50 protein-coding genes (1 of these 50 running past the window's edge) are annotated in these 57,671 nt (G+C 71.2%); 22 read left to right on the plus strand and 28 right to left on the minus strand.

The features are described 5' to 3' along the window. Nucleotides 1–798 (minus strand): iron uptake transporter permease EfeU (efeU, locus tag A3IC_RS0129525; protein ID WP_020553683.1); only part of this gene is annotated, 798 nt, incomplete at its 3' end. A 274-nt stretch (nt 799–1,072) separates the two neighbouring features. On the opposite strand from efeU, the gene A3IC_RS0129530 reads away from it, so the two are divergent. The 3 genes from A3IC_RS0129530 to A3IC_RS0129540 all read left to right on the plus strand — a co-directional run bounded on the left by A3IC_RS0129530 (nt 1,073) and on the right by A3IC_RS0129540 (nt 5,661). After that, nucleotides 1,073–1,276 (plus strand): hypothetical protein, encoded by a 204-nt coding sequence (locus tag A3IC_RS0129530; protein WP_020553684.1) that lies wholly within the window; start codon nt 1,073–1,075, stop codon nt 1,274–1,276. 160 nt (nt 1,277–1,436) lie between these two features. Next, nucleotides 1,437–1,976: a GNAT family N-acetyltransferase gene (locus tag A3IC_RS0129535; protein ID WP_020553685.1), complete on the plus strand. Its 540-nt coding sequence runs from the start codon at nt 1,437–1,439 to the stop codon at nt 1,974–1,976. Nucleotides 1,977–2,289: 313 nt separating this feature from the next. Continuing rightward, on the plus strand, nt 2,290–5,661 hold the full coding sequence (locus A3IC_RS0129540) for a serine hydrolase (RefSeq protein ID WP_020553686.1): 3,372 nt from the start codon (nt 2,290–2,292) through the stop codon (nt 5,659–5,661). A gap of 197 nt (nt 5,662–5,858) precedes the next feature. Here A3IC_RS0129540 and A3IC_RS0129545 read toward each other — a convergent pair whose 3' ends face one another. The 3 genes from A3IC_RS0129545 to A3IC_RS0129555 form a co-directional block, all read right to left on the minus strand. After that, complete coding sequence (locus A3IC_RS0129545; RefSeq protein WP_020553687.1) at nt 5,859–7,073, minus strand: MAB_1171c family putative transporter; 1,215 nt, start codon at nt 7,071–7,073, stop codon at nt 5,859–5,861. Continuing rightward, the gene (locus A3IC_RS0129550) at nt 7,073–7,597 is read right to left on the minus strand and encodes a hypothetical protein (RefSeq protein ID WP_020553688.1); all 525 of its coding nucleotides are present in this window, start codon (nt 7,595–7,597) and stop codon (nt 7,073–7,075) included. The genes A3IC_RS0129545 and A3IC_RS0129550 overlap by 1 nt, the downstream gene beginning before the upstream one ends. Nucleotides 7,598–7,682: 85 nt before the next feature. After that, nucleotides 7,683–8,207 carry a hypothetical protein gene (locus A3IC_RS0129555; protein WP_020553689.1) on the minus strand — a complete coding sequence of 175 codons (525 nt, stop codon included), beginning with the start codon at nt 8,205–8,207 and terminating at the stop codon, nt 7,683–7,685. A 284-nt stretch (nt 8,208–8,491) separates the two neighbouring features. Here A3IC_RS0129555 and A3IC_RS68995 point away from each other — a divergent pair, with 284 nt between their 5' ends. The 5 genes from A3IC_RS68995 to A3IC_RS0129580 all read left to right on the plus strand — a co-directional run bounded on the left by A3IC_RS68995 (nt 8,492) and on the right by A3IC_RS0129580 (nt 14,696). Further along, nucleotides 8,492–8,680 (plus strand): hypothetical protein, encoded by a 189-nt coding sequence (locus tag A3IC_RS68995; protein WP_205353780.1) that lies wholly within the window; start codon nt 8,492–8,494, stop codon nt 8,678–8,680. 154 nt (nt 8,681–8,834) lie between these two features. Then, on the plus strand, nt 8,835–9,710 hold the full coding sequence (locus A3IC_RS62825; protein ID WP_052173869.1) for a hypothetical protein: 876 nt from the start codon (nt 8,835–8,837) through the stop codon (nt 9,708–9,710). Between the two features lie 68 nt (nt 9,711–9,778). Beyond that, complete coding sequence (locus A3IC_RS0129570; protein WP_020553691.1) at nt 9,779–11,437, plus strand: DUF8189 domain-containing protein; 1,659 nt, start codon at nt 9,779–9,781, stop codon at nt 11,435–11,437. A 221-nt stretch (nt 11,438–11,658) separates the two neighbouring features. Then, complete coding sequence (locus tag A3IC_RS0129575) at nt 11,659–13,014, plus strand: M20/M25/M40 family metallo-hydrolase (RefSeq protein WP_020553692.1); 1,356 nt, start codon at nt 11,659–11,661, stop codon at nt 13,012–13,014. Nucleotides 13,015–13,157: 143 nt separating this feature from the next. Beyond that, a complete protein-coding gene (locus A3IC_RS0129580; RefSeq protein ID WP_020553693.1) occupies nt 13,158–14,696 on the plus strand; it encodes a YfcC family protein in 1,539 nt (512 codons plus the stop codon). 715 nt (nt 14,697–15,411) lie between these two features. On the opposite strand, the gene A3IC_RS71455 is transcribed toward A3IC_RS0129580, so the two are convergent. Together A3IC_RS71455 and A3IC_RS65400 are read right to left on the minus strand one after the other, a co-directional pair. Continuing rightward, nucleotides 15,412–15,537: a DUF397 domain-containing protein gene (locus A3IC_RS71455; protein WP_245599648.1), complete on the minus strand. Its 126-nt coding sequence runs from the start codon at nt 15,535–15,537 to the stop codon at nt 15,412–15,414. Continuing rightward, nucleotides 15,491–16,438: a helix-turn-helix domain-containing protein gene (locus A3IC_RS65400; RefSeq protein WP_079026765.1), complete on the minus strand. Its 948-nt coding sequence runs from the start codon at nt 16,436–16,438 to the stop codon at nt 15,491–15,493. The genes A3IC_RS71455 and A3IC_RS65400 overlap by 47 nt, the downstream gene beginning before the upstream one ends. A 118-nt stretch (nt 16,439–16,556) precedes the next feature. Here A3IC_RS65400 and A3IC_RS0129595 point away from each other — a divergent pair, with 118 nt between their 5' ends. The 3 genes from A3IC_RS0129595 (at nt 16,557) to A3IC_RS0129605 (ending at nt 17,384) form a co-directional block, all read left to right on the plus strand. Then, a complete protein-coding gene (locus tag A3IC_RS0129595) occupies nt 16,557–16,826 on the plus strand; it encodes a hypothetical protein (RefSeq protein ID WP_020553696.1) in 270 nt (89 codons plus the stop codon). Next, nucleotides 16,810–17,010 carry a hypothetical protein gene (locus tag A3IC_RS0129600; protein ID WP_020553697.1) on the plus strand — a complete coding sequence of 67 codons (201 nt, stop codon included), beginning with the start codon at nt 16,810–16,812 and terminating at the stop codon, nt 17,008–17,010. Before A3IC_RS0129595 ends, A3IC_RS0129600 begins: the two co-directional genes overlap by 17 nt. An 80-nt stretch (nt 17,011–17,090) precedes the next feature. After that, the gene (locus tag A3IC_RS0129605) at nt 17,091–17,384 is read left to right on the plus strand and encodes a hypothetical protein (protein WP_020553698.1); all 294 of its coding nucleotides are present in this window, start codon (nt 17,091–17,093) and stop codon (nt 17,382–17,384) included. A 215-nt stretch (nt 17,385–17,599) separates the two neighbouring features. On the opposite strand, the gene A3IC_RS57265 is transcribed toward A3IC_RS0129605, so the two are convergent. Continuing rightward, complete coding sequence (locus A3IC_RS57265; RefSeq protein ID WP_040877369.1) at nt 17,600–17,995, minus strand: hypothetical protein; 396 nt, start codon at nt 17,993–17,995, stop codon at nt 17,600–17,602. A 254-nt stretch (nt 17,996–18,249) separates the two neighbouring features. On the opposite strand from A3IC_RS57265, the gene A3IC_RS57270 reads away from it, so the two are divergent. After that, on the plus strand, nt 18,250–20,166 hold the full coding sequence (locus A3IC_RS57270) for a glycosyl hydrolase (protein ID WP_086018495.1): 1,917 nt from the start codon (nt 18,250–18,252) through the stop codon (nt 20,164–20,166). A gap of 231 nt (nt 20,167–20,397) precedes the next feature. On the opposite strand, the gene A3IC_RS0129625 is transcribed toward A3IC_RS57270, so the two are convergent. The 4 genes from A3IC_RS0129625 to A3IC_RS57280 all read right to left on the minus strand — a co-directional run bounded on the left by A3IC_RS0129625 (nt 20,398) and on the right by A3IC_RS57280 (nt 26,207). Further along, nucleotides 20,398–20,631 carry a hypothetical protein gene (locus A3IC_RS0129625; protein WP_020553702.1) on the minus strand — a complete coding sequence of 78 codons (234 nt, stop codon included), beginning with the start codon at nt 20,629–20,631 and terminating at the stop codon, nt 20,398–20,400. A gap of 493 nt (nt 20,632–21,124) precedes the next feature. Continuing rightward, nucleotides 21,125–22,060 (minus strand): 3-oxoacyl-[acyl-carrier-protein] synthase III C-terminal domain-containing protein, encoded by a 936-nt coding sequence (locus A3IC_RS0129630; protein WP_020553703.1) that lies wholly within the window; start codon nt 22,058–22,060, stop codon nt 21,125–21,127. A gap of 1,503 nt (nt 22,061–23,563) precedes the next feature. Next, the gene (locus A3IC_RS57275) at nt 23,564–25,264 is read right to left on the minus strand and encodes a flavin monoamine oxidase family protein (RefSeq protein WP_020553704.1); all 1,701 of its coding nucleotides are present in this window, start codon (nt 25,262–25,264) and stop codon (nt 23,564–23,566) included. A 247-nt stretch (nt 25,265–25,511) separates the two neighbouring features. Beyond that, nucleotides 25,512–26,207, minus strand: a complete 696-nt coding sequence (locus A3IC_RS57280) for a TetR/AcrR family transcriptional regulator (RefSeq protein WP_020553705.1) — start codon at nt 26,205–26,207, stop codon at nt 25,512–25,514. Between the two features lie 228 nt (nt 26,208–26,435). On the opposite strand from A3IC_RS57280, the gene A3IC_RS0129645 reads away from it, so the two are divergent. From A3IC_RS0129645 to A3IC_RS0129670, 6 genes are all read left to right on the plus strand, one after another. Further along, complete coding sequence (locus A3IC_RS0129645) at nt 26,436–28,118, plus strand: amidohydrolase (protein ID WP_040877378.1); 1,683 nt, start codon at nt 26,436–26,438, stop codon at nt 28,116–28,118. 162 nt (nt 28,119–28,280) lie between these two features. Further along, nucleotides 28,281–29,936 (plus strand): ABC transporter substrate-binding protein, encoded by a 1,656-nt coding sequence (locus tag A3IC_RS0129650; protein ID WP_052173870.1) that lies wholly within the window; start codon nt 28,281–28,283, stop codon nt 29,934–29,936. Further along, complete coding sequence (locus A3IC_RS0129655; protein ID WP_040877370.1) at nt 29,933–30,964, plus strand: ABC transporter permease subunit; 1,032 nt, start codon at nt 29,933–29,935, stop codon at nt 30,962–30,964. Before A3IC_RS0129650 ends, A3IC_RS0129655 begins: the two co-directional genes overlap by 4 nt. Then, on the plus strand, nt 30,961–31,839 hold the full coding sequence (locus A3IC_RS0129660; RefSeq protein WP_020553709.1) for an ABC transporter permease: 879 nt from the start codon (nt 30,961–30,963) through the stop codon (nt 31,837–31,839). Before A3IC_RS0129655 ends, A3IC_RS0129660 begins: the two co-directional genes overlap by 4 nt. Further along, nucleotides 31,839–32,840, plus strand: coding sequence for an ABC transporter ATP-binding protein (locus A3IC_RS57285; RefSeq protein WP_020553710.1), 1,002 nt, complete (start codon nt 31,839–31,841; stop codon nt 32,838–32,840). The genes A3IC_RS0129660 and A3IC_RS57285 overlap by 1 nt, the downstream gene beginning before the upstream one ends. Beyond that, nucleotides 32,837–33,715 (plus strand): ABC transporter ATP-binding protein, encoded by an 879-nt coding sequence (locus A3IC_RS0129670; protein WP_020553711.1) that lies wholly within the window; start codon nt 32,837–32,839, stop codon nt 33,713–33,715. The genes A3IC_RS57285 and A3IC_RS0129670 overlap by 4 nt, the downstream gene beginning before the upstream one ends. A 12-nt stretch (nt 33,716–33,727) precedes the next feature. Here A3IC_RS0129670 and corA read toward each other — a convergent pair whose 3' ends face one another. Beyond that, the gene (corA, locus tag A3IC_RS0129675; RefSeq protein WP_245599662.1) at nt 33,728–34,801 is read right to left on the minus strand and encodes a magnesium/cobalt transporter CorA; all 1,074 of its coding nucleotides are present in this window, start codon (nt 34,799–34,801) and stop codon (nt 33,728–33,730) included. A gap of 227 nt (nt 34,802–35,028) precedes the next feature. On the opposite strand from corA, the gene A3IC_RS0129680 reads away from it, so the two are divergent. Both A3IC_RS0129680 and A3IC_RS0129685 read left to right on the plus strand, forming a co-directional pair. Next, entirely contained in the window at nt 35,029–36,300 is a 1,272-nt protein-coding gene (locus A3IC_RS0129680) for an aspartate aminotransferase type Ic (RefSeq protein ID WP_020553713.1), read from the plus strand. 250 nt (nt 36,301–36,550) lie between these two features. Continuing rightward, nucleotides 36,551–37,387 carry an alpha/beta fold hydrolase gene (locus A3IC_RS0129685; protein ID WP_026218893.1) on the plus strand — a complete coding sequence of 279 codons (837 nt, stop codon included), beginning with the start codon at nt 36,551–36,553 and terminating at the stop codon, nt 37,385–37,387. 304 nt (nt 37,388–37,691) lie between these two features. Here A3IC_RS0129685 and A3IC_RS0129690 read toward each other — a convergent pair whose 3' ends face one another. The 11 genes from A3IC_RS0129690 to A3IC_RS0129740 all read right to left on the minus strand — a co-directional run bounded on the left by A3IC_RS0129690 (nt 37,692) and on the right by A3IC_RS0129740 (nt 50,389). Beyond that, entirely contained in the window at nt 37,692–38,351 is a 660-nt protein-coding gene (locus A3IC_RS0129690; protein ID WP_020553715.1) for an RraA family protein, read from the minus strand. Beyond that, the gene (locus tag A3IC_RS0129695; protein WP_020553716.1) at nt 38,348–39,877 is read right to left on the minus strand and encodes a class I adenylate-forming enzyme family protein; all 1,530 of its coding nucleotides are present in this window, start codon (nt 39,875–39,877) and stop codon (nt 38,348–38,350) included. Before A3IC_RS0129695 ends, A3IC_RS0129690 begins: the two co-directional genes overlap by 4 nt. A gap of 260 nt (nt 39,878–40,137) precedes the next feature. Continuing rightward, nucleotides 40,138–41,727, minus strand: coding sequence for a hydantoinase B/oxoprolinase family protein (locus A3IC_RS0129700; protein ID WP_020553717.1), 1,590 nt, complete (start codon nt 41,725–41,727; stop codon nt 40,138–40,140). Continuing rightward, nucleotides 41,724–43,829 carry a hydantoinase/oxoprolinase family protein gene (locus A3IC_RS0129705; RefSeq protein ID WP_020553718.1) on the minus strand — a complete coding sequence of 702 codons (2,106 nt, stop codon included), beginning with the start codon at nt 43,827–43,829 and terminating at the stop codon, nt 41,724–41,726. The genes A3IC_RS0129700 and A3IC_RS0129705 overlap by 4 nt, the downstream gene beginning before the upstream one ends. Nucleotides 43,830–43,893: 64 nt before the next feature. Next, nucleotides 43,894–44,199: a ferredoxin gene (gene fdxA / locus A3IC_RS0129710; RefSeq protein ID WP_020553719.1), complete on the minus strand. Its 306-nt coding sequence runs from the start codon at nt 44,197–44,199 to the stop codon at nt 43,894–43,896. Then, a complete protein-coding gene (locus A3IC_RS0129715; protein ID WP_020553720.1) occupies nt 44,196–45,257 on the minus strand; it encodes a 2-oxoacid:ferredoxin oxidoreductase subunit beta in 1,062 nt (353 codons plus the stop codon). The genes fdxA and A3IC_RS0129715 overlap by 4 nt, the downstream gene beginning before the upstream one ends. Then, nucleotides 45,250–47,118 (minus strand): 2-oxoacid:acceptor oxidoreductase subunit alpha, encoded by a 1,869-nt coding sequence (locus A3IC_RS0129720; RefSeq protein WP_020553721.1) that lies wholly within the window; start codon nt 47,116–47,118, stop codon nt 45,250–45,252. Before A3IC_RS0129720 ends, A3IC_RS0129715 begins: the two co-directional genes overlap by 8 nt. A 259-nt stretch (nt 47,119–47,377) precedes the next feature. Further along, nucleotides 47,378–48,157 carry a class I fructose-bisphosphate aldolase gene (locus A3IC_RS0129725; protein ID WP_020553722.1) on the minus strand — a complete coding sequence of 260 codons (780 nt, stop codon included), beginning with the start codon at nt 48,155–48,157 and terminating at the stop codon, nt 47,378–47,380. A gap of 21 nt (nt 48,158–48,178) precedes the next feature. Beyond that, nucleotides 48,179–48,649: a nuclear transport factor 2 family protein gene (locus tag A3IC_RS0129730; RefSeq protein WP_020553723.1), complete on the minus strand. Its 471-nt coding sequence runs from the start codon at nt 48,647–48,649 to the stop codon at nt 48,179–48,181. Next, nucleotides 48,646–49,107: a VOC family protein gene (locus A3IC_RS0129735; RefSeq protein ID WP_020553724.1), complete on the minus strand. Its 462-nt coding sequence runs from the start codon at nt 49,105–49,107 to the stop codon at nt 48,646–48,648. The genes A3IC_RS0129730 and A3IC_RS0129735 overlap by 4 nt, the downstream gene beginning before the upstream one ends. Before the next feature lie 82 nt (nt 49,108–49,189). Continuing rightward, nucleotides 49,190–50,389 (minus strand): aromatic ring-hydroxylating oxygenase subunit alpha, encoded by a 1,200-nt coding sequence (locus A3IC_RS0129740; RefSeq protein ID WP_020553725.1) that lies wholly within the window; start codon nt 50,387–50,389, stop codon nt 49,190–49,192. Between the two features lie 185 nt (nt 50,390–50,574). Here A3IC_RS0129740 and A3IC_RS0129745 point away from each other — a divergent pair, with 185 nt between their 5' ends. Beyond that, nucleotides 50,575–51,588, plus strand: coding sequence for an aldo/keto reductase (locus tag A3IC_RS0129745; protein WP_020553726.1), 1,014 nt, complete (start codon nt 50,575–50,577; stop codon nt 51,586–51,588). Between the two features lie 94 nt (nt 51,589–51,682). Here A3IC_RS0129745 and A3IC_RS57290 read toward each other — a convergent pair whose 3' ends face one another. The 5 genes from A3IC_RS57290 to A3IC_RS0129770 all read right to left on the minus strand — a co-directional run bounded on the left by A3IC_RS57290 (nt 51,683) and on the right by A3IC_RS0129770 (nt 56,490). Beyond that, on the minus strand, nt 51,683–52,069 hold the full coding sequence (locus A3IC_RS57290; RefSeq protein WP_020553727.1) for a VOC family protein: 387 nt from the start codon (nt 52,067–52,069) through the stop codon (nt 51,683–51,685). Nucleotides 52,070–52,154: 85 nt separating this feature from the next. Beyond that, on the minus strand, nt 52,155–52,544 hold the full coding sequence (locus A3IC_RS0129755) for a VOC family protein (protein WP_020553728.1): 390 nt from the start codon (nt 52,542–52,544) through the stop codon (nt 52,155–52,157). Further along, nucleotides 52,529–53,986: an FGGY-family carbohydrate kinase gene (locus A3IC_RS62830; RefSeq protein WP_020553729.1), complete on the minus strand. Its 1,458-nt coding sequence runs from the start codon at nt 53,984–53,986 to the stop codon at nt 52,529–52,531. The genes A3IC_RS0129755 and A3IC_RS62830 overlap by 16 nt, the downstream gene beginning before the upstream one ends. A 2-nt stretch (nt 53,987–53,988) precedes the next feature. Continuing rightward, nucleotides 53,989–55,008: a zinc-dependent alcohol dehydrogenase gene (locus A3IC_RS0129765; RefSeq protein ID WP_020553730.1), complete on the minus strand. Its 1,020-nt coding sequence runs from the start codon at nt 55,006–55,008 to the stop codon at nt 53,989–53,991. A gap of 84 nt (nt 55,009–55,092) precedes the next feature. Then, complete coding sequence (locus A3IC_RS0129770; RefSeq protein WP_020553731.1) at nt 55,093–56,490, minus strand: amidohydrolase family protein; 1,398 nt, start codon at nt 56,488–56,490, stop codon at nt 55,093–55,095. Nucleotides 56,491–56,728: 238 nt separating this feature from the next. Between A3IC_RS0129770 and A3IC_RS57300 the strand changes: the two genes are divergently transcribed. Next, nucleotides 56,729–57,671, plus strand: partial view of an aldehyde dehydrogenase family protein gene (locus A3IC_RS57300; RefSeq protein ID WP_020553732.1) — the 5' portion only. Its footprint extends 572 nt past the window's final position; only the first 943 of its 1,515 coding nucleotides appear in the window; it begins with the start codon at nt 56,729–56,731; the stop codon falls past the right edge of the window.

The following is a 57,671-nucleotide window of genomic DNA, read 5'->3' on the forward strand; positions in this document are numbered from 1 at the left end:
GCCCTTGGGGAGCAGGAAGAACAGGGCCATGACCGGGACGAGGTAGAGCAGCCAGACGGTGACCTGGAGGACCGTGGGGTCGGGTTGGAAGTTGAGGATGCCCTTGAGCAGGGTGCCGTACCAGCTGTCCGGGGGGATGGTGTCGCTGATGTCGAAGGCGCGGTCGGTCAGGCCCGGGAGGAAGTCGGCCTCCTGGAGGTCGTGGACGCCGTAGGCGAGTACGCCGGCGGCGACGACGACCAGGCCGGCGCCGGTCCACAGGAAGAATTTGGCCAGGTTGATCCGGACGGCGCCGGCGTAGAAGAGGTAGCCCAGGACGACGGCGGTGGCCAGGCCGAGGGCGACGCCGATCATCGGGTCGGTGTTCTCGCCGGTGGAGCGGGCGGTGCCCCACACGATCACCGCGGTCTCCAGGCCCTCGCGGCCCACCGACAGGAACGCGGTCAGCACCAGCGCGCCGGTGCCCATCGCCAGCGCCTGGTCCAACCGACCCTGGAGCTGCGCCTTCAACGCGTGCGAGGTCCGCCGCATCCAGAAGATCATCCAGGTGACCAACACCACGGCGAGCACCGACAGCGAGCCGCCGAACAGCTCCTTCTGCTCGAAGGTCATCTCGGCCGAGGTCAGTTCCAGGCCGGCCTCCAGGCCGACGCTCACCGCGATGGCGCCGCCGATCCCGAGCCAGACGGCGGGCAACGCGTCCCGGCGCTCGCTCTTGACGAGATAGGCGATCAGGATGCTGACCACGAGGGCCGCCTCCAGGCCCTCGCGCAGACCTATCAGGTAGTTGGCGAACACAGGTGACCCCGCTCAGGAATTCGAACAAATCTCGGATTTAGGCGAGCCTCACCAAAGCACTCGTCCGGACGGGCCGTCAACATGGCGTGCGTCATGCCCCGATACGGCGGACCGGCGCGTTTCGCTTCCCGCGACACGGGCCACGCGGTGAGGCGAGACGGAGGCTTTCGAAGCACCCGTCTGGCAAGCCGAGCATCGGTGTTGTTATGGATATGTCGCACATTCGTGATCATTCGGCGGCAGTGTGGGGCGTCTGGGCGGGCAGCGGGTCGACATGACGCAGCACGATCCATCCCGAAAGTCGGGTGCCGACGAATTGGCCGCCCTGGTGTGGCAGGCCCGTCGGTGGAGCGAGTCGGCGCCGGATGCGGCGCCCGGGCCGCCGTTGCCCGACCGGTCCGGGCGTTCCTTCCGCGCCCGGGTGCGTCGCCTGGTGGCCAACCGCCCCGAACCGGACCCGCCGCGCGCCGATTCGTGACGAGGCGAGCCGCGATCGGCGCACCGACGGCGTGCGCGGTCGGCGGCACGAGTACTGTCGGTCGCCTTGACGTATCGCACCCATCGCGTCTCCGGAGCACCGGCTTCGCCTGCCGCCGCCCGGTGCCGGTGACGGTGCCGACGACGGACGGAGTCGGTTCATGAGCGGCGACCAGCTGTCATTGCGGCCGGTGGCGGAAGCGGACATATCCGTTCTCGAACGGTTCCTGATCGATCCCGAGGCGGTCGGACCGTTCGCCTGGTACGGCTGGTCGGATCCGGGCGGTTGGCGTCGCCAATGGGCGGAGAACGGCCTGATCGGCGACGACCGGGGGCTGTTGCTGGTGGTCCGCGGCAGCGAGGTGCCGGGCTTCGTGGCCTGGCGCAAGATCGCCACCTCGCGCACCGCGTACTGCTGGAACGTCGGGATCAACCTGTTTCCCGAGGCGCGCGGCCAAGGGATCGGCACCCGGGCCCAACTCCTGCTGGTGCGCTACCTGTTCGCACACACCCAGGTGGCCCGGATCGAGGCCGGTACCGAGCTGGACAACCTCGCCGAACAACGCGCCCTGGAAAAGGTCGGCTTCACCCGCGAGGGCGTGGCACGTGCCTACACCTTCCGCGACGGTCGGTGGCGCGACGTGGTGTTCTACAGCATGCTGCGCGACGAGCTCGCACCGGCGACCGAGGAATTCGTGTAACGCGGCTCGCGCGCCGCCCGTCTACCCGCCGGCCCCGGCCCGCGCTTGGTGGGATGGCACCGAAAGCGCGGTCGTCCTTGGTCCGTGCCCACGAAGTCCACCGCGTTCGCGCCCGGCTAGCGTCGGGGCTGCGCCGCGAAACACTTCGACACCACCGACGAGCGCCGACATCCTCCCTTGCGGTCACCCCGCGCCACGGGAGGGTCGGTTTCGGCGTCGATCGGAGACTCGCCGCCCCGGCTCTCGCCGGGCGTTCCCGGTACCGGACGACCGGGGCGGCGACCGGGACGGGCCGACCAGGATGGAGCAAGCCATGACACGACGTCTGCGTCTGGACGACCTGAACGCGATCACGGTGCCGACCGAGCCGGCCGTGTCGCCCGACGGCACCCGGGTGGTCTACACCCTGGTCGGCGTCGACGCGGCGAAGGACCGCAACGTGCGCTCGCTGTGGTGGGTTCCGACCTCGGGCGGCGAGCCGCAGCGGCTCACCGAAGGCCCCTCGGACAGCACCGCGGTGTGGTCGCCGGACGGGACCCGGGTGGCGTTCCTGCGCGCCGTCGACGGCCCGCCGCAACTGTGGGTGCTGCCGATCGAGGGCGGCGACGCGCGTCAGGTGACCCGCCTGCCGATGGGCGCCGGCCGCGCGCTGTGGAGCCCCGACGGCACCCGCTTGGCGTTCGGCGCCGTGATCGACACGTACGCGACGGCGGACGAGGACGAGTCCGCCCGGGCCGCCCGGGCGAAGGCGCCGTTGGTCATCGACCGCGTGGACTACCAGGTGGACGGCGCGGGCATGCTGGGCAGCCTGCGCCGGCACGTGCACGTGGTGGACGTGGCCTCCGGCGAGGTCACCCGGGTGACCGAGGGCGCCTGGCACGCGAGCGACCCGGCCTGGTCACCGGACGGGACGCGGCTGGCCTACGCCGCCGGCCCGGACGCGGACGCGGACCTGACCATGCGCTCGGCGGCATACGTCGTCGACCTCGCCACCCCCGCCGCGCCCGCCGAACGGGTCGGCTCGGCGGACGGCATGGCCGGTTGGGTGGACTGGACCCCGGACGGCCGGTCGCTGCTGGTGCTGGGCGCCGAGTACACCAGCGCCGCGCATAACCGGGTGTTGCGGGTGCCGCTCGCCGGCGGCTCCACCGTCGACCTGACCGGAGCCCTGGACCGCAACGTGATGCCGGGCGGCTCCGGCTACCCGGGTGGCCTGCCGCAGCCGACGTCCGACGGCCGCGAACTCCTGTTCTGCCTCCGCGAGGCCGGTAACACCCACCTGTACGCACTCGACCTCGAAAGCGGCGACGCGCGCCTGGTGGTCGGCGACACCGGACGGTCCGTCTCGGGCCTGTCCGTCTCCCGCAGCTCCGGCGCCGTCGCGATCGTGCTGACGACCACCACCTCGTACGGCGAGATCGCCGTGATCGACCCGGCCGACGGCACCGAGCGGGTGCTCACCGGGCACGGCACGCAGGCCCTGCCGGACGTGGAGCTGTTCACCCCGATCGACCGCCGGTTCACCACCTCCGACGGAACCGTGGTGCACGGACGGCTGCTGCGCGACCCGCAGGTGACCGGCCCCACCCCGCTGCTGCTGGACATCCACGGCGGACCGCACAACGCGTGGACCGGTACGGCCGACTCGGTGCACCTCTACCACCAGGAACTGGCCGCCCGCGGCTGGACGATCCTGACCCTCAACCCCCGGGCCAGCGACGGCTACGGCGAGGACTTCTACGCCGCCACGGTCGGCAACTGGGGCACGATGGACGCTCCGGACTTCCTGGAGCCGCTGGACGAACTGGTCGCCGAGGGCATCGCCGACGCGCAGCGGCTGGCCGTCACCGGCTACAGCTACGGCGGCTACATGACCTGCTACCTCACCAGCCGCGACCAGCGCTTCGCGGCGGCCGTCGCGGGCGGCGTGGTCAGCGACCTGAACAGCCTGGCCGGCACCTCCGACATGGGCTCCTACATGGGCTGGGCCGAGTTCGGCGGCACCCCGTGGGACGACGTCGACCTGTACGCGCGATCGAACCCGTTCACCAAGGTCGGCGACGTGCGCACACCCACGCTGCTCCTACAGGGCGCCGCCGACGTGCGGTGTCCGCTCGGCCAGGCCCAGCAGTGGTTCGGCGCGCTGCGCGAACGTGACGTGCCCGCCCGGATGGTGCTCTACCCCGACGGGTCGCACCTGTTCATCCTCGACGGCCCGCCCTCGCACCGGCTGGACTGGAACCGCCGGATCGTCGACTGGGTCGAGCAGTACGCCGGATCCGCCGGCCGCACCCGACCCGCCCCGCTGGACGCCGCGCACTGGCAGCGCCGGCTGTCCACGTTGGCCGAGCGTCACCGGATCCCCGGGGCGACGCTGGGCATCCTGCGCCTGGACGAGCACGCGTCGGACGACCTGGTCGAGGCCGCGTACGGCGTGCTCAATCTGAACACCGGGGTCCCGGTGACCACGGACTCGGTGTTCCAGATCGGCTCGATCAGCAAGGTGTGGACCACGACGCTGGTCATGCAACTGGTCGAGGACGGTCTGCTGGACCTGGACCAGCCGCTGAGCGAGGTTCTGCCCGAACTGCGGCTGTCCGACCCGGAGCTCGCCAAGCAGATCACCATGCGCCACCTGCTCACCCACACGAGCGGCATCGAGGGCGACCGGTTCATCGACACCGGGCGCGGCGACGACTGTCTGGCCAAGTACGTGGCGACGCTGGAGGACGCGGCGCAGGTGTTCCCGCCCGGCGGTGCCTGGTCGTACTGCAACTCCGGCTTCAACCTGGCCGGACGGGTGATCGAACACCTCACCGGCAAGACCTGGGACCAGGTGCTGCGCGAGCGGCTGAGCGGGCCGCTGGGCCTGGAGCGCACCATCACGCTGCCCGAGGAGGCCCTGCTGTTGCGCGCGGCGGTGGGCCACGTGTCCCAGGACGGCGGCGACCCGCAGGTCGCGCCGGTGTGGATGTTGCCCCGCTCGGCCGGACCCGCCGGCCTGATCGGTTCCACCTCGGCGGAGCTGTTGCGGTTCGCCCGACTGCACCTGGCCGACGGCGCGACCGCCGACGGGAGCCGACTCCTGGGTGCCGAACATGCCCTCGCGATGCGCGAGAAGCACGTCGACATGCCCGACCTCGCGGCCATGGACGCGTCGTGGGGACTGGGCTGGCACCGCTACGCGTGGGACGGCCACGAGGTGGTCGGCCACGACGGCGGCACCATCGGACAGTACGCGTTCCTCCGGGTTCTGCCCGAACAGGGCCTGGCGGTGGCGCTGTTGACCAACGGCGGAGACGCACCGGAGCTGTACGAGGACCTGTTCCGGGAGATCTTCGCCGAGGTCGCGCAGGTCGCGCTGCCCGCCCCGTTCGCGCCGCCCGCGCAACCTCCGGCCGTCGACCCGGAGCGCTACGTCGGCGTGTACGAACGCGCCATGCAGCGCTTCGAGGTGCGGGTCGGCGCCGAGGGCGAGGGCTTGGTGCTGCGGATCGAACTGACCGGGGAAATAGCGGAAAGCCTGCCGGACGCGGTGCGGGAATTGCCGCTGGTCGCGGTCGCCGAGGACGTGTTCGCGATGCGGGAGCCCGGATCGGTGATCTGGCGCCCGGTGAGCTTCGGAACCTTCGAGGGGGGCGGACGCTACCTGTTCAGCGGCCAGGTCACCCCGCGGGTGAACTGACACCCGCTCCCACCCACCCCGCCTCCGTCGCGGAGGCGGGCCCGATCACCGCGTTCCCCCCGTGACGCGGTGCCGGCCGGTCCCTCGTCTCGACCCCCGTGCGAGACGGGGGACCGTCTTTTCGTGGTGCGACGCCTTCGCGCGGCGCCGGCTGACCGCCCCGGTCGGCGCATGCGGCGCGGAGGCTCGGGCGGTGCTCAGACCGCGTGCGGGTCGGCGCCGGCGGGGACCGGTGACCCGGCGTCGTCGATCCGTCGATAGTGGTCGGCCACCCGGAGCAGCCAGGCGATCTCCTCCCGGGGGGTACCGCCGCCGGCGGTGCGGCTGAGCGCGGGCGGCATCTTCGGAACCGGGGTGCCCTCGGACTTGGCCCGGGCCACCGCGTGCAGCCAGATCGCCTCGACCTGCGCGCGTTGCCGGTCGTCCCCGGGTTGCCGGTCGGTCGGTCCGGCAAGGGTGGTCTCGTTCGAGGCGAAGGGGGCATCGTCGCGCAGCGCGAGGGTGGCGTCGCGGATCTCGAACGCGCGATGTGCCACGTCGAGCGTCCGGTCGCCGAGGGTGAACAGATCACGGACCCGGCCGACGGGCGTGCCGAACACCACGTGCGGCACGGTGTCGACCAGGTCGGACCAGAGCGGGTACAACTTCCACATCGCGTGTTGATCGCGGAAGTAGCGCAAGACGGTGCGGGTGGGCGGGATCGACAGCCCGAGCACGATCAGGATCATGGCCAGTGCCGGCAGGAGTTCGGAGACCGGGTCGAACAGGGGGACCGGCTTGCCGGCCTCGTCCATCTCGGTGGCGTCGCCCATCACCGCCACATAGCCGACTCGGTAGAGGGCGTAGGCGAACCCGGTCGCGGTGCCCGCGGCGAGGAACCGGATGCCGGTGCGGAGCAGACCCGCGGGAACATTGCGCCGGTTCGACCAGAACAGCCTGGCCGACACGGCCGTGGAGGTGGCCAGGAAGAGGTAGAAGACCGCGAGATAGAGCTGCACGGCCGGATCGCCGTAGTGCGCGTCGATCCCGGTGGAGCCGCGATGATCGTGCGGCAGGAAGAAGACGAACAGCACCGTCATGACCACGGCGGCCACCGTGGTGACGGCGTAACGCAGTCGGGGGTGGCCCACCCGCCCACCGGGCCGACCGTGGATGGCGTAGACGAAGTTCACCATGAAGCACGTCGCCGTCAGCGCGGCGAGATGCTTGATCAGCTGCGTCACGTCGATTACGCCGGTCAGCGACTCCAGGCGCCGGGCGACGAAGGCCGGCCGCATGCTCAGCGCGACGGCGACGGCCGCCGATGTGGCCCACAGCGCCCTGGAGGCGGGCGTACCTCGGACCGAGGGGGCGCGCCAGAGCACGACGATCCAGAGCAGGATCGGTATCAGCATCACGAACAGGGCGCGCATCAGTTCCTTCTCCAACGTCGGCGTGTGCGGACCGGGTGGACCAGGCTGTCGGCCAGCCGCCGGGACGCGGGCGTGCTCGGGGCATCCGTTCCGGTCAGGTCCGCGAGCAACAGCGCGATCATCTCCGCCTCCTGCTCCTGGACGGTGGTGTAGCTCGTGCGCCCCGAACCCATCGCGTGCGCCACGAACTCCGGGGCCAAGTCGGGCAACAGCGCGGTCAGATGGGTCAGTTCCAGGACGCCGGTGTGTTCGCACAGGACGTGGCCGAGTTCGTGCAGTTTGATCAGGTCCTGGTGGGCGGGGCTGGTGTGTTGTTCGTAGAAGACCACGTCGACACTGGGCAGGGCGATCCACAGCCCGCACGGGACGTCGGCGCCGAGCACCGGCAGCGGCTCCAGCACGATCGGCCTGCCCCGATGCTGCTCCAGCAGCGCCCGGAACGCCTCGACGGTGAACGGGGAGGGAAGCGTCAGCCGGGCGAGGATGTCCTCACAGCGTTTGCGTAGGCCCCGGGGTAGTGGCATGGCGGTTCGGGCTGTCCTTTGGCGATGACTCGGGACGAGGTACGGCATCGTCGGGGCGCGGTGGTCGGGCGGTGTGCTCCGGGGATCAGCCCTCGCCCGTGGGACCCGCTTTCCGCTCGGACGAGGCGTCCTCCTCCAGTGCCTTGAGTCGGTCCGCGAGGGCGGCCAGCATGTGCAGGCTGCCGTCGGACAACCCCGAGGCCCGCTGAACCAGGCCGACGACCTCGGCGTTGCCCAGTGCCTGACGCAGGCCGCCGATGTCGTCGAGCCGGTCGAACTGGGCGTTGACGGACTCGGTTTGCGCGTTGTCCAGGAAGTAGCGCGCGCCCTCGCGGATGCCGAAGCCGCGACCCAGCCAGTCGAGGGTGTCCACAGTGGGGTTCGGCGGCTGTCCCTTCTGGGTCACGCCGAGGTGCAGGTTGCGGACGGTGTCCTTGGAGATGACGTCACGGCCGGCGAGCGCGTTGATCCGGTCGGCGAGTTCGCGATAGGTCGGCGCGCGGCCGGCCGACTTGGTCGCCTCGCGTGCGATGAGACCGTCCAGCTTGTCGGCGATCTCGCGCGCGTGACCAACGGGGCGACGTGCGTCGCCCTCGGACCCCGCAACCATGTCTACCGCCTCCCGTCACGTCCCCATACGTTAGCGCGACATACCAAATGGGCGATTTAAATCGCCGTCACGGCATCGGCTTCCCGGGGCTCGACGCAATCCCTTCCGAGTTGCCCGGGAATGTCTGCCGATGGGCCGACGACCTGCGTTGTAGCGGAATTTGTTACTCCGTCAGAAGATCTACGACAAGTCTTCCAAGCCCTTGGATTACCGCCTCGATTCACCTAGCCTGACGGTGTTGGCGATTTTAATCGCCAGCGCCGAGGAGCTTGCTCGGCCGGGGGATGTACGTCAGCCAGGGGGCTGCTGTGCCGAACGTCTATCGAGCCACCGAGCACGCCGAGCCTCGCGAGTGTGTCGAGCACCGCGAGCACGACGACCACGCCGAGTCCGCCGACCACGCCGGGTTCGCCGCAGCGCGACTCCTGTGCGGTGACGCCGATCGTCTTCCGGTCGCCACCTTCGCGGCCTGATTCCGCACCGCCCGTACCAGGCGCGAGGCGCTTGTCTCGCGCACCGGTCGACGAGCGGTCACCTTCTGCCGTCCCGGCCACCGTGTCGGCGTCCAACGCCGTGCCGACCGGGGATTCGGGCCGTCCGAACCCACACCCGACCAGGAGTACAGCCATGTTCCGTCCGCTTCCACCGAGCCGATCGACCGCGATCCAGGCGACCCTTCTTGCCGCCGTTTGTGCCCTGGCCGTCGGCTGTGCGAAGTCCTCCCACAAGGCGAACTCCGCGCCGCAGAAACCGACTTCCGCCAAGGAGCGGACGCTCGACCCGATCCGACCGACACCCGCCGGACCCACCGAGCCCGCATCGGCCGCACCCGCTGTCGGCCCCACGCCGAGCACGCCGACCTCGCCGGACGGCGCGAACCCGCCTTCCGGCCCGGCCGATGTGCCGCCCCCCAGGGCCGGCGGCGGATCCGGACCGGCGCCGGTCACCGCGGCCCTGCGACCCGAGTCCCTCGTCCGGCTGCCCGGCCAGGCATCCTTCGGCTGGACCCCGGACGGTCCGCCGAGCACCCGCGAGGTGAACGCCGGGCCGATCGCGATCAACGAGTGCGCGACCGTGGCCGGAGCCGCGAACTGGCAGCAGCAGGGTTACACCAACGCGGCCGAAAGCGCTGCCGGCCAACAGATCTTCACCTTCCGCAGCGAGGCGGAGGCCGAGGCCGCCTATCAGCGGGTGGTCGCCGATCTGACCCGCTGTCAGGACGTGTCCCGGTCGGTGCAAGCCACGGCCCGCGTCGCCGTCGACGCCGTGGTCACCCGAACCGCGACCATCGACGCGGGCACGGCCTGGTCCCGGCACTGGACCGGCGCGGGCGGTATGGCAGCGGACGGCGAACAGACCAACCACCTCTACGTCGTCAAGCGCGGCCCGGCCCTGACGCTCATGCAGTTCGACGAGCGCGCCGACCGGCCGATGCCCACCTACGACACCGGCAACGACCCCACGACTCTCGGCGCGTTGGCGACCCAGGCCGCCGAGCGCTGAGCACTTCCGGACTCTTCCGGAGCGCTTTTTCCGCCTCCCGAACCACCCTGTCGATCAAGAGAGAGATCATGCCTCGAAACCGAACGCTCAGCCGCGGGCTGAGCATCGTCATCGCCACCGGCGTGGCCGTCACCATCCTCGGCGCCCAACCCGCCCTGGCCGACAGCATCCAGGCCGACGGCGCGTCCGTCACCTCCACCGGGTCCCTCGGTAACGGCGCCGCGCCCGGCGGTACCGTGACCCGTGGTCAGACCCTGGCCCGGGCCCAGGACTGGGTCGACGCGCGCGTACCTTACAGCACGAACGGCCTCCAATCGCCCTACAGTTGGTGGCGCGACGACGCCACCGGCGGCCGTTATCGGCAGGACTGCTCGGGCTTCGTCTCGATGGCCTGGCAGTTGTCGTACAGCCGCACGACCTACGACCTGCCCGATGTCGCAACCCAGATATCCAAATGGGACCTGCAGCCCGGCGACATCCTCAACAGCAACCCGCATGTGATCCTCTTCGCGGGCTGGAACAACAAGGCTGCCGGCACCTTCTCCTACTACCAGGAGAGCAGCCGCTCGCGACCGACGAACTACGAGAGCGGCAGCCTGAACGCATCCACCCTGGCCGGGCACCCCACCAGTACCTACAGCGCGTACCGGTACAACAAGATCGCCGACGACGCCCCCGACCCCGGGCCGGCGATTGCGACGGCGTCGCGGGCGAGTGCGTACAACCCGTCGACGCAGACGTCGGAGATCTTCGCGGTCGGTGCGGACGGGTCGATGCTGCACGACTCGAACACGGCGGGTGCGGGTTGGTCGGGGTGGACGACGTTGGGTCCGGGTGCCAAGTTCAAGGGTGCTCCGGTGGCCGCGTTCAACCCCTCCACCAATGCGATGGAGTTGTTCGCGTTGGGGACGGACAACGCGGTGTGGCACGCGTATTACTTCCAGGGCGGCTGGTCGGACTGGTCGGTGATGGGTGCGACCTCGAAGTTCGCGGAGACGCCGACGGCGGTCTTCAACCCCGCGACGAGCGCGTTCGAGCTGTTTGGTCGTGGCACGGACAACTCGATATGGCATGCGTACAACCAGAACGGCACCGGCTGGTCCGACTGGTCCGTGATGAATGCCTCCGCCAAGTTCAAGGGTGCGCCGACGGCGGCGTACAACCCGGATACGCAGGCGTTGGAGTTGTTCGCGCTGGGGACGGACAACGCGGTCTACCACGCGTATTTCCAAAGCGCCACGGGTTGGTCGGAATGGTCGTCGATGAACGTCGGCTTCAAGTTCAAGGGCACGCCGTCGGTGGCGTACAACCCGGCGACTCATGCGTTGGAGTTGTTCGCGTTGGGCACGGACGGCAGCGTGTGGCACAACTACATTCAGAACGGGACGGCCTGGGAGGGCTGGTCGGTGATGGATGCGGGGTCGAAGTTCACGGCGATTCCCACGGCGGTGTTCAATCCGGATACCCAGGCGATGGAGTTGTTCGGGTTGGGGACGGACAACGCGGTGTGGCACAACGTGTTCCAGGAGTCGACCGGTTGGGTCGGGTGGAGCGTGATGGGGTTGGACTTCAAGTTCAAGACGGCGCCCGCGGCGGTATTCGACACCGGTACGAACAGCCTGGAGTTGTTCGACCTCGGGACTGACAACACGATCTGGCACGCGACCTATCACGCCGGGTGGAGTTCGTGGACCCAACTCGGGGCCGGACCCTACGCGATCCTCTGATCCTCTCGGCACGGTTGCGTCCGCCGCGCGAACTCGTGCGACCCGGATGAGCATCGGGTTGTCCCCGATGTGAGCCTTCACCCGATCGGCCCTCCACCCGGTGCGGCCGGTCGGGTGAAGGCGCGTGGCGTCGCGCGGCGGATAATCCGGTATGGACTGATTCGGGGCAACATGGGGCGCGCGACGCGATCGGCGTACCGTACCCGGCGCGGTGAGGGAGCATGGCGATGGATGAGCTGACCACGCGGGTCGACGGCATGCTCGACAGCCTCTGCGAGGACCTGCGGCGGCTCACCCGGATCCCCTCGATCGCGTTTCCCGGCTATCCGCCCGAGCCGGTGCGGCAGGCCCACGACCTGCTGGTCGAGCTGTTGCGCGAGGCCGGTGTGCGGGACGTCGCCGCACTGCGGCTGCCGGACACCGCGCCGGTGATCACCGGCCACATCCCACCGCCGCACCCGGATGCGCCGACCGTGCTGCTGTACGGGCACTACGACGTACAGCCCGCCGGCGACGAGTCGTTGTGGTCGACGCGGCCGTTCGAGCCGACCGATGTCGACGGTGCGATCCACGGACGTGGGACGGCCGACGACAAGTCGAACCTGATCGTGCACCTGGGCGCGCTGCGTGCCTTCGACGGGCGGCCCCCGGTGGGGATCCGGATCGTATTCGAGGGACAGGAGGAGTACGGCAGCGAGTTCGACGACTACCCGCAGGAGCATCCTGACGAGTTCGCGTGCGACGCGATGGTGATCGCCGACATGGGCAACATCCGCCCGGGTACCGGCACGCTGACGGTGGCGCTGCGCGGGGTGGTCGAGGTGATCGTCGAGGTGCACACCCTCGAAGAGGCCAAGCACAGCGGCAACTTCGGCGGCGCGGCACCCGACGCGCTGTTGGTCCTGCTGCACGCCCTGGCCGCGCTGCACGACGCGAACGGTGACGTGGCCGTGCCGGGTCTGCGCCGCGAGCAGTGGTCGGGCGGCGGCTGGAACGAGGAGGAGTTCCGCCGGCTGGCCGGGATCCGCGAGGGCATGCCGCTGATCGGTACCGGAAATCTGGGCTCGCGCCTGTGGTCGGGGCCGGCGATCACGGTCACCGGCCTGGACGCGCCCTCGGTCGAACGGGCCGCGTCCGCCGTGGTGCCGGCCGCCCGCGCGAAGCTGAACATGCGCTGCCACCCGGCCCAGGACCCGGTGCAGGCGCAGCGTCTGCTGATCGAATTCCTGGTCGGGCTACGGCCGTTCGGGGTGCCACTGCGAGTGACCCAGGCCGGCGCTCCGGGGTCGGGGTTCGCGGCGGCCACCGACGGGGTAGCCTATCGGGCCGCGCACGAGGCGCTGCGCACGGCGTGGGGCGCGGAGCCGGTACACGCGGCCGCGGGCGGATCGATTCCCTTGGTCAACAGCCTGGTGGCGGCGCAACCGAACGCGGAGATCCTGCTGTTTGGGGCGCAGGACAGCATGTGCAACCTGCATGGGCCCAACGAGCGGGTGTTGGTGAGCGAACTGCGCGACGCGGTGGTGGCGGAGGCCGTGTTCTTCGCGGCGTACGCGGACCGTTTCGGGGGCGATTAGCGCCTTCGGCGAACGCCGTGCCGGGCACGAGCGTTCGCTGCGGGATCGACGGGCGCCGCGGATGTCCGTAGACGCGGGCGGTGCGCGATCCGGCGGCCCGCCCACCCACCCCGGATTCATCAGTCAGCCGCAAGGAGCAGCGCGTGAGCACCGACCAGGCGTCGACCCGGACCGAGGACGAAGCGCCGCCGCCCAAGCGCGGCTTCCGCTTTCCGAGCGCGCTGACGGTGCTGGCGATCGTGACCATCGCGGTGTGGGCCCTGACGTTCGCGATTCCGGCCGGCGAGTACCGGCTCGACGAGGACGGCAAGCCGGTCGCGGGGACCTACCACCAGACCGAGTCGCCGGAGGACTTCGTCCAGCGGCTCAACGACCTGTTCCTGTCGCCGGTCAACGGCCTGTACGGGCTCAAGGACGCGCAGAGCGGGCAGGTCGCGCCGGACAACACGGGCGATCTGTACGGCAGCGCGGCGGTGTTCCTGTTCGTGCTGGCCATCGGGGCGTTCATCACCGTGGTGTTCGCCACCGGCGCGCTGGACCGCGGCATCGCCCGCCTCGCGCATCGGTTGCGAACGCGTGGGGCGGTGCTGATCGTGGCGATCATGACCGTGTTCGCCATCCTTGGCTCGGTCGAGGGTTTCGCCGAGGAGACGCTCGGGTTCTACGGCCTGGTCGTGCCGTTGATGCTGGCGCTGGGCTACGACCGGATGGTGGCCACCGGCACCATCATCCTGGGCGCGGGTGTGGGGGTGTTGTGCTCGACGGTCAACCCGTTCGCGACCGGTGTCGCCTCCTCGGCGGCGGACATCTCGTTGGGTGACGGCATCGTGTTGCGGTTGCTGATGCTGATCGTATTGACCACGGTGACCATCCTGTATGTGGTGCGGTATGCCCATCGGGTCAAGGCCGATCCGTCCCGTTCGCTGGTGGGTTTCCTGCCGGGGGACCGCGAAAAGGCGGAAGCGGCGGCCACCGGCGGCGAGCCGCCGCCGTTGACGCGCATCCATCGGATCGTGTTGGTCGTGGTGACCATCACCTTCGTGTTCATGATCTTCGCGATCATTCCGTGGGCCCAGGTGCTCAGCGGTGACGCCGACGCCGATCCGTACGACTGGGAACTGGGCTGGTCATTCCCCGAGTTGGCGGCGATGTTCATCCTGGCGGCGGTGATCGTCGGGGTATTGGCCCGGCTGGGGGAGAAGAAGCTCGCGGAGACGATCATTCAGGGCGCGGCCGACTTCATCTCGCCGGCGCTGATCATCATGCTGGCCCGCGGGGTCACCGTCATCATGAACAACACCCAGGTCACCGACACGGTCCTGCACTCGATGGAGGGCGCGGTCTCGGACGCCTCCTCGGCGCTGTTCGGCATCCTGATCTTCGTGGTGAACCTGCCCTTGGCCTTCCTGATCCCCTCGACCTCGGGGCATGCGACGCTGGCCATGCCGATTCTGGCGCCACTGGCCGACTTCGCCGACGTGCCACGCTCGTTGGTGGTGACCGCGTGGCAGTCGGCGTCCGGGTGGATGAACCTGTGGGTGCCGACGACGGCGGTCATCATGGGCGGCGTGTCCCTGGCCAAGGTCGGCTACAACCAGTACCTCCGCTTCGCGGCACCCCTGCTGGCCATCCTGTTCGTTCTGATCTGCGCCTTCGTCGCGCTGGGCTCGGGCTTGTCCTGACCCGACGGCGACGGCGACGGCAGCGGACTCGGCTCCCGACGAGGCGGCCGGGTGAGGGCCCGTGTGCCGTTTCCCGTAGCACGGGCCAGGTGCCGCAGCCAGTGGCATTCGTAGCGCGGCCAGTGGCTTTTCGGAGCGGGGATGGGCAACTTTGGCGGGCTTACTCCTGCGCTCGGTCGTTGCGATCGTTGACTCGATCCGGCGCACCCCGCGTTGGACTGCCCTGCACGGGCACTCGTTCAACCTCGATAAGGGGACCGACTCCTCATGAGAACCCGTCGAATTGCCACCTCCTTGGCACTTGCCGCCGCATCGGCACCCTTGCTCGTCCTGGCCGTCGGAACTCCGGCGAGCGCCCTGGATTCGCCCTTGCTCAAGACAAAGTGCGACGCGCAATGGAATGCCACCTATTGGGCTGTCGGCGCTCCTCTCGCCAAGACCAGGTACTACCAGTGCATGCATGGGGACATGCAGGTGAACAGCTTTCCGTCCGTTCCCGAGCTGACTCCCGTGACCATCGACCCCATTGGGGGAACTCCCGTCGTCATTCGGCCCTTTCGTCCGTAGGTTCCCGTCGCCGGGCAACATCCCCGGCTGACCGGCCTCCGAACATCGCCCTGCGGGTCCCGAACCCGGACACCCGCAGGGCGACAGGCAGTCGCGCCAGTCCTATTACAGGAGGCAGAGCCGGCCGGACCCATGGCGGACTGGTGGCTCAGGTGCGCAGCGACGCGGTGAGAGCGGTCCATGCGGTTGCGCTGATTATGAGATGGCCCACGTTGGGGTCCTTGCTGTCACGGACGGGGACGGGGACGGTGCCGGGGGCGTGCCCGACTTCCACGCACTGACCGCCTTCCGAGTTGCTGTGACTGGACTTTCGCCAGGCGCAGGGCTTGGGCAGAGCTTGGGAAGCGTGCACGGTCTAGGCCCTCCATAGCTTCTCGGATCATGTCCATGGACATCCCTACCGGTAGGGCTCGTGCCCGTTGGCGATCGTAGGTTACGGCGTACTGCCCGACTTCGCCCGGATCCTCGATCAGACGCCCGACGTCCGCTCCTTCGGTGTAGGCGACTTCGCGCTTGTCGTGCGTCGTGAGCACTGTCAACGAGCCGCCCATCCCTTCATGTTCGGCCTCCTCGAACGGGAGAATCTGCACGCTGATGCGGTCGTTGTGCTCAGTGGCCAGTAGGTGAGCCAGTTGATGTCTCATGGTGTCCGGCCCACCGATCGGTCGACGAATGACAGCTTCGTCGAGGACTACCCAGAGATATGGTGCGTCCGGACCATTGAGTCTTTCCTGCCGACCCAATCGGCTGAGAACGCGTTCTTCGAGATGAGCCTCGTCCCGAAGTGAGCGACCCATCCGCAACACCGCCCGTGCGTAGTCCTCCGTCTGGAGTAGGCCAGGCACGACTTGGACTAGGTACATGCGCATTTCGCGTGCAGAGCTTTCGAGATCCATGAAGGGCTGCGACCACGCAGGAAACGTTCGGCTGGTGACGTGCTTCCACAGTTCGGCGAGAAGTCCACCCGTTTTGAGCGTGGCATCCAAAGCTTTTGCGTTCGCCAGTGTCGGAGGGTGCCCGGTTCCTCGCTCGATCTGGTTCAACCGGGTGGCGCTCAGGCCATACATGGTGCGCCCGAGTTCGGCCTGACGGTATCCGGCGGCCTCTCGGAGCGTTGCGACCATGCGCCCGAACAGTTCTACGACTGACGCGTAGTCCTGGGCCTCGTCGTTCATACATCCCCCCTTTACGGCGGGTCTCGTAAACGCTAGCGGCTATCGCAGCCTAGGCGCCCGGTCGATGCTTGTTCACAGAGTGGCCGAATGAGTACTGACGGCAACCGAGAGGACAGGTATGCCTACCCCCGAGAGCTACCCCAGCGACCCCCGCGACTGGACCACGGACCACGTGGCCCGCTTCTGGAAGGCCAACGGCAAACGCACGGTTCGCTGCGAACTGTCGGGGCGCATCGGCACGTTCGCGGCCGTCATCAACCTTCAGGCGTTCGTCCGACTCCCGGGCGGCACCGAGTTCCGGACGCGCTGCGCGAACCTCCGGGTGTTGGAGGACGAGGCCGCAGCGCCCGTACCCGCCTCGGAGAGCAGCGATGTACCGCGAGGGTGACTGGGTCGAACCGGCCGACGAGGCCGTGCGCCGGGTGCGTCACCCCGGGCAGATTCTGATGGCGCAACCCCTCCCCGACGGGCAGCAGACGCTCACGGTGCAGCCCCCGGGCGGCCGGGTCGCCTGGGCCATGCCGTCCGACAGCGTTCGCCCGGCCGAGCGGCCGACCCGGCCCACCCCCTGAACCGCCGCACCGCGGTCACTGGCCTGGCTGTGGTGCGGCACCACCCCTCCCGCGCACAAGACGGAATCGGAGGTACGTCGATGGGCGCCGGCGACACACTCGGTCGGGTCGGTAGCAAGGTGAAGCACAAGGACGAGCGTCTGCGAAAGACGCATCCCCCCGGGCTGATCGAGCACATCGACGCGGACACCGACCAGGTTCGCGTCCAGCCCTTCGACCCGGCCCGCCCCGCGTGGACCGCCGAACTCGCGCTCCTGGAACCGGACGATGCCATTTGGTATCCGGGTGACGGGGAACGACCGGCCGACTCCATGGCGTTTCCCATTCCCCCGGGCGCACGAGCCCCGCGCGAGTACGGGTGCTATCGCCTTTGAGTACCGGCGACGGATGCCTCCAACCTCGCACGTGGGGCTGGAGGCATTCTCGCGGTTTGCGTCAGATGATCTGAACCACCGTGATCACCAGCTCGCTTGCCGTGATTTGATAGACCACGAACACTGATCCGCACGTTGCTTCGCGCCTGTCCTTGCTGTATGTGGCGCTGGAGCCGGACCCGTATGGGTCCTGAGCGATGCGCGCGATCCCGCTGTCAAGGTCGCGCCGCTGAGCCGGACTCAGGTCGCGGCGGGCCTGCTCGCAATCGTGACTCCACCGTACGGAGTACGTCATCGCGGTCCTCCCCCATGATTATGCGTGCTTCGGCTTCCTCGTGGATCTCTTGCACCCAGTCGTGGACGCGCTCCACGGCTTCTTGCATGTCGGTGGTGGATCGTGACCACCGGACCATCGTTGCGAGCATGTCTCGCGCCGGGGTGTTCTCGATCGCCTTCATGAAGTCTCCGCGCTGGTCTTCGGGCAGGGACTCACGGATGCCCGCGATCGTCGCCGGGATGACGTACCACCGGCCCTCGAGCCGCGTTACGAACAGCCGGCCGCCCTCGTCGTCGGGCTTCTCGGAACCAGGCTTCTCGGTGTGCTCGTCCATAGGCATCCTTCGGTGCGTCACGGTCTGGCTACAGTCAGTGTGCATCGAATCGGGTGGATTCGGGAAGCGGCATGCGCTTGCCATCCCCGGAACCGAGGACCTGCGTGGTGACGTTCCGTTCCACCTCGTCGAAGGAGGAGTGGGGCCGGTTGCGGATGGGGGGCGTTACCCTTCGTTCGATCGTGAAGATCACGAACCACGGGGGTGGCGAACGCATGCGATCACGATGGCGTAGTTGGACGGCCGTACTGGCCATGACACTTACCGCGGGCTTCGCGGCGGCGCCTGCCGCACGCGCGCATACGACGGATCCCAGTGACCCGCAGGCGAGTGCGGCGACGCGGGATGTGCGGGACTGGTTGACCCATCTGTCCAATCGGGCGCACAACCGGGTGGTGGCGGGGCAGTTCGCCGGATACAGCGGGAAGACGTTCTCACTGACTCAGGTGGAGGAGCTGAAGGCGCAGACCGGTGCGTACCCGGGGCTGGTGGGCTGTGACTACGGGCACGACGGCAACGCGATCGACCACACCTGCAACGCGACACTGAAGGATTGGTCGGCGGCAGGCGGTCTGGTCACCGTCAGTGCGCATCTGCCCAACCCCGATCAGCCCGACTGGAGTGGGTTGTTCACCAAGTTGCCCACCTTCGATCGGCTCACCGACCGCGGCAGCGGCACCGGACAGCGGTGGCACGCGGAACTCGATCGGGTCGCCGAGGGGCTGCGCGAACTCGCCGACGCGAACGTGCCGGTGCTGTTCCGGCCGCTGCACGAGATGAACGGCGACTCGTTCTGGTGGAGTGCGCAGAACCCGCAGACCTTCGCCGAGGTGTGGCGGGACATGTACACCTACCTGACCGACGTCAAGGGCCTGCACAACCTGCTGTGGGTGTACGCACCGGATTGCGGCTACGGCAACCGCTCGGGCTTCTACCCGGGCGGCGCTTATGCCGACGTGGTCGGCCTCGACTGCTACGTCCGCGAGCCCGCGGCGGTCCAGGGCTACGACGAACTGGTGGCGCTGGGCAAGCCGTTCGCCTTCGCCGAGATCGGTCCGCGCAGCGGCTCCGGCGGCACGATCGAGACCCCGCTCGACTACGGGAAGTGGATCGACGCGATCCGCACCCGATTCCCGGCCACCGCCTACTTCATGGCGTGGAACGACCAGTGGCGGCCGACCGCCAACATCGGCGCGGGTCGGCTGATGAACGACCCCTGGACGATCGTGCGCGGCGAAGTCGCCACCGCGGCGCGCACCGAGGGTGTACCCGCGCCGGTCGGTACGCCCGTCCCGCTCGCCGATTTCGAGTCCGACACCCAGGGTTGGGGCGGCTATCGCGTGCTCGCCGGGCCGTGGTCGGTGACCGAGTGGTCCGCGCAGGGCGGCCGATCCCTCAAGGCGGACATCGACCTCGCCGCGCCCGAGGCGTACCTCAACCGGGTCGCGCCGCTGGACCTGAGCGCATACCGGGCACTGACCGCGACCGTGCGCACCGCCGAGTGGGGCAACCACGCGACCGGTACCACCGCCAAGTTCTACGTGCGCACCGGCGCCGGGATGGCCTGGTACGACGGCGGAGCGATCCGGATCGGCCCGAACGGCGCCGTGCTGCGCCTGGACCTGAGTCGGATCGCCGATCTGCGGGACGTGCGCGAGATCGGCGTGCTGTTCACCTCCGCACCCGGCGCGAGCGGACGAACGGCGGTGTACGTGGACGACGTCGCCGCCATCGCGCCGCCCGCGGCGTTGGCGGGCTTCGAGTCCGGGACGGACGGCTGGACCGGATACCTGACCGCGACCGCGCCGGTGAGCACCGCCGACTGGGCGAGCGAGGGCGTCCGTTCGTTGCGCGCCGAGGTCGACCCGGCCGCGCCCGAGGCGTACCTGAACCGGCGCGCGAACCTGGACCTGACGGGCCGTCGGGTCCTCAGCGCGGCGGTCCGGGCCGCCGCCGGCAGCGGCACCGCCAAGCTCTACGTCAAGACCACGGCGTCGAACACGTGGTACGACGCGGGCGCGGTCCCGGTCGGCCCGGACCCCAGGACGCTCACGCTCAACCTGTCCGGCGTCGGATCGCCCCAGGACGTCCGCGAGATCGGCGTGCAATTCGAGCGCCGCGGCGGCCCGGGCCAGGGCTCCGTGTTCGTCGACGACGTCACGGTGCGCTGACCGGGGCGCCGAGCGGCACACCCGGCTCGGAGCCGGCCGGGGTGTCGCCCGCCGAGGCGTCGCCGGCCGGCCCGAGGGCGCGGAACGCCTCGGCCCGTAGCCGCCGTGCCGGTGAAGATGGCCGACGTGGTCCTGCCGTTCCTGGCGGCGCAGCCGTAACCGCACCCGGCCGCCGAGGTCGGCGAGCCGAAGTGGCCCGCACGCCGTGGGGGCCGCGTGGCCCTGGGCGAATCAGGACTGGGTGACACCTCCGTCACGGGCAACGTGGAGCTGTACGTGGTAGTCGACTCCGCAATTCGCGCCGCGGCGGATCCTTCGAGGGGTGATCGTGAGCTGCGAGATCAACGGGAGTTCGGCGGAAGAGGTGCTCACCTGCACCGTGGTCTCCACGGGCTGTGCCGACAGGCGCACGTCGAAGACGCTGCCGACCCGGCCGGCGCCCTCCTGGGCGGCCCGCAACATCACCAACGATTCGTCACATGCCCCTGCGCGACAGAATCGCACGGAGATGCCGGTGACTCGATCGGCCAAGTCCGGAGCGACCTCAACTTCCACCGGCGCCTGGGCCGAGGCACTGCAAACAGGTTCCGGGTCCGACGCCGCACACCCTCCCACAATGGTCGCCACGCCGAAAGCCGCCGCGGCCCTCGATAAGCCTCTGTGCACGATTCGAACCTTCCACTGCGCCGGTTCCAGTCGCACTGCCCGCCTTGAAGGCACATGGCCTTGCGGTGAAAGCGGTGCACTGCGTTCCCGTTGTCGGATTTCGACAGCGTGATCGTTGGGAGAGCTCGATCCTGCCATTCCGACGCCGATGAGGCGATCGCCGCCGGAACGCCGTCTCCTACCCGGGAGTACCGACCACGACTGCGTGCGTCACCGGAGCGAGGCCGTCCCGGGCGGTCGGCGGTGCCTTCGGCGATGCTTCGGCGCTGATGACAGGGCCGCCCGGGAAGGCTCAGATCTCCACCACGGCGGCGGCAAGCGCTCCGTCGCCGCCGAGGGAGGTCACGAGTACGCGGGTGCCGGTCGGGTGGTCGGACTCGAAGACCATCCGGGCGGCGATGAGCAGGCCGGCGGCCCGGGAGTGGCCCGTTTCCGGACCGATGTCGGTGACCTGGTGGCGCTGGAGGCCGAAGTGGCGGCGGAAGGCGCGGTTCGTCTCGGCGGACGGCGTGTGCAGCGCGACGTGGTCGATCGTCGACCACGCGATCCCGGCCTGACGCAACGTCTGCGCGATCACCGCCGAGATCGCGATCGGCGCGTCCTGTAGGCATTCGCCGAGGTGCTCCCGCCAGGAAACACTGACCCGGTCGACCATCGTGGCCACCGCGGACCGCCCCGGCTCGTGCCGACGCACCGCGACACCCGCCGCCGCGATTCGCGGGCGCGCCTCCGGCGCCGCGCGAGTCGGGCGCGCTCCGGGTATGCGGATGCCCGGGTGCGGATCAGCGCTCGCGCGGTGGTCGCGCACGGACACGGCCAACAGGCGATGACGAGCCAACCCCTTTTCCAACACCAAGGCCGCCGCCGCGGGCCGTCCCTCGTGCGAAGGCGCCAGTACCAGGCCGCGCCGCGCTGCCGGATCGACCGTGAGGTGCGCCGCGAGGGTGCCCACTGCGGACAGCGGATGGTCGCCGCAGTGCACGGCGTGGTAGGCGTGGATCCGGCCGACGCCGAGTCGATCCAGGACCAGCCGCCCGGACAGCGCGATCGGCGCGCCGGCGGCGGCCCGGTCGCACAACAGGCAGTACTGCTCGTCCAGATCGCAGCCGCTGAGCTCGCCCCGCGTCAACGTGTCGCGCAGCGCGGCCTCGTCGACCAGGAGGGACGGCATCGGCGAGGCGGCCGTGCAACTCCCCACGGCGGCGATGCCCAAACCGGTCACCTTCATCGTGTGTTCTCCTTCGCGCTGCCGATGCCGAGACCCGGCATCGGGACGGCCGCCGAGGACCGTCCACCCCGTCCCCGCTTCCGCCCGTGAGGTGGCGAGCTGCGGGCGGGTCCCGGAGGCCGTGCCACATGTCCGAACGTACGCGCCGCCGACCCACCCGAACCCCGCCTTCACGAGCCCCTGACGCACCGGCCCACCGCCCCTACGCGGCTCTTACGCCCGGCGACATCCACGCGCGTCCCGCCACCACCTCGCCACCTCCTCCGCGCGAGATGCCACCGGCGCTCCCACCCGGCCCGCCGTACCGCACGGCCGGGACGTCGGGTGTGGGGCCGCAGGACGCGGACGAGACGTGGCGGAGCGCGGGAGCCGGGTTGGGGGCGCGGCGTGGCGCGTGGGGGAACGGCGGTGCGCGGTGGCGGTGTGCGATGGCGTGACCTGGGCATGCGTGCGTCCCGCCGCATCCCTCCACCCCCTCCGTGTGATGCCGGCGCCGCACCACCCGCCACCCCGTCGCTGTCAAGGTCGCGTTCGGATTCCGCGCGAACGCGTATGTGCGGCATACGGGTTCCGCTCGCCGATCGTCGCGCCGCCTAGCGTCGAAGGCATGCGGGGGAGCAACGGCGACAACGGCACACCACGGCGCTGGTGTGGACGGGGACCGGTACGGCGTTGTCGGCGGCGGAGCATCTGCGGGTGACCAAGAGGACGCCTTCGATTCGGTGCTCGCGCTCACCCGGGCGAACGCGCCGGCGCAGGAGGCCAACGGCGACGAGAGCCGTTTCCTCGTCGACCGCGCCCGGGCGGTCGACGCCGAAAGCGCCTTCGTCGCGAAGTCCCGGGAACCGGCCGCGTTCGACGGCGTGGGGCCAACCGGCTACGCCGAGGCGTTGCGGGTCGCCGTGACCGGCTTCCCGGGCTTCGCGGCGGGCGTGGAACCGCCGTTCGGCGGGGAGTTCGGTCGGAGTTCCGCAACATCACCGTCACCGGCGAGCGGGCGGCGGCCGAGGAGGCGCTGCGCTGGTACGCCCGGTATCAGCAGTACGACCGGCAGATGCGGGAGATGGTTGCCCGAGGCGACATCCGCGGTGCCGTCGACTTCACCACGAGATATCGGGAGAACGCCTCCAACTGGTCCTTGGAGCGCCTGATCAAGGCGCTGCGCTGGACGCGGTCACGGCGATCAACCGCGCGCACATGGACGTCGAGGCCGAAGCCGGCCTCGACGAGCCGAGCGGCCGAGGTCTGCTCTCCGGCCTCCTCGCCCTGTCGGCAACAGCCCCGGTATGGCCGGGGGTTCGTCCGAGGCCGGCCGAATACCGCACGGGCGGGGCAGCCGGCCGTGGGCCGTTGCGCCACCGCCCCGTCCGCTCCGGCCCCATCGCCGGAGCGGACGTGCGGTCGACGCCCGCCGCCGCGAACCCGGCGCCGCCGAGGCCGGCGGAGCCGCCCGTGCCTGTCGGTACGGCACCCGCACGACGCTGACGTCGACCGATCCGGTCCTCAGATCTGGCAGGCGATCTCGTCCGCGGCCCGCTCGCCGGAGGCCACCGCCGCGTTCAGAGTGGAGTTGTCCACGTCGGTGTGCTCGCCCGCGAAGTGGATCCTGCCCTCCTGGACGCCCTCGTAGCCGGCGATCGAGGTGTACTGGCCGACCCGGTAGTAGTGATAGGCGCCCAGCGACCAGGGGTCGAGCGACCAATGGTCCTCGTACGCCTTGCCGTTGTATGCCGCCGTGGTGCCCGGGAACAGATGCTCGATCTGTCCGTGGAACCATTGCACGTCGGCGGCCGGTGCCGGGCCGTGCGCCGCTCCGGTGAGGGTATTCCGGGCGACGTTGCCGCCGGGGAAGTTCACCAACAGGGCCGGCGCGCCGTTCTCGCCCAGATGCACCGAACCGTCCCAGGCGGTCTGATAGCCGTTGGGGCCGGTGTTGCTGATGCCGTTGCCGCCGACCGCGGGCCAGGTCTTGCGGGTGAGCTGGGTGACGATCTTCGCGTTCTGCCCCATGCCCTGCTCGCGGATCGCCTTGAGCTTGAGCGCGGACAGGCTCGCACCGGACAGGTCGACGTCGCGCAGCGTGCTGAACGGCAGCGCCAGCACCACATGGTCGGCGGTGACCGAGACCGTGCTGCCGGCGTGGTCGAACGTACAGGTGTAGCTGCCGGTGGCGTTCTGCCGCAGTGCGACCAGTCGATGGCCCGGTTTGACGGCGCCGGTCGGGAGTTCCGCGACCATGCCGCTGACCAACTGGTCGTTCCCGCCGACGAGATGATACTTCTCGTCGAAGCCGCCGCCGCCGAAGACCTCGGAAGAGCCGAGGAAGCCGATCAGGCCCATCGCCGAACAGTCGCCCGGCTCGCCGCCCGATTGCAGTTGCAGCGACTGGATCAGTTGGCCGAGCCGGGAGCTCGCCGGCAGCCCGATCTCCGCGAGGTAGTCCAGGGCGGACATCCGGTCGAGCCGACGCGCCTCGGCGGTGGAGTTGTTGTAGCGGGGTGTCCCCGCGGCGGCATAGGAGGCGCTGAACGCGCTGTAGGCGTGCGCGACCCAGTCGTCCTGCTGGACGGCGCCGTCGTACCCGGCGCCGTCGATCCACGCCTTGTAGTCCCCGGTGGCCAGCGCGCCGCCGGCGGCGACCTCCTTGTTCAGTCCCAGTCGGCGGGAGAGGGCCAGGATCGCGGTATCGGTCGAGCTGATGAACGCCCCGCCGTGCTCGTGCACTTGACCGCCGGCGAAGTAGCCGCGCAGGGATCGACAGCGGCCGCCCAGGTGAGTGTCGGCGGCCTCGTACACGGTCGCGGCGACGGGGGTACGGCCCGTCCAGAGCCGGTGTGCACAGCGCAGTCCGGCCAGACCCGCGCCGACCACGACGATGCGCGGTGCGCCGCTCGACGTGGCCGCCGAGGCGCGTGACGGTGCGAGCAGCCCACCCGGCAGTGCGGCGGCGGCGACGGCGAACGCGCCCGCGCCGCCGAGGAGTCGGCGTCGGCTGGGGCCGGCCGCGGCCTCGCGTTCCTCGGCGCGACGGGCCCGTTCGAGCCGGACCGCCTCGGCCTGCTCGCCGGCCACCTCGGCCACGGGCAAACCGCGTCGACGAGCCTCGGCGTGGGTGGCGAAGACGGCGCGCAGCGGTGCGGGCAGCCCGGCGCGGTCGACGGTTCGTGCGGGAGAGGTACGTGGGCCGGAAGGTTCCTTGGGCATGAAATCCCTCGTCTCGGGATCGTGGCGACAAGTGCCGAGCGGTGGCGTTCGCCCTGTCGGGCGAACACGGCCGGTTGCGGCAAGGGGACCCGGACCGGTCGGCGAGCGAAGCGCGACCTGTGCGATGGGACGAGAGTGAAGCGCCTGCGCATCACTGATGTCAACAGTGTTGCGCAGGCGCTGTGCGAAAAAGACCTTCGTTTATTGCCAGGGTGAGTCGGACCGGCCCGCTTGTGCGGCCGGGGTGTCAGCTCTTCCGGATCGCGGCCGCGCGTTGCTCGATCGCGGTGATCAGCGCCTCCACCCGGGTGTGGAAGATCTGGTCGTGCGAGACCTCGGCCAACTCGGCACCCAGCCGGGTGATGTGCGGGAATCCTCCCCTGTCCACCAGTCGATACTCGACCTTCCAGGCGGACTCGTCCGACGCCCGGACCTCGGGATCGAACAGCAGGTAGGCCGCGCGTTGGCCGACGTACGCCAGCAGCGAGTCGCCGACCATCCGGTAGTGCAGGGCCGCGTCGGCGCCGTCGAGGCCGGCTTCGGTGACCATTCCGAGGATGAGTTCGACGACGCGGAACTCGTTGGGGCGTCTGGTGGTCCGGCTGGCCATGGTCGAGGCGACCACCGGGTATTTCAGCGCGACGGCGAGCGAGCCGTCGGCCAGTGCGCGCAGTCGACCCCGCCAGTCGAGGCCGTCGGGGATGCTGTCCAGCACCTCGCCCAGCGTGCGGTCGGCGACGGACAGCAGCAGCTCGTCCTTGTCGCGGAAGTGCCGGTAGATCGCGGTCGGGTCGGTGCCCAGCTCCTCGCCGAGGCGGCGGATCGTGAACGCGTCCGAACTGCCCCGCGCCGCGATGCGCAGGCTCGCGTCGATGATCGCCTCGGGGGTCAGTTGGGTGCCGGTTCGCTTGCTGCGGACTGGGGTTGCGGGTGGTTTCGGCATGGTGGGGCCAGTGTATCGATTCGACCGTCGGAATGCGCATCACTGTTGACAACACTGTTGCGCTGCCGTTTCACTCCTCACCACGGCCCACGCCCACCGCGTTCACCCGGCCGAGGTATGCACACGCGGGCACCGCACCGCTCCGTACACCGCACCGCTCCGTACACCGCACCGCACCGCACCGAACAAGGCACCGCGGAACACCGAACCGACCCAGAGGACGCGTTGATGGGGACCACCCGGCCCAGGGCCGACACCGTTTTTGTAGGAGGCAGGGTCTTCACCGCGACCTCGCCCGCCCCGATCGACGCCGCGGTCGCGGTCCGGGACGGTCGGATCCTGACCGTTGCCGACGAGCACGCGGTGCGCGAACTCGTGCACGCCGACACCGAGGTGGTCGACCTCGCGGGCGGCCTGCTGATCCCCGGATTCCAGGACGCGCACGTACACCCGGCGGTCGCCGGGGTACAGATGGGACGCTGCGACCTGGCGGGCGAACGCTCCGTCGACGGCTACCTCGCGGTGATCGCCGGCTACGCCGACGCCCATCCCGACGCCGACTGGATCTGCGGCGGCGGCTGGTCCATGGACGTCTTCCCGGGCGGCATCCCCACCCGGGCCATGCTCGACGCGGTGGTGCCGGACCGACCCGTACTGCTCACCAACCGCGACGGCCACGGCGCGTGGGTCAACAGCCTCGCGCTGACCCTGGCCGGCGTCGACCGGGACACCCCCGACCCGGCCGACGGCCGGATCGAGCGCGAGCCCGACGGCACCCCGGGCGGCATGCTCCAAGAGGGCGCCATGGACCTGGTCGGCGACCACGTACCGCCGGCCACCCCCGACGAGGCACTCGCCGGGCTGCTGGCCGCGCAGCGCCACCTGCACGGACTCGGCGTGACCGCGTGGCAGGACGCCATGATCGGCGTCTTCCCCGGCAACCCGGACAACTTCGACGTCTACCTGCGCGCCGCCGGCGACGGCTCGCTCACCGCCCGCGTGGTCGGCGCCCTGTGGTGGGACCGCGAACGCGGCCTGGAGCAGATCCCGGACATCGTCGAACGCCGGCGCACGGGTCGCGTCGGTCGCTTCGCCGCCACGACGGTGAAGATCATGCAGGACGGCATCGCGGAGAACTTCACCGCCGGGATGCTGGAGCCCTACCTGAACGGATGCGGCTGCGCCACCGCCAACTCCGGCCTCAGCTTCGTCGATCCGAAGCTGTTGGCCGAGGCGGTCCGCGAACTGGACCGACTCGCGTTCCAGATCCACTTCCACGCGCTGGGCGACCGCGCGGTCCGCGAGGCCCTGGACGCGTTGGCCGCCGCCCGCGCGGCCAACGGGGGCAACGACAACCGGCACCACCTGGCCCACCTCCAGGTCGTGCACCCCGACGACCTGCCGCGCTTCGCCGCCTTGGGCGCCGCCGCGAACATCCAGGCGCTCTGGGCGGCCCACGAACCGCAGATGGACGACCTGACCATCCCGTTCCTGGGACCCGAACGCGCCGCGCTGCAATACCCGTTCGGCGACCTGGCCCGAGCCGGCGCCCGGCTGGTCGCGGGCAGCGATTGGTCGGTGAGCAGCCCCGACCCGCTGTGGGGCATCCATGTCGCGGTCAACCGGATCGTGCCGCACGACGCTCCCAACGCGCCCACCGACCGGGCTCCGCGCAAGCCGTTCCTGCCCGAACAGGCGCTGACCCTGGCCCAGGCACTGACCGCCTACACCGCCGGCAGCGCGTGGGTGAACCACCTCGACGACGTCACCGGCACGGTCGAGGAGGGCAAGTATGCCGACCTCGTCGTGCTGGACCGGGACCCGTTCGCGGGCGCGCCCCAGGAGATCGCCACCACCCGGGTCCGCCGCACCTACGTCGAGGGCCACCCGGTCTTCGTCGCGACCGACTGAGCACCGCGACCGACTGAGCGTCGCGACCGATCGAGCACCGCGACCGATCGCGCACCGCGAACGACACCGCGACCGCTTGACCGCCGCCGCCGACCGCACGACCCATCGAGCACGGACCCCGCCCCGCCCGACCGCCACGCCCCCACCTCCCGGAGGAAGACGATGCCCGCACCTCGTACCGGACGCCCAAGACGCCTCCGCCGCATCGCCCTCGCCTGCGCCCTCGCCGCGACGTTGGCCGCGAGCGCGTGCAACGGCGGCAGCGGCAAGCCGGCCGCATCCGGCGACCACGCCTACGAGTTGACCGCCAAGACGGCGCCCGGCACGCCGATCGACTCGTTCACGTGGTCGCTGTTCGCCGAGCCCGCGTCGATCGACTACGCGTACGCCTTCGACTACCCGCCGAACCAGATCCTCGCCAACGTGTGCGAGAGCCTGCTGCGCTGGAACCCGGACCTGACCACCTCGCCCGGCCTGGCCAGTTCGTACACCAACCCGACGCCGACCTCGTGGGTCTACGAGATCCGTCCCGGCGTGCGTTTCCACGACGGCACCGCACTGACCGCGGACGACGTGGTCGCCTCGCTGCGCCGCAACCTCGATCCGGAGGTCGGCAGCTACTGGGCCTACCCGTACCGCAACGTGCAGTCGGTCGACAAGAGCGGCCCGATGCAGGTCACGGTCACCCTCAAGACGCCGGACTCCACCTTCAACAAGTACCTCGCCGCCAGCCCCGGCACGGTCGAGTCCGCGGCCACCCTGGCCAAGGCCGGCAAGGACTACGGGAACCCGGCCAAGGGCGTCAACTGCACCGGCCCGTTCGCGTTCTCCTCCTGGACCGCCGGCCAGTCGATCGTGCTCAAGCGCTTCGACGACTACTGGAACCCCGACCTCAAGGCCAAGTCGGGACAGGTGAAGTTCGTCTTCCTGCCGGACGCCACCACCCGGGTCAACGCCTTCCAGACCGGCGAGGTGGACGGCGGCTGGATGGTCCCCGCCAACTCCTACGGGCAGTTGCGCAACACCCCGGCCGGCAAGCTCTACTTCGGCCGCAACACCACCGTCGCCGACGAGGTGGTCGGCAACCTCCAGGGCCCGCTCGGCGACGCCCGGGTCCGTCAGGCACTGCTGATGGCCATCGACCGCAAGGGCATCGTCGACGCCGGCGTGGGCGGCATCGGCCAAGTGGCGAACTCGCTGGTCACCGACGACGTCTGGGCCGGCGCCCCGGGCCCGGTCCGGGACGACCTGACCAAGGCGACGCCCGCATACCCGTACGACGTGGCCAAGGCGAAGGAACTGGCCGCCAAGGCCGGCGTCAACGGGCAGAAGATCGTGATCGCCACCAGCCCGCTGGACTCGCAGACCACGATCATCACCCAAGCCGTCGCCCAGGCCGCCACCGCGATCGGCCTGAAGCCGCAGATCGACACCATCTCGCCGGAGAAGTACTCCTCGCTGTTCACCGATCCCCAGGCGCGCAAGGGCATCGACCTGTTCCTGACCTTCTGGTACACCTCGATCACCGACCCGCTGGACATGTACGGCTCGCTGCAGACCGGCGCGTTCAGCAACTACGGCAGCTGGTCGCACCCGGAGTTCGACGCCGCGGTGAACCAGGCCCTGGGCGCCCCGGACCCCGCCGCGCAGTCCGCCGCGGCCGCGCAGGCCCAGCAGATCGCGCTGCGCGAACTGCCGTGGCTGCCGCTGTACACCTCGCCGGTGAGCGTTTTCCTCGGCAAGCGCATCACCGGCGTGCAGCCGTCCATCGCCTACCTCTACTACCCGTGGGCCGCCGAGATCGGGGCGAAGAGTTGACCCTCGCATCCTCGACCGAGGCAGCCGTGCCCGCCGCGACCCGCCGATCCGGCGGGCGCGGCGGGCGCGGCCCGGCGCTCGCCCTGGCCGCGCTGCGCCGCCTCGCCGGCATGGCGACGACCCTGCTGGTCACCTCCTTTCTGGTGTTCTCCTCGCTCTACCTGGCTCCCGGCGACCCGGTGAGCTTCCTGGTCAAGGGACGCAGTCCCAGCCCGCAGGAACTGGACACGATCCGCGAGCAGTACGGCTTCAACGACCCCTTCCCGGTGCGCTACTGGCACTGGCTGGAGGGCGTGTTGCAGGGCGACTTCGGCCGCTCGTACCTCTTCCACCAGGGTGTCGGCGACGTGGTCTGGTCCCGACTGCCCGCCTCGCTGCTGCTGATCGGCGTCTCGATGCTGCTGATCGCGGTGTTCGGGGTCGGCGCCGGAATCGTCGGAGCGCTGCGCCGGGGGACCTGGGCGGACTCGACCGTGCTGCTGATGGTCACCGTCGGTGCCGCGGTGCCCTCGTTCGTCGCGGCGATCCTGCTGCGCTCGGTGTTCGGCGTACAGCTGGGCTGGTTCCCGACATTCGGCAACGGCGAGGGCGCGCTGGACCGGCTGCACCACGTGGTGCTGCCGGCGATCGCCCTCTCGGTGACCTTCACCGCGCTGGTCACCCGGGTGACCCGGACCGCGATGCTCGACGAACTGCGCCGCGAGCACGTCGAGGTCGCGCTCAGTCGCGGTATCCCGCGGCGCAGCGTGATCAGGCGACACGTGTTGCGCAACGCGCTCGGGCCGATCGTGACCGTCTCGGCGCTGCTCGTCTCCGGGATGTTGGTGAGCACCGCGCTGGTGGAGACCGCGTTCGGGATGGCCGGCGTCGGCTCGCTGCTGGTGCAGGCGGTGAGCCAACAGGACTTCCAGGTGGTGCAGGCCATCGTGCTGCTCGTGGTGGCCGCGTTCGTGCTGATCAACGCACTGGTGGACCTGCTGTATCCGCTGATCGACCCGCGGGTCGCGGCACAAGGGAGCGCCCGATGAGCGCCGTCACGCTTGATTCCGCAGCCGCCCCGCCGCGCCGCGACCCGCTGCGCAGGCTCCGCCGGCTCGGCGGTTCGTGGCTGGTGAACACGTGCCTGGTGATCCTGGCGGTGTTCCTGGTGGTCGCCCTGGCCGCACCGTGGCTGGCCCCGCAGGACCCTAGGTTCGGCGCGCTGTCGGAGACCTTCGCCGATCCGGGCGCCGCGCACTGGCTGGGCACCGACCAAGGCGGCCACGACACCTTCTCGGCCCTGATCGAGGGCACCCGCACCAGCTTGTTCGGGCCGCTCGCGGTGGTCGTCTTCGCCACCGTCGCCGGCATCGCCGTGGGACTGTTCAGCGCGTGGCGCGGCGGTTGGGTCGACGCGGCCATCGGACGTGTGCTCGACATCCTGTTCGCCTTCCCGGCGCTGCTGCTGGCGATCCTCGCGGTCGCCCTGTTCGGCAAGGGCCTGACCGCGCCGGTACTGGCCATGGCCGTCGCCTACCTGCCCTACACCGCACGCCTGGTCCGCGGCCTGGCCGCCGCGGAGAAGTCCCGGCCCTACATCGCCGCCTACCGGGTCCAGGGCCACTCACCCGTGTTCGTCTCGGTCCGCGGCCTGCTGCCCAACATCACACCCACCGTGCTGGCCCAGGCCACGGTCAACTTCGGCTACGCGCTGCTCGACCTCGCGGCACTGTCCTTCCTGGGCCTGGGCGTACAACCGCCGACGCCCGACTGGGGCTCGATGATCAACCAGGGGCAGTCGGCCGTTCTGCAGGAACGACCGCTGTCCGCGATCGTGCCGGCGCTCGCGATCGTGCTGGTGGTCGTCGCGTTCAACGTCGTCGGGGAACACCTCGCCGACCGGGTCGCGGGAAGGGACGCCTGATGGCACTGCTCGACATCGACGCGCTGAGCGTCACACTCCCCGGGATGGCCCGGCCGATCCTGGACCGGATCGAACTGACCGTCGCCGCCGGCGAAACCGTGGCCCTGGTCGGCGAGTCCGGCTCCGGCAAGTCGGTCACCGCCCGCGCCGCGCTCGGCCTGTTCCCGGCCGGCGCCGACCTGGCCGGCCGGGTCCGGGTGGAGGACATCGACCTGGTCGGCGCCGACGCCGCGCGGCTGCGCGAGGTGCGGACCGGCATCGCGGCGATGATCTTCCAGGACCCCCGGGCCGGGATCAGCCCGGTGCGTCGGATCGGCGACTTCCTGACCGAGGCGCTGCGCCTGGTCGGCGGCTGGTCCCGAGCCCGGGCGGACGCCCGCGCGGCGGAACTGCTGGCCGCCGTCGGCCTGCCCGACCCGGAGCGCCACCTGCGCCAGTTCCCGCACGAGATGTCCGGCGGCATGCTGCAACGCGTGATGATCGCCGCCGCCCTGTGCGGCGAACCCAGGCTGTTGTTGTGCGACGAGCCGACCACCGCCCTGGACGTGGCCACCCAGGCCGAGATCCTGGCCCTGCTGGGACGCCTGCGCCGCGAGCGCGACCTGGGCCTGCTGCTGATCACCCACGACATCGAACTCGCGGCCGCCTCGTGCGACCGGATCTACGTGATGTACGCGGGACGGATCGTGGAGACGGCGACCGCGGACGAGCTGTTCGCCCGCCCCCGTCACCCCTACACCGCCGGACTGCTCGGCTCCTCCCCGCCGCAGGAAGGGCCGTTGACCCGGCTCGCCCCCATCCCGGGCGCGCCGATGAGCCTGCTGGAGTCCGCGACCGGGTGCGCGTTCGCGCCGCGCTGCCGGTTCGCCGAGCCGGGACGGTGCGATCAGGCGCCGCCCGTGCTCGAACCGCACGGCGCCGGTCGGGTCGCCTGCCATCGCGCGGACGAACTCGAGCCGCCCGTGCTCGCCCACCTCGCCCCGGACTCGGAGGACCGTTGACCACCGACGTCACACCCCATGACGGCACACCCCTGATCGAGGTCAGCGGCCTGCGCAAGACCTATCGCACCGGCACCGGCGAGGTGGTCGCCGTCGAGGACCTGTCCTTCTCGCTGCCGGTCGGTGGCGCGCTGGGCCTGGTCGGCGAGTCCGGCTCGGGCAAGACCACCACGGCCCGGATGCTGCTCGGCCTGGAACGCCCCGACGCGGGCCGGATCATGGTGCGCGGTACGCCCCTGGCCGAGACCGTGCGCGGTCGGGCCGCCCGGTTGGCCCGGGCCAAGGCGGTCCAGATGGTCTTCCAGGATCCCTACCTGTCCCTGGACGGCCGGCTGTCCATCGGCGCGACGCTCGACGGCGTACTGCGACTGCACGGTGTGCGCGATCCGGCCGCCCGCAGCGCGCGGATCGGCGAACTGCTGGCCCAGGTCGGCCTCGGTCCCCGGGAGGCGGCGACCCGACCGCGCGGACTCTCCGGCGGCCAGCGCCAACGCGCGGCCATCGCCCGGGCACTGGCGGTGGAGCCCGCGCTGCTGGTCCTGGACGAGGCGGTGTCGGCGCTGGACGTCTCGGTCCAGGCGCAGGTGCTCAATCTGCTCGCCGACATCCGCCGGGACACCGGCATCGGGCTGATCTTCGTCAGCCACGACCTGGCCGTGGTCCGCTACCTGTGCGACGAGGCGCTCGTGCTGCACCGGGGCCGCACCGTGGAGCACCGACCCGTCGGCGACCTGCTCACCGCGCCCGCCGACCCCTACACCCGACTGCTGCTCGCCTCGATCCCGCGCCCCGGCTGGGACCCGGAGCACATCGCCCGACAACGCCGCGAACTGCCCGCGCCGGCAGCCGCGGGTGGTGTGGTCCCGAGCGAGTGAGCCGAACGCGGGTCACAGCCAGTCGTTGCGGCGGAACGCCCGGAACATCAGCACGCACGCGGTGACCATCACCATCAGGACGGTCGGGTACCCGTACGTCCACTTCAGCTCGGGCATGTGGTCGAAGTTCATCCCGTAGATTCCGACGATCAGTGTGGGGACGGCCAGGATCGCCGCGATGGCGGCGATCTTGCGCATGTCGGTGTTCTGCCGGACGGTCACCCCGGCCAGGCTGGCCGACAGTATGCCGTCCAGCAACTCGTCGAACGCGGCCAGGCGTTCGCGGACCAGCGCCAGGTGGTCGGCGACGTCGCGCAGGTAGGCGTCGAAGGTGGTGCCGACGCCGGGCAGGGTGCCCCCGACGAGCCGCTCCAGCGGCCGGGCCAGCGGCAGGACCGCCCGCTTGAATTCGATCAGCTCGCGCTTGAGCTGGTAGATCCGCTCCGCGTCGTTGCTCGGCCGGGGCGAGAACACGTCGACCTCCAACCGCTCGAAGTCGTCCTCGACCTTGTCCGCCACGCGCAGGTAGTCGTCGACGACCCGGTCGGTGATCGCGTGCACGACCGCGGCCGGCCCGTGCGCCAGCATCGCCGGGTCGGCCTCCAGCGCCTGGCGCAGCTCGACCAGCGGCGGCGCACTGCCGTGCCTGACCACCACGACGAACTTCTCCCCGGCGAAGACCATGATCTCGCCGGTGTCGACCACCTCGCTGGTCGCGGTCAGCGCGTCGTGCTCCACATAGACGATGGTCTTCAGGACCAGAAACAACGTGTCGTCGTAATACTCCAGCTTGGGTCGCTGATGGGCTTCGACCGCGTCCTCCACGGCCAATGGATGCAGGTCGAACGCGTCGGCGACGCCGGCCAGGTCCTCGGCGAGCGGGGCGTACAAGCCGATCCACACGAAGGTGTCCTCGCCCGCCTCGGCCGCGTCCAGCGCGTCGCTGAGCGCCACCCGGCCCGGGCGCCGCACGCCCTTGTCGTACAGCGCGCAGTCCACCACCACGGGTGCGCGCGAAGCCCCGGTCTCGGGCGCCGATACCGCGCCGCCGTGCCGGAACCGCCTGGCCGTGCGCCACGAGCTCATGGTCATACTCCCGAATCGAGGGTGTCCCGCCGATGGTAGGCGGCGCCGGCGTCTGCGGTGCGGGCGCGGGCGGATCCGACCGCTCGCGGGTACGCGACCGCACTCGCCGACACGGGACCCCCGAGCACACCGGGTGAGGGCAGGGCACCCACGGGATCCACCCCGGGCGTGTTGCTAGATTGACCCTGCCGCAAGTGTCTGCGGCCTCCGCCTATTTTGGGGATTCCGTGCCGCTCAGCACCACCGTGTCCATTCCGGAAATCGACCTCGTGGCCGCTCGTGAGGAGTACGCCGCCCTGGCGGCGGAGGGCCTCCGTCTCGACCTCACCCGGGGCAAGCCCTCGCCGCAGCAGCTGGACCTGGTCGACGGCCTGCTCACGCTGCCCGGCGACGGGGACTTCAAGGCCGCCGACGGCACCGACTGCCGCAACTACGGCGGACTGAACGGCCTGCCCGAGCTGCGCGCGATCTTCGCCGAGCTGCTCCAGGTGCCCGCCGCGCAGCTGCTGGCCCTGGGCAACGCCAGCCTCACGCTGATGCACGACGTGATCGCCAACGCCCTGCTGTCCAAGGTGCCCGGTGCCGAGCGCCGCTGGGTGGACGAGCCCGAGGTGCTGTTCCTGTGCCCGGTGCCCGGCTACGACCGGCACTTCGGCGTGCTGGAGCGGTTCGGCATCGGCATGGTCCCGGTTCCGCTCACCGGCGCGGGCCCGGACCTGGACCAGGTGGAGGCGCTGGTCGCCGCCGACCCGCGGATCAAGGGCATGTGGTGCGTGCCCAAGTACAGCAACCCCACCGGGGAGAGCTACAGCGACGAGACGGTGCGCCGCCTGGCCGCGATGCCGACGGCGGCGCCGGACTTCCGGCTCTTCTGGGACAACGCCTACGCCGTGCACCACCTCACCGACACCCCGGTCGAGCTGCTGTCCGTCCTGGACGCGTGCGCCGAGGCGGGCAACCCCGACCGGGCGTTCGTCTTCGGTTCCACCTCGAAGATCAGCTACGCCGGCGCCGGCGTCGCCTTCTTCGGTGCGTCCGAGGCCAACGTCGCCTGGCTGACCGGCCTGCTGGCCAAGCAGACGATCGGCCCGGACAAGATCAACCAGCTCCGGCACGTGCGCTTCTTCGGTGACACCGAGGGTGTGGTCGCGCACATGCGGCTGCACCGCGAGCTGCTCGCGCCGCGCTTCGAGGCGGTGTACGAGGTGCTGGAGCGCGAGCTCGGCCCGCTCGGTATCGCCACGTGGACCCGGCCCGAGGGCGGCTACTTCGTCAGCCTGCAGGTGCCGGACGGCTGCGCCGCCGAGGTGGTGCGGCTGGCCAAGGAGGTCGGCGTCGCGCTGACCCCGGCGGGCGCCGCGTTCCCGGGTGGCAACGACCCGCGCGACCACCAGATCCGCCTCGCGCCCAGCTACCCCACCGTCGACGAGGTCCGCCGCGCGATGCGGGCCGTCGCCGTGTGCGTGAAGCTGGCCGCGGCCGAGGCCGCCGCGGCCTGATCGACCCGACGACCCCGTCGCGCCCACCCACACGGGTGGGCGCGACGGGGTTTTCGCATGTGTTGGTGAGCGCCCGGCCCGGCGGCCCCTCCCGGTGCCCGGGGTCGAGCGCGCGGTGGCGATCGGGCGGTGGCGATGGCGGCCCGCGACCGAGCGTGGCCGATGGCGGCGATGCTTGACATCGTTTGGCTAACGGTGTTAGCTCCGTGATCACAGACATCAACGCATGGGACGCATGGGGGCAGTGATCATGACGGAATTCCTGGAGATCGACGGTGGCCGGCTCGCCTACGACGTGAGCGGGCAGGGTCGGTTGATCGTGCTCTCACACGGCATGGGTGACAACAGATCGGTCTACCGCGACGTCGCCGAACGACTCGTGGCGTCGGGGTACCGGGTCGCCTGCGCGGACCTGCGCGGCCACGGCGAGTCCACCGTCGGCTGGGCCTCCTACACCCGCACCGACACCGCCGGCGACCTGCTCGCGCTGATCCGACACCTGGGCGGTCCGGCCGTGCTCGTGGGCCACTCCTTCTCCGGTGGTTCCGCCACCATCGCCGCCGCCCGCGAACCGGAACTGGTCGACGCGATCGTGGAGATCAGCCCGTTCACCCGGGCCCAGAAGGTCGACGGCAAGGCGCTGTTGTCGAACGCCCGCTACCGCAAGGGGATGTCCCTGCTGATGGGTACCGCCCTGCTGCGCAGCGTCGGCGTGTGGAAGCGCTACCTCGCGCACGCCTACCCGGGGACCAAGCCCGCCGGATTCGCCGCACACGTGGCGGCCCTGGACATCGACTTGAGCCGGCCCGGTCGGATGGCCGTGGTCGCCAAGATGGGCATGTCGGCGCCCACCGACGCCGGTGCCGTGCTCGGCGACATCCGCTGCCCCGCGCTGGTGATCGAGGGCTCGCTCGACCCCGACTGGTCCGACCCCGCGGCCGAGGGCGCGGCCATCGTCGCGGCCATGCCGACGGGCCTGGGCCGACTGGAGGTCGTCGAGGGCGCCGGCCACTACGCACACGGCCAATTCCCCGAGCGGGTGGCGGACATCATCGGGACATTCCTGGCGGCCGACGCCCGCGGCTGACCCACCAACGGCCGCCCGCTGTCCGCTGCTCGCCGCCCACGCTCGCTGCCCGCCGTCCGCGCTTGCCGTCCGGCCGCTGACCGCCCGCCGTCCGCGCTTGCGCCCGCGCCCACTGCTCGCCGTCCGCCGCCCGCGTGCGCCGATCGCCGACGGTCGTCCGCGAGCAACCGCAGACCGCCGGCGGCCGGTTGTCTCGCCACGGGCGGCCCGAACTGCCGGTGCCCCGGGGCGGATCGCCCGAACGCGGCGCCCCGGCACGACGCCGGCCCACCTGCTCCGTCACCTGCCGCGTCAGCGACTCGCGTCAGCGACCTCGCAGGCGGGTGATCGCCTCGGCCTTGGGGGTGTAGGCGCGAGGCAGGCGCAGGCCGGCGGTCAAGGCCGCCAACACCTCCTCCTCCGCCCGGTGATAGGTGAGCGCGTCGGCGAGCAGGGTGTCCGCGTCGGCGGCCGGCAGCGCCACCGCGCCGCCGTCGTCCAGCAGGATCGGGTCGCCGTCCGCCACCGGTGTGCCGGCGATCTCGATCGGGCCGCCGACCTCGGCGACATGGACGGCGCCCCCGGGACCGGCCGTCGCCTCCGCCAGCGCCCACAACCGCAGGCCCGACCGCGCCACCGCCGACACGTCCCGGACGCTGCCCTCGACCAGCGCGCCGACCGCGCCCCGGCCCAGTGCGGCGGCGGTCAGGATCTCGCCCCACACCGCACCGGGCGCCGCGTTCGCGCCGGCGATCACCACGACCCGGCCGGTCAGGTCCTCCGCGAGCAGCGCGTGCAGTGGCTTGAGGCCGTGCGCGCCCGGGCCGGCCGCGATCCGGACCGTACGGGCCGCCCCGAGCACCGCGCCCTCCCCGCGCTGGAACGGCCGCAATGGGGGCGTCAACCAGCCGGTACGGCCCCGGAGTTGGAGCAGGTCGGCGAGTGCGGCGGTGGCGGGCTGCGAAGCGGGGACGACGTCGGTCACGGTGCGATCCTCTCGGTCAGCAGAAACTTACGGATCTTGCCGACGGAGGTACGCGGCAACTCGGCCACCCGCTCGAAGCGCACCGGGCGCTTGGACTTGGCCAGCCGGTCGGCGCACCAGTCGGCGAGGTCGTCGAGCGCGGTCGGACCGGCCTCGGGCACCGCCACCACGAACGCGACCGGCACCTCGTCGCGCACGTCGTCCGGCGCACCGACCACCGCGGCCTCCAACACGGCCGGATGCTCGGCCAGGACCGCCTCGATCTCCACGACCGAGACGTTCTCGCCGGCGACCTTGAGCACGTCGCCGCGCCGCCCGGCGAAGTGGAAGTGGCCGTCCCGGTCCACCCGGGCGCGGTCGCCGGTGACGAACCAGCCGTCCCGATAGGCGGCGGCGGTCGCGGCCGGGTCGTCGAGGTAGCCCGCGAACAGGTTCACCCCGGGTTCGCCGCCGACCACGATCTCGCCGTCCGTCGCCGGCTCGCCGGTCGCCGCGTCGTGCACGGCCACGACACAGCCGGGGGTCGGCCGGCCCATCGACCCCGAAACGGGCGCGCCGGCGGGATTGCTCAGCACCGCCGGGATGGTCTCGGTCATCCCGTACAACTGGCGCGGCCGACAACCGCCGAGCAGGGTGGCGAACCGCTCGTACTGGTCGTCGGTGACGTTCTGCGCGTACCAGCAGTGCCGCACCCGCAGACCCGGTGGCGCGGCCCGGTCGGCGGTGCGGGCCAGGATCATCCGGATCGGTGCGGCGAACAGGCTCAGATGGGTGACCTCGTGCCGGGCGGCCTGCGCCACGAACCGGCTCGCGGAGAACGCCGGAAGCAGTACGACGCTCGCGCCGACGGTGATCGCGGCGGCGAACGAGTAGTACTGCGCGTTCGCGTGGAACATCGGCAGTACCACGAACTGCCGGTCCGCTGGTCCGAGTTCGGCGGCGACAGCCATCACGGCGCCGGCGAAGGCGTAGTTGGCCTGGGTGACCATCACGCACTTCGGCTCGGCGGTGGTGCCCGACGTGAACATCAACCCCGCCAAATCGGCGGGACCGGGCGGGTAGGCACCGACGGGCGTGGGTCGACCGAGCAGGATCGCCAGGTCGGTGTCGTCCTCCGCGACCTCGACCACGGTCGTGCCGGTCTCGCTCGCCGCGGCTCGATAGTCGGCGGCGCGTTCGGGCGCGCAGAAGCCGAGTCGCGCACGGGTCCGACGCAGATGCGCGGCCAGTTCCGGGGTTCGGGCGGAGGGGTCGGAGCACACCATCGCCGCGCCGAGGCGAGCCAGGGCGAGCCACAGCGCGACGTACGCCGGGCAGTTGCGCAGTGCGATGCCGATCCGGTCGCCGGGCCCGACGCCGCGTGCGAGCAGCCCGCCGGCCACCCGGGCGACGAGCGCGTCGAACTCGGCGTAGGTCCAACGGGTCACGTGCCCGTCGGGCGCCTCCCAGATCAGGAACGGCGCGTGCGGATGGGCAGCCACCGTATCGGACCACCGTGCCGCGAACGTGGGCGGGACGGACGTCATGTCGACCTCCAGGACATCGACCGGGGGAGTGGAACGGACAGGCAACGAGCCGGACACAACCAAGAATCACAGGACATTCCCGCACGGGCGGCCCGCACGCGGGCAGACCCACGGCGGTGGGCCCGCCCGCAGGTGGCTGCGCAAGGCCACCCGCGGGCGGGCGCACGGTCGGCCGGGAGCCACGAACCGCCGGTCGACCCACGCCGACTCCCGTTCACGGGCCGACGGCCCACCGCCGGGTCACCCGCCGCGTGGCTCGATCAGCCCGCGACCGCCCCCGCCGCCTCGGCGACCGGCGTACCGTACCCGCCTCCGCCCGGCAGCTCCAGCCGTACCACGTCGCCCGGTTGCAGGGTGATCCGCGCCTGCGTGCGTACCGGTTCGCCATTGACCAGGAAGCGTCCCGTCGCGCCCTCGCCGCCGCCGAAGATTCCGCGCGGGCCGCGTGCGAGTCTGCTGGCCACCGCGTTGAGCACCCACGGCGAGGGCGAGTCGACGGTGAACTCGATGGTCTGGCCCATCCCGCCCTCCTGCGCGCCCGCGCCACCCGAGCCGCGCCGAAGTTCCTTGCGCAGGAAGCGGATCGGTGCGGACGCCTCGACCACCTCCAGCGGCACGGCGGACACTCCGGTCGGGTAGGACGTGGTGGACAGACCCGGCTTGCCGGCCCGCGCGCCGACGCCGCCCGCGTAGGTGAACATCGCGGTGATGAACGGCTTGCCCTCCGCGTCGTGCCCACTCACCTGCATGGTCCACACCGCCGCCGAACCCTCGGCCATCACCGCCTCCGGCAACGCCTGCGACATCGCGTTCAGCAGCGGCATCGGCAGGAACATGCCGACCACGTGCCGCGCCGTGCACGGGGACGGGGACACCGCGTTGACGATGCTGCCCAGTGGCGCCTCGACCCGGATCGGGGCCAGCGAGCCGGCGTTGTTGGGCACGTCCGGGTTGAGCAGGCTGCGCAGGGTGAACGTGGTGTAGGCGTGCGTGTAGTTCTTGACCACGTTGATCCCGAACGGACTCGCGCCGGACGAACCGGCGTAGTCGACCAGGATCTCGCCCGCCTCGGGGTCGATGGTCACCGCGACCTTGATGGTGATCTCCGAGCCGTCCGCGAGGTCGAGGATCGACGCGGCCTCGTAGGTGCCGCCGGGCAGCGCCCGGATCGCCCGGCGGGTGGCCTCCTCGGAGCGGCGGATCACCTCGTCACCCAGATCCTCGATGTCCTCCAGCGCGTACGCGTCCAGCAACGTCTTCAGCCGCGCCGCGCCCACCTCGCCGGAGGCCATCTGGGCGTGCAGGTCACCGGCCATGTGGGTGGGCTGGCGGACGTTGGCCAGTACGAAGTCCCAAACCGGTTCGTTGCGTTCGCCGCCGACCATGAGCTTGCTGATCGGGATCCACAGGCCCTCCTCGAACACGTCCCGCGCGCCCGCGCCGATGCCGTAGCCGCCGACGTCGGTGTGGTGGATGGTCGAGCCGAAGAACGCGATCACCCGCCCGCCGCGCCAGACCGGCACCAGGACGGTGACGTCGAGGAGTTGGCCGGCGGTCTGGTATGGGTCGTTGGTGACCAGGACGTCGCCGGGGGCCAGCGAGTCGACCGGATGCCGGTCCAGGATGTTGCGACACGCGATGGCCAGCGAGTTGATGTGGCCCGGCGTACCGGTGACGGCCTGGGCGACCATCCGGCCGCGCCGGTCGAACAGCGCGTTGGCCAGGTCGCCGGCCTCGCGCACGATCGGACTGAACGCGGCCCGCTGGAGGGCCTTGGCCTGCTCGTTGACGGTGGCGACGAGGGAGCCCCACAGGACTTCCAGCTCGATCGCGTCGAAGGTGCGGGTCACGCGGATCCCTCCTCGGAGGCCGTGGTTGCGGTGGCGATGATCGAGCCGTCGGGTGCGACCTCGCAGGACCAGCCGTCCGGGATGACCGACGTGGTCTCGCGCTCCTCGACCAGGGCCGGACCGAGGAAGCGGTGGCCGGCGCCCAGTTCGGCGCGGCGGTAGACCGGCACGTCGACGGCGGGCGCGCCGAGCCGGAAGCGGGCCGCGCGATACCGGTTCGGGGTGGGACTGCCGGTGCCGACCGGCACCGTGGGCACCTCGAAGCCGGGTGCGTCCGACCACGCGGCGACCCGCCAGGTGACCACCTCGACACCGACGTCGGGGATCCGCAGACCGTAGATCTTCTGGTACTCGGTGTGGAAGTGCTCGACGGTGTCGGCAAGCGAGGTGGGCCACGCGTCGCCCTCGCCGACCCACAGGGTGATCTCGTTGCCCTGACCCTCGTAACGGGCGTCCAGGCCGTAGCGGAAGCTCACGTCGCCCGCCTGCGCACCGGCGGCGGCGAGCACCCGGCGCGCCTCCTGCCGCATGTCCGCGAGCAGCGTGTCCCGGTCGGCGGACACGCTCTCGTCCAGCGTGCGGACCATGCTCCGGGCCAGGTCGATGCGGACCGGGCTGACCAGGGTACCGAACGCGGACAACACACTCGCGTTGACCGGGAAGATCACCCGGGGCGCCTCCAAAAGCGTGGCCACGCCGCACGCGTGCACCGGTCCGGCGCCGCCGAAGGCGATCAGCGCGACACCGCGCAGGTCGATGCCGCGCTCCACGGCGTGCATCCGGGCGGACGCGGCCATGTTCTGGTTGATCACCTCGTACACACCCACCGCGACGTGGTCCGCGTCGGAGCCCGCGCCCAGTCGCTCGGCAAGCGGGGCGAACGCGGCCCGGGCGGCGGGCAGATCGAGCGGCATCTCGCCGCCGAGGAAGTACTGCGGGTCGAGCAGGCCCAGGACCAGGTCGGCGTCGGTGGTCGCCGGGACGGTGCCGCCGCGGGCATAACCCACCGGGCCCGGGTCGGCGCCGGCGGAGTCCGGGCCGACCTTGAGCAGACCCAACTCGTCGACTCGGGCCAGGCTGCCGCCGCCCGCGCCGATCTCGACCAGGTCGACCGAGGGGATCGAGCACGGGTAGCCCGAGCCCTTCTTGAACCGATAGACCCGGGCCACCTCGAACGCGTTGGTCAACTCGGGCCGGTAGTCCTCGATCAGACAGGACTTGGCCGTGGTGCCGCCCATGTCGAAGCAGAACAGCCGCTCCTCGCCCAGGCGTCGGGCGTACCAGACGCCGGCCAGGGCGCCGGCGGCCGGACCGGACTCGACCAGCCGGATCGGTACCCGGCGGGCGTCGTCGGCGGAGACCACGCCGCCGTTGGAGAGCATCATCAGCACCGACGCGCCGAACCCCTCGGCGGTCAGCCAGGCTTGCAGCTCGGCCAGGTAGGGGCCGATCACCGGCATCGTGGCCGCGTTGCAGGCGGTGGTGACCATGCGCGGATACTCGCGGATCTGCGGGGTCACCTCGTGCGACGCGCACACCGGTACCGACAGTCGCTTGGCCAGCCCCTCGGCGACCGCGCGCTCGTTGGCCGCGTTCGCGTACGAGTTGAGCAGGCACACCGCCACGGCCTCGACCTCGTCGGCGGCCAACCGGGCCGCCAGCGCGTCGAGTTCGGCTTCACTCGGTGCGGTACGGACCTCGCCGGTCGCGGTGGTGCGCTCGTCGATCTCGAAGACCAGCTCACGCGGGATGGGCGGGGCCGGGAACTCGATCTGGAGGTCGTACATGTCGTAGCGGTGCTCGTTGCGGATCTCCAGCGTGTCGCCGAAGCCCGAGGTGGTCACCAGCGCGGCCCGGCCGGTCTTGCCCTCGATCAGGGCGTTGGTGATCAGTGTGGTCGCGTGCACGATGGGCCGGGTGATGTCGGCCGGCGTGATACCGGCCTTGGACAGCGCGGAGGTCACGCCCGCCCGGACCCCGCCGAGCGGGGCGGACGGGGTGGTCAGCGTCTTCTCGACCACCACGCGGCCGGTGTCGGCATCCAGCAGGACCACGTCGGTGAAGGTGCCACCGATGTCTACGGCAAGGCGCCAGTCGGTCACGTCAGGCCTCCTCTTCTTCTCGGTGTGTCCGGAGTGTCTTCTCGGTGGGTGGGGACATGGCGGGTCACCCGGTCGCGGGTCGGGTCGGCAATGCGGCCACGGCCGGCGGATCGGGCACCGGCTCGACGTCCTCGCGGCCCGCGGTGGCCTCGGTCGCCGCGTCCAGGTGCCACAGCCAGTCGGTGGGCAGGTCGTCCACGTGGTAGATGGCCTCGACCGGGCACACCGGCTCGCAGGCGCCGCAGTCCACGCATTGTTCGGGATGGATGTAGAGCATGCGGTCGCCCTCGAAGATGCAGTCGACCGGGCATTCGGCCACGCAGGTGAGGTCCTTGACGTCCACGCAGTTCGCGCCGATGACGTAGGTCACGCGGGACCACCTCCGACCGGCTGCGGCTCGGGCACCGTCCAGGCGTCGCCGCCGAGCAGGTCGGCGACGCTGCCCGGCCCGCGCTCGGCGAGTGCCCGGCGGCCCTGCTCGACCACCAGGCGGTCGTACGCGGGCCGGCGCACGCTGCGGAACACCCCGATCGGGGTGGGCCCGCCGGCCTCCGGCAACCGGGACAGCGCGAACGCCGGCACCGGGTCGCTCGTCCGCGCGTCGTGCGTCACCGCGACGTCGTCCGGACCACCCGGCCGCAGCCCGCCGCCCGGATCGCGCACCACGGTGCGCGCGCCGTTCGGTCCGTAGCGCATCGGTTCGCCGTGTTCGAGCCGCAGCAGGAAGTCGTCCCGCACGCCCGGTGTCTTGAGCTGCTCGAACGCGCCGTCGTTGAAGATGTTGCAGTTCTGGTAGATCTCCACCAGCGCGGTGCCCTCGTGGGCCGCCGCCGCGCGCAGCACCGAGGTCAGGTGCTTGCGGTCGGAGTCGATCGACCGGGCCACGAACGACGCCTCGGCGCCGATGGCCACCGACAGCGGGTTGAACGGGTGGTCGAGNGAGCCCNNCGGGGTGGACTTGGTGATCTTGCCGGTCTCGGAGGTCGGCGAGTACTGACCCTTGGTCAGACCGTAGATCCGGTTGTTGAACAGCAGGATCTTCAGGTTGACGTTGCGCCGCAGGGCGTGGATCAGGTGGTTGCCGCCGATCGAGAGCGCGTCGCCGTCACCGGTGACCACCCATACGCTCAAGTCCGGCCGGGACACCGCCAGTCCGGTGGCGATGGCCGGCGCGCGGCCGTGGATCGAGTGCATGCCGTAGGTGTCCAGGTAGTACGGGAAGCGGCTGGAACAGCCGATGCCCGAGACGAAGACGATGTTCTCCCGACGCAGGCCCAGTTCGGGCAGGAAGCCCTGGACGGCGGCCAGGATGGCGTAGTCGCCGCAACCCGGGCACCAGCGCACCTCCTGATCGCTGCGGAAGTCGCGGGCGGACAGCGGCGGGTTCGCCGTGGGCCCGGCGATGGTGAGAAGGGGTGACTCAGACATCGGCGGCGACCTTCTCGATCGCGGTGCGCAGTTCGGCCACCTTGAACGGCATGCCGCGCACCTGGGTGAGGGATTCGACGTCGACCAGGTACCGGGCGCGCAACAACTGTGCGAGCTGGCCCAGGTTCATTTCCGGGACCAGCACCCGCCGATAGCGCGTGAGCAGGTCGCCGAGGTCGGCGGGGAGCGGGTCGAGGTGGCGCACATGGGCCCGGGCCACCGAGCCGCCCGCGGCGCGAACCTCCGCGCACGCGGCGGCGATCGGGCCTGCCGTGGACCCCCATCCGAGCACCAGCACCTCGGCGTCACCGTCCGGGTCCTCGACGGTCAGCGGCGGCAACTCGCGGGCGATCCCGTCCACCTTGGCCCGCCGGGTGCGCACCATGTGTTCGTGGTTGGCCGCGTCGTAGGAGATCTCGCCGGTGCGGTCGGCCTTCTCCAGGCCGCCCACCCGGTGCTCCAAACCGGGCGTGCCGGGCACCGCCCAGGGGCGGGCCAGGGTGTGCGGATCACGCAGATAGGGCTGGAAGCACGGCGTTCCGGCCGCGTCGACCGCGTTCGGCTCGACGGCGAACGCCGGGTCGATCGTGGGCAGTTCGGCGAGGTCCGGGACTCGCCACGGCTCCGAGCCGTTGGCCAGGTAGCCGTCCGACAGCAGCACCACCGGGGTGCGGTAGGTGACCGCGATCCGGACCGCCTCGACAGCCGCGTCGAAGCAGTCGCCGGGGGAGGAGGCGGCCAGTACCGGCACCGGCGATTCACCGTTGCGCCCGTACAACGCCTGGAAGAGGTCGGCCTGTTCGGTCTTGGTGGGCAACCCGGTCGAAGGGCCGCCGCGCTGTACGTCCACGATCACCAGCGGCAGTTCCAGTGAGACCGCCAGACCGATCGTCTCCGCCTTGAGCGCGAGCCCGGGACCGGAGGTGGTGGTCACCCCCAGGGCCCCGCCGAAGGCCGCGCCCAGCGCCGCGCCGATCCCGGCGATCTCGTCCTCGGCCTGGAACGTGGTCACCCCGAAATTCCGGTGCCGACTCAGCTCGTGCAGGATGTCGGAGGCCGGGGTGATCGGGTACGAACCCAGGAACAGCGGCAGTCCGGCCCGGTCGGCGGCGGCGATCAGCCCGTAGGCGAGCGCGCGGTTGCCGGTGATCGTGCGGTGCCTGCCGGGAGCGCGCGGGGCGGCGGGCACTTCGTGGCTCACCGCGAACGACTCGGTGGTCTCGCCGAAGTTCCAACCCGCGGTGAACGCGGCCACGTTGGCGGCGGCCAGGTGCGGACGTGCGGCGAACTTCTCCCGCAGGAAGGCCACGGTGGCCTCGGTCGGGCGGTGGAACAACCACGACACCAGGCCCAGGGCGAACATGTTCTTCGCCCGCTCGGCGTCCTTGCGCGGCAGTTCGAACGCGCGCAGCGCCTCGACGGTCAGGCCGGTCAGCGGCACCGCGTGCAGCCGATAGTCGGCGAGCGAATCGTCGGCGAGCGGGTCGACGCCCGCCGGGTAGCCCGCCTTGACCAGGTTGCGCGGCGTGAACTCGTCGGCGTCCGCGATGATCTGGGCGCCGTGCGGAAGAGCGGGCAGATTCACCCGCAGCGCGGCCGGGTTCATCGCGACCAGTACGTCGGCCGCGTCGCCCGGGGTGGTGACCCGGTGGTCGGCGAACTGCACCTGGAAGGCGGAGACCCCCGGCAGGGTGCCCGCGGGAGCGCGGATCTCGGCCGGGAAATCGGGAAAGGTGGACACGTCGTTGCCGAAAAGCGCGGTCTGCGCGGTGAACCGGTCGCCGGCAAGCTGCATGCCGTCGCCGGAGTCACCGGCGAACCGGATGACCACCCGGGATACGGGGGTGACCTGTTGAGACATGATCGCGACTCCTGATCACAGGCATGGCGAAGACAACACTTGGCACACAAGAAGGAAAGGACGCCGGACGGACGAACCCCGGGCCGCTGCGCATGTCCGGCCCGTCCGGCGCATGAGGACGGCGGGCCCATATCCGGCCCGTCCGGCGTTTGAGGACGGCAGGCCGCAGGCCGGCCTGTTCAGCCGGTCCGGCGGTTGAGGACCGCCGGCCCATATCCAGGCCGTCCGGCGCTTGAGGACAAGCGGGCCGAAGGCCCGATCAGACCCCGCCCCCATGAACCGCATCGCGCAACCGCTCCACGAGCAACTGCGGCTTGGCCGACCCCCACACGTTCCGGCCGAAGGCCACCCCCGCGCCGCCGGCTTCGACGACACCCTTGGCCAGCGCGACGACCTCGTCCTCGCTGTCCGACTTGGGCCCGCCCAGCGCCACGACCGGGACCGGACACGCCGCGACCACGGCGGCGAACTCCTCGGGGCGGCCCGGGCAGACCGTCTTGACGATGTCGGCGCCCAGTTCGGCGCCGATCCGCGCCGCGCGGGCCACGTTCTCCGTGGTCCACGGCACCGCCTTGCCCCAGCCACCGGGAATCATCTCGGCCATCACCGGCAGACCGAGCTGCTCACACTCCGAGGTCAGCCGGGCCAACCGCTGCAGCGACAGGTGCTCGTCGGGTGCGCCGGGGAAGGCCAGCACCACCACGCAGTCCGCGCCCAGCTTCAGTGCCTGCTCGGGCAGATGCATGATGTCGGTGACATCGCCCGGGGCGAAGTCGCCCAACTCCGAGGCCCCGCCGTCGATCCGCAACACCAGCCCGGAATCGGCGAACGTGTCGGCGTAGGCCCGGGCCAGATGCCAGGTCGCGAGCACCGCGTCCGGCCCGCCGGCGGCGATCTGTGCCATCGGCTCGCCCAGCGGCGGGCCCTCGCCCATGTAGGCGGCGTGGTCGATCGCGACGAACACGGCGCGGCCGTCCGCGCCGAACATCCGGCGCATCCGGCGGAGCTTGCCTGCTCCGGTGGCGGAAAAGGTCTGCACGGTAGTTCCCTTCGATGGTTGTCAGCGGTTCTTGTCGAGGTCGGCGTCGATCCCGTCGCCGGCCTCAGCCGCAGTGGTCGCCACACCGGCCCCGGCCCCGGCCGTCTGCCGCTCGAACTCGGCGCCGTCCCAGTAGTCCACGCGATGCGCGATCAGATCGCCCACCATGCGCAGCCGGAACACCCCACGGATCAGCACCGGTTCGGCGGCCGCCGAACCCCGCAGGCGAAATGTCATGGTGTACGCGATGGCGGCCCGGTCGCCGTCCACGAGCAGTTCCTCGACGGCGTAGCGCAAGCCCTCGAACTCGGCCAGGAATCCCGGCAGTCGCTCGCGATACGCGGTACGTCCGCGCAGACTTCGGCCGAGTGCCGAGGTGTGCTCGTTGTGGAAGTCCTCGCTCACCCGGGCCGCGATCGCCTCCGGATCACCGGAGTTGAGCGCCGCGACATATGCCTCGGCGGTCCGCCGGGTCCGCGCCGGGTCGCTCACGCGTCGGTCCGGTCGCCCCACAGCTCGCGGACCTCCGCGAACACCTGCTGGTTGTGCGAGATCTCCACCACGTTGCCGTCCGGGTCCTTGAGCGCGCAGATGTAGCCCACCGGCGGCGGCACGTCCATCGGTTCCCAGTGCAGGCAGCCGGCGGCGCGAGCCCGTTCCGCGATGGCGTCGACGTCCGCGCGGGCGGCCACCTCCATGCCCAGGTGGGCGAACGGGGTCAGCTGCGGCTGCGGCTTGCCCTTGTCCTTGTCGAAGGCGACCAGGACCAGCACGAACGGCGTCCGGACCTGATTGGGATTGGACAACCAGGCATTGGAACCCGCGGCGTCGCTGTGCCGCGAGACCACCACCAGCGGGGTGAACGAGGTGTAGAACTCGACCGCCGCCTCCAGGTCGGACGACGGCAGCGCGATATGGGTCCAGCGGGCCTCGGTCAGCGTCGGTTCCATCGCGGTGGCTCCTCTCACATTCCGGTGTGTCGGGATTGGTGAACCGCCGCGCGAGCGCGGCGGTGCGGCGGTGCGGCGGTGCTCAGTCGATCGGGCCGGTGAACTCGTCGGCCGCCAACGGCGTCGCCACGTCCCGGCGGATCTGCCGCATCATGTGTTGCGCGCGGCCCTCCCACGCACTGGGCGGCCCCACCCGGTAGAACGGCGAACGGAGGTTCTCCATCAGCACGGTCACCATGTCCGTGTCCTCCTTGTTGGTCAGCTCCAGGTTGACCAACTCGCGCTCCTGGAGCTCGATGTCGTCGGTCAGCCCGTAGATCCGGGAGAACAGCCGGGTCCGGTCCGGCGCGATCGGGTCGGCGCGCACCATGATCAACTGGGACGCGTAGGGCAGCGGTGTGAGGTTGGGGTAGATGAACTCCGCATAGCTCCCGCGCAGGTCCTCCTCGCCCAGGTCGGTCCGCCCGAGCGACATGTCGTACGCGTCGCTGTGCGGCTTGTAGCCGCTGGTGGTCCGGCCCTCGAAGCGCACGATGGTGTCCATCTGCTTGCGCACCTTGTTCAGCCGCCGATGCACGAACCGCACGTGGTAGTCGTCGTTGGAGTTCTCCACGAACGCCTTCCAGTTGAACGGGTACTCCTCGTCCAACTCGCGGTGATAGCGGTGATACTCGCCGATCTTGTACGCCGTGTAGCGCGGCAGCAGCGGCGCGATCCACTCCTCGAACGTCGGTGCCTTGTGCGACAGGCACGCGAAGACGAGCTTGTCGAAGGCCACGTGCACCCGGATGGGCACCAGGCCGTACTGCTGCATCGGGAAGTCCGGACCGTACATCCGGTTCATGTCCGGAATCGACAGCAGCTTGCCGTCGAGACCGTACGTCCAGGCGTGGTACGGGCACGCGAACGCCTTGCCGCAGTTGCCGGCCGCATCGAACGCGACGCCGGAGGCGCGGTGCCGGCAGTTGTTCAGGAAGCCCTTGATCGAGCCGTCCCGCTGCTTGACCACCAGTACCGACTGGCTGCCGATCCGCCCGGTGATGAAGTCGCCGGGCCGGCGAAGATCCTCCGTGTCGCCCAGCCACACCCACGAGCGGGCGAACACCCGGATCATCTCCAGATCGAACAGGTCCCGATCCCAGACCTCCCACGGCTGCAACATCTCGCTCGGCAGGGGAGCGACCACGAGCCCGTCGCCCTCTCGCGCCGCCGCGGTCCGGCGAAGTTCCGCCACCCGCTCGTCCAGGGCCCGTTCCGCAGCCCCCAGCTGGTCAGTCGGCACAGCTTCCTCCCCGTCACCTGGGATGTTTGCGATACAGCCGAAGGTAGGCGCCGGGAAACGGCCCCGATATGTGCTTCAGGCACGAACAAACGGCCCGTGCGCTGCGCCGGGACCACATCGGTGCACACGCGCCGTCGTGCCAGCCTCGGGGGAGAACCTGTGACGACCACCCTTGGAGGGCACCCGTGGAGTACACCCCGCTCGGTCGCACCGGCATGCGGGTCAGCCGGTTGTGCCTGGGCACGATGATGTTCGGCGCGTGGGGCAACCCGGACCACGACGCGTGCGTACGCATGGTGCATCGCGCGCTCGACGCCGGGATCAACTTCGTGGACACCGCCGACGTGTACGCGTTCGGCGAGAGCGAGGCGATCCTGGCCAAGGCGCTCAAGGGCCGGCGCGACGACGTGGTGCTGGCGACCAAGTTCGGCGAGGCGATGGATCCCGACGCGCCGCTGCGCCGCGGGGCCTCGCGACGCTGGATCTTTCGCGCCGTGGAGGACAGCCTGCGCCGCCTGGAGACCGACCACCTGGACCTCTACCAACTGCACCGCCCGGATGCGGGCACCGACCCGGACGAGACGCTCGGCGCCCTGACCGACCTGGTTCGCCAGGGCAAGGTACGCGCGATCGGCTCCTCCGCACTGCCCGCGGAGGGCATCGTCGAGGCGCAGTGGATCGCCGAGCGGCGCGGGCACGAGCGCTTCGCGGTCGAGCAGCTGGCCTATTCGGCATTCGCCCGGCATGCGGAGACGGCCGCACTGCCCACGTGCGGGCGGTACGGCCTGGGTGTGCTGGTGTTCAGCCCGCTCAATGGGGGCTGGCTGACCGGCAAGTACCGGGCCGGCCGGACCGTTTCGGCCGACTCGCGGGCGGTGCGCAACGCCGAGCACTTCGACCACGCGGACGTCGCGGTGCGGGCCGCGAAGTCCGCCCTGGTCGAGGAGTTCGCCGCCATCGCCGCCGACGCGGGCTGCTCGCTGCCCGAACTGGCCCTGGCCTTCGCGCTGGCCCACCCGAACGTCACGTCGGCGATCATCGGCCCGCGTACCGAGGAGCAATTGGAGTCCCAACTCGGCGCTTGCGCCGTGGAGTTGACCCCGCAGACGCTCACCCGCCTGGACGCCCTGGTCGCCCCCGGCACGGACGTCAACCCGGCGGACTCGCCCTATCCGCGACCGGTCCTGAACCGCGCCTGACGGCCGGCCCGTTCCGGGCCGGTATGTGGACATGCCGGTATCCGCGATCCGACTCGGATCGCGGATACCGGCATGTCGCCGTGTAGGTGTTACCTCACTTCTCCCACATCACGATCTGGTTCCCCCAAGGGTCCAGGAACGAGGCGTGGTGTCCGCCGAACTCCTCCCAGAAGCACTGCTCCCACAGTGCGGTCGCGCCCAGCAGCACGGCCTTGTTCAGGTACTCGCTGGGGGCCGCGTCGACCAGGATGTACACCCGGGAGTGCAGGCCGGCGCGCGGCTGCTGGGGCAGCGGTGCCGGGTCGGGCACCTGGGCGACCTCGTCGTACAGCCCCAGGTGCAGTCCCTCGCCCGGGACGATCTGGTGGAAGACGCCCTGCGGGCGCGGGTTGATGGTCCAGCCGAACAGTTCGCGGTAGAACTCGGTGGTCGCGTCGACGTCGGGCGTGGGCATGTCGACGAAGACCAGGGTGTTGGTCATACGGGGTCCCTTCCGGGAAACATGGGTGGGGGGAACTCGGGTGTACCGAACGGGATCCGACGCGGCGTCGGACTTGGAATCGGGGTCAGACCTGGTGGGCGTGGCCGTGGGTGAAGTAGGTGCCCTTGTCGCGCCACAGCACGACCTCGTTGCCCCACGGGTCGCGGAACGCCGCGTAGCGGGCCTCGAACTCGGCCCACGGCTTCTCCTCCCACAACACGCTCGCGCCGGCCGCGACCGCCTTGTCGAGGTAGACGGGCGGCTCGTCGACCATCACGTAGATGCGCGGCACCGGACCCACCGCCGGGCGCGCCTCGCGGCGGATCCCGAGGTTGGGCTTGACGCCCGGGAGCACCTCGCTGAACTCGCCGGCGGGTCGTCGCTTGAAGTCCCAGTCGAACAGTGCCGCGTAGAACGCGGACGTGGCCTCCACGTCGGGGGTCGGCAGGTCCATGAAGATCACCGGATTGGGCACGTCGGCTCCTCGGAGCGAGTCGGGTCGAGGGGGGTCGGGTCGAGGGGGGTCGGGTCGGAGGGGGATCGGTCGGAGGGGGTCGGTGCGGCACGGGTCGCGATGGTGGCGTCCTCGGGTACCGACAGACGCGCCTGGGCGGCGTCGCCGAGGTCGAGGAAGCGGCGCAGGCCGGCCGCGTACTCGGGGTGCGGTTCGGGGTCGAACACGGTCATCGCCGGGCGCGGCCAGTCGCCCGCCCGCCCGGCACCCGGCGCGGGCCACCAGCGCGCCCCGGCGCCGGCGGCGAGCGCCGCGCCGTACGCGGCGAGGTCGGTCTCCGCGGGCACCTCGACCGGCACGCCGAGCACGGCGGCCTTGATCGAGCACCACAGCGGACTGCGCGCCGGCGATCCGGCGCAGACCAGGGTGTCCGGGCGGGCACCGCGCGCGCTCAATTCCAAAGCGATGTGCGCGAGGCCGTACGCGGTGCCTTCCAGGACCGCGCGGGCCAGTTCACCGGGCCCGGCCCCCGCGCTCAGGCCGAAGACCTCGCCGCGCAGCTCACGGTTCCAGCGCGGTGCGCGCTCGCCTTCCAGGTAGGGCAGCACCAGCACGCCGCGGGCGCCGGGCGGCACCTCGGCGGCCAGCGCGAGCAGGTCGTGCACGTCGCGTCCGGTGAGGTCGCGCAGCCACTCCAGGATCAGTCCGTGCGCGGCCACCGGGCCGCCGACGATGTCGATCCCGGGCACCGCCGAGGGCAGCGCGTACGCGTCCGCCGCCGGCGAGCCCGCGGGCACCGCCACGGCCAGGCCGCCGGTTCGCCCGCCGGGGTCCATCGCCCGGCCGGGACGGTCCAGGCCACCCGCCCAGAACGCCAGGTACGCGTCCTGGGCGCCGGCCACCAGCGGTGTGCCCGCCGCGACGTCGTGCCCGGTGCCGACCGTGCCCACCACCGACCCGGTCGCGACGATCGGCCCGTAGTCGGTCAGCGGCGGATCTCCGGGCCAGCGGGCCTGAGCCCGCTCCGCGCCGAACCGCGCGGCCAGCCAGTCGTAGAGCTGCCACGCCCGCACGTCGGGCCCGTGGGCGGCGCGCAGCGCGGCGTGCTGCGCGTGATGCTGCTGGACCGGCGACCCGGTCGCGCCCGCCGGATGCCGGCAGGTCAGCGCCGTGGCGGTGCCGGGCCGGGGCACCGCGTCGGGCACGGTGGTCGGGCTCTGGCCGCCCAGGCACAGCGCGGCGGGACGGGCCGCGCCGGGCACCAGCGCGCGCAGTTCCGCGAGCGCCTGCGCGGTGGCGGCGAACCAGGCGTACGGGTCGGCGTGGCCGGGTTCCCACGTCGACGCGCCGGGGTAGCCGGCGGTGCTCGCGCCCAGGACGGCGCCGTCCGGGTCGAGCGCGAGGGCGCGTACCGAGTTGCTCCCGACGTCGACGCCGACGACGATCGCGGACGAGCCGGGCATGCTCAACCGCCCACGAGGACGCGGTAGACCGGCGACTTGGCCGCCAGCCGGAAGGCGGCGTCGACCTCGCCGAGCGGGTAGGTCGCGGTGACCAGTGCGTCCAGGTCGGCGGCCAGGCGCCCGGAGGCGATGATCGCGGCGGCCTCGGTCCAGTCCTGCGGCTCCTGGCTGTACACGCCGACGATGCTCAACTCGTGGTGGTGCACGTGGTCCGGCCCGACACCGGCCAGGACGTCCTTGGGGAAGGCGCCGAACAGCACGACGGTGCCGCCGTCGTCACACAGCGACAGTGCGCTCTCCAGGGCGCCGGGGGCGCCGGCGGTGACGAAGACGACGTCCTGCTTCCCGCCGGTGCCGGCGGCGTCCTCCGGGGTGCTCGTCCAGTCGGCGCCGGCCGCGCGGGCCTCGGCGAGCCGCTCGTCGCTGATGTCGATCAGGCCGACCGACTCGGCGCCCTTGAACCGGGCCAGGGCCAGGTGCAGGCGGCCCATGTAGCCGGCGCCGATCACCGCGACCCGGTCACCGGCCCGCAACCCGCCGAGTCGGGCCGAGTGCGCGACGCACGCCAGCGGCTCGCCCATCGCGGCGTGCGCGATCGGTGCGGCGCCGGTGCGGAACGCCTGGAGCGCCTTGACCTTGACGAACTCGGCGAAACCGGCGCCCATCGAGATGGTGCCGTCGGCCAGCGCGCCGCCCTGAGGTCGTTTGCACAGCGCGCTGCGCCCGCGTCGACACGAGGTGCAGGTGCCGCAGCGGGTGAGCAGGTCGATGGTGACCGTCTCGCCGACGGCCGCGACCCCGGGCAGCCCGGCGACGGCGCTGCCGACCGCGACCACCTCGCCGGCGACCTCGTGGCCGGGGGCGACCGGGTAGATCGGCTTGGTGCCCAGGTAGAGCCGGCGCTCCATGGTGCACAGGCCGGTACGGCCGACCCGCACGAGCACGTCCTCGGGCCCGACCTCGGGAACCGGCTCCTCGCGCAGATCGACCTGTTCGGGGGCGGTGACTACGGCAACTCGCATGTGGGGCTCCTCGGTAGGCGAAAAACTGTGGGAAGCGGGACGCGGCGGTCGGCGAAGTCGGCGGCGCGCGACCGGGTGAGCGACTCAGTGGGCGGGCAGCGTCGGCCAGCGCGAGCGCAGCGGTACGCCGGCCCGGGCGAGCAGGGTGGTCGAGGCGCGGGCGGCGAAGGTACGCAGGGCCCGCTCGTCCACGGTCACGCACGTGTGGTCGCGGACCACGACCCGGCCGCCGATCAGCACGTCGCGCACCGAGCGGCCGTCCGAGGACCACACCAGTTGTTGGGCGATGTCGCCGCGCGGGGTCCACTGCGGGCCGGTGGCGTCGTGCACCACCAGATCGGCGTACTTGCCGGGTTCGAGCGAGCCGATGCGATCGGCCATGCCGACCGCCTCGGCGCCGCCGATGGTGGCCCACTCCAGTGCCTCGGCGGCGCCGGGACCGGTGGGGTCGATCGCCATGTCCTTGGCCAGGCCCACCGCGAGCGCCGCGGTGCGCAGCAGGTCGGCCGAGTCGGATGCGTTGCCCGCGTCGGTGCCCAGCGCGAGCCGGCCGCCGCGGCGCGACAACTCGGCGTGCCGCCCGGCCTGTGTCACGCCCTGGCCCAGCCGCAGATACGCCCACGGGCAGTAGGCGACCGCGGTACGGTCCGCCAACAACGCCTCGACCTCGGCGTCGTCGAGCCACACCGCGTGCGCCAGCAACAGGTGCGGGCCCAGCACTCCCAACTCGGCCAGGTGCAGCACGGGTCGGCGCCCGGTGCGGCGCAGGTAGTCGTCGGGGTCGGCGCCCGAGGGGGACAGGTGCATCGTCATCCGCGCGCCGGTGGCGCGGGCCAGGTCGGCCGCGCCGGACAGCAGTTCGTCCGAGGCCAGGCCGTGCCCGACCAGGGTGACCCAGCCCTCGACCGACCCGCCGGCCGGGTAGGCGGCGACCAGTTCGGCGAGCCGGTCCAGCACCTCGGCGGCCGGTGCGGCGAAGGGTGCGCCGGGCACGTCCCAGCCCCACGCGCCGATGCCGCCGCGTACCCCGACCTCGCTCATTGCGGCGGCCACCCGGTGCGGGTGGGCCACGGTGCCGGCCTCGATGATCGTGGTGACGCCGTTGCGCACGCTCTCCACGCCGGCGAGCAGCGCGGACAGTTCGTCGTCGTCGGGTCGGTGCGCCGCGTGCAGCGGCACCGCCCAGGTATCGACGGAGGCGCCCGGCGGCAGGTCGTCCGGTATTCGGGCGCGGGCCAGCGGGTCGCCGGTCTGATGCAGGTGCGCGTTGACCATGCCCGGCGTGACGACGCAGTCGCTCGCGTCCCACTCGGGTGTGCCCGGCCAGCGGGCGCGCAGCTCGCCGGTGGCGCCGACGGCGAGGATGCGCTCGCCCGCCACCGCGACGGTGCCGCCCAGCAGTACCTCGCGGCGCGCGTTCATGGTGACCACGTCACCGCCCACGACCAACAGGTCGGGCCGTGTCGGCCCGGCGCCGCTCACGTTGCTCTCACCTGCGAACTCACCATGTCTGGGGACACTAGGCCCGGCATCGCCCGCAGGCATCGTGGCCGGGAGCACAATCAAGTGGGCCCAGTACATGCCGGGGACACAATGCGAGCACAGGGCGACGAGGGCAAACCTGAACCGGTGCCGTGTCGGGCGAGGCTTACCAGGTTGCGGCGTCCGGCACGGCGTGTACGGCTCGAAGGCCCGTCCGCCGCGTCCAGGGAGTTGCCGCATGTCCGACACCACCAGCAGCGAGCCGCGCATCCGCGCCGAGTGGCTGCGCTCGGAGCCGTATCCGCAGCTCATCGACGGGCGCGAGTCGTTCGACGGCGAGCCGCGACCGGTGTTCGACCCCTCGACGGGTGGGCAACCCGCCTCCTACCTGGCGGCGAGCGACGCCGAGGTCGAGGCGGCGATCACCGCCGCGCGTTCCAGCTTCGACGGCAAGGTGTGGCAGCGCATGCCGGGCCCGCGCAAGGCCGAGGTGCTGGAGGCGGCGGCCGCGGCGATCCGCGCGGACGCCGGCCGGCTGGCCGCGCTGGAGGCGTTGGACACCGGGAAGGCGATCTCCGGAGCGCTGACGAACGACGTGTACGAGGCGGCCAACGCCTTCTCCTACGCCGCGGCGATCTGCCGCACCGCTCACGGCGACGTGCGGCGCTCGTCCTTCCCACCGGAGCTGCTGCCCGGCGGCGGCCCGGACCTGCTGACCCTGCGGCTGCGCGAGCCGGCCGGCGTGGTGGCCGAGTTGTTGCCGTGGAACGGGCCGCTGATGACGGGCAGCCAGCGGATCGCCTCGGCGCTCGCGGCCGGCTGCTCGATCGTGGCCAAGCCGCCGGTGGACGCGGTGCTGACACTGGTCGAACTGGGCCGGATCCTGACCGCCGCCGGGCTGCCGGCGGGGGTGTTGAACATCGTGCTGGGCCCGGGCTCGACGGTCGGTGAACGGCTGATCACCGACAAGCGGTTCGACCTGATCAGCCTGACCGGCGGCACCGAGACCGGCCGACACGTGCTGGCCGCCGCCGCGCGCAACCTGACCCCGGTACATCTGGAGCTGGGCGGCAAGTCGCCGGTCGTGGTGTTCGCCGACGCCGACCTGGACCAGGCGGTGGGCTGGGCGATGATGGCCGCGTTCGTGAACATGGGCGAGGTGTGCGTCGCGGGCAGTCGGC

Origin of the sequence: Embleya scabrispora DSM 41855, from assembly GCF_000372745.1 — a bacterium.
In the GTDB taxonomy this organism is placed as follows: Bacteria; Actinomycetota; Actinomycetes; order Streptomycetales; family Streptomycetaceae; genus Embleya; species Embleya scabrispora.

Bases quoted from the DNA above. Each gene is read 5' to 3' on its own strand.
- A3IC_RS0129535 (WP_020553685.1), top strand. From the start codon at position 1,437: ATGAGCGGCGACCAGCTGTCATTGCGGCCGGTGGCGGAAGCGGACATA.
- A3IC_RS0129550 (WP_020553688.1), bottom strand. From the start codon at position 7,597: ATGCCACTACCCCGGGGCCTACGCAAACGCTGTGAGGACATCCTCGCC.
- A3IC_RS62825 (WP_052173869.1), top strand. From the start codon at position 8,835: ATGTTCCGTCCGCTTCCACCGAGCCGATCGACCGCGATCCAGGCGACC.
- A3IC_RS0129600 (WP_020553697.1), top strand. From the start codon at position 16,810: ATGTACCGCGAGGGTGACTGGGTCGAACCGGCCGACGAGGCCGTGCGC.
- A3IC_RS0129630 (WP_020553703.1), bottom strand. From the start codon at position 22,060: ATGAAGGTGACCGGTTTGGGCATCGCCGCCGTGGGGAGTTGCACGGCC.
- A3IC_RS57270 (WP_086018495.1), top strand. From the start codon at position 18,250: ATGACACTTACCGCGGGCTTCGCGGCGGCGCCTGCCGCACGCGCGCAT.
- A3IC_RS0129645 (WP_040877378.1), top strand. From the start codon at position 26,436: ATGGGGACCACCCGGCCCAGGGCCGACACCGTTTTTGTAGGAGGCAGG.
- A3IC_RS57275 (WP_020553704.1), bottom strand. From the start codon at position 25,264: ATGCCCAAGGAACCTTCCGGCCCACGTACCTCTCCCGCACGAACCGTC.
- A3IC_RS65400 (WP_079026765.1), bottom strand. From the start codon at position 16,438: ATGAACGACGAGGCCCAGGACTACGCGTCAGTCGTAGAACTGTTCGGG.
- corA (WP_245599662.1), bottom strand. From the start codon at position 34,801: ATGAGCTCGTGGCGCACGGCCAGGCGGTTCCGGCACGGCGGCGCGGTA.
- A3IC_RS57280 (WP_020553705.1), bottom strand. From the start codon at position 26,207: ATGCCGAAACCACCCGCAACCCCAGTCCGCAGCAAGCGAACCGGCACC.
- A3IC_RS57265 (WP_040877369.1), bottom strand. From the start codon at position 17,995: ATGGACGAGCACACCGAGAAGCCTGGTTCCGAGAAGCCCGACGACGAG.
- A3IC_RS0129650 (WP_052173870.1), top strand. From the start codon at position 28,281: ATGCCCGCACCTCGTACCGGACGCCCAAGACGCCTCCGCCGCATCGCC.
- A3IC_RS0129540 (WP_020553686.1), top strand. From the start codon at position 2,290: ATGACACGACGTCTGCGTCTGGACGACCTGAACGCGATCACGGTGCCG.
- A3IC_RS0129545 (WP_020553687.1), bottom strand. From the start codon at position 7,073: ATGCGCGCCCTGTTCGTGATGCTGATACCGATCCTGCTCTGGATCGTC.
- A3IC_RS0129605 (WP_020553698.1), top strand. From the start codon at position 17,091: ATGGGCGCCGGCGACACACTCGGTCGGGTCGGTAGCAAGGTGAAGCAC.
- A3IC_RS0129685 (WP_026218893.1), top strand. From the start codon at position 36,551: ATGACGGAATTCCTGGAGATCGACGGTGGCCGGCTCGCCTACGACGTG.
- A3IC_RS62830 (WP_020553729.1), bottom strand. From the start codon at position 53,986: ATGCCCGGCTCGTCCGCGATCGTCGTCGGCGTCGACGTCGGGAGCAAC.
- A3IC_RS0129720 (WP_020553721.1), bottom strand. From the start codon at position 47,118: ATGTCTCAACAGGTCACCCCCGTATCCCGGGTGGTCATCCGGTTCGCC.
- A3IC_RS57290 (WP_020553727.1), bottom strand. From the start codon at position 52,069: ATGACCAACACCCTGGTCTTCGTCGACATGCCCACGCCCGACGTCGAC.
- A3IC_RS68995 (WP_205353780.1), top strand. From the start codon at position 8,492: ATGTACGTCAGCCAGGGGGCTGCTGTGCCGAACGTCTATCGAGCCACC.
- A3IC_RS0129575 (WP_020553692.1), top strand. From the start codon at position 11,659: ATGGCGATGGATGAGCTGACCACGCGGGTCGACGGCATGCTCGACAGC.
- A3IC_RS0129555 (WP_020553689.1), bottom strand. From the start codon at position 8,207: ATGGTTGCGGGGTCCGAGGGCGACGCACGTCGCCCCGTTGGTCACGCG.
- A3IC_RS0129695 (WP_020553716.1), bottom strand. From the start codon at position 39,877: ATGACGTCCGTCCCGCCCACGTTCGCGGCACGGTGGTCCGATACGGTG.
- A3IC_RS0129530 (WP_020553684.1), top strand. From the start codon at position 1,073: ATGACGCAGCACGATCCATCCCGAAAGTCGGGTGCCGACGAATTGGCC.
- A3IC_RS0129570 (WP_020553691.1), top strand. From the start codon at position 9,779: ATGCCTCGAAACCGAACGCTCAGCCGCGGGCTGAGCATCGTCATCGCC.
- A3IC_RS0129735 (WP_020553724.1), bottom strand. From the start codon at position 49,107: ATGGAACCGACGCTGACCGAGGCCCGCTGGACCCATATCGCGCTGCCG.
- A3IC_RS0129595 (WP_020553696.1), top strand. From the start codon at position 16,557: ATGCCTACCCCCGAGAGCTACCCCAGCGACCCCCGCGACTGGACCACG.
- A3IC_RS57285 (WP_020553710.1), top strand. From the start codon at position 31,839: ATGGCACTGCTCGACATCGACGCGCTGAGCGTCACACTCCCCGGGATG.
- A3IC_RS0129660 (WP_020553709.1), top strand. From the start codon at position 30,961: ATGAGCGCCGTCACGCTTGATTCCGCAGCCGCCCCGCCGCGCCGCGAC.
- A3IC_RS0129765 (WP_020553730.1), bottom strand. From the start codon at position 55,008: ATGCGAGTTGCCGTAGTCACCGCCCCCGAACAGGTCGATCTGCGCGAG.